This is a genomic window from Paenibacillus sp. FSL P2-0322 (genome assembly GCF_037975315.1).
GTDB lineage: Bacteria > Bacillota > Bacilli > Paenibacillales > Paenibacillaceae > Paenibacillus > Paenibacillus polymyxa_B.
Window position 1 is genome coordinate 4,945,211 of record NZ_CP150243.1, and the last position, 42,290, is coordinate 4,987,500.

Below are 42,290 nucleotides of genomic sequence, written 5' to 3' on the forward strand. Positions count from 1 at the left end.
AAAGCTGTGCGAACAACTTCTTTACCCGTTTCATCATTCAAACCGGAAAAGAGATTATGTCCTCCCACCTTATTTGCACCCAAACCGATTGGTTTTACATATAGATCTGTTTTGCCAATACGCACTTGCTCTGCCAATTCACGTCATCTCCTTTTCGAAAGTTACTTCCATTTTAATATTAAATTCCAAAAAAATCAAAGTGCGTACCTGGCAGTTGTTCTCATCCTTTAATCCCCGTCAAAGCAATCCCTTCCATAAAATACTTCTGTCCTATGGCAAACAGAATAATAGCAGGCAAGACTACAATTAAAGATGCGGCCATCAAAACGCCCCATTGAGCCGAATATATTCCCTGAAATTGCTGCAGCCCAATCGCCAACGTAAATTTGCTCTCATCATTAAGGTAAACCAGCGGCCCCATAAAATCATTCCATGTATTCAAAAACGTAAACAATCCAATGACCAAAATCGCCGACCTCGACAATGGCAAAATAATACGGGTGAAAATCGTAAAATGATTGCCTCCATCCACAAATACAGCTTCATCCAGTTCTCGCGGTAGCGTCATGTAGAATTGTCTTAGCAAAAAAATATTAAAAACGCCTCCACCAAAAAACGAAGGTAATACCAATGGAACGTACGAATTAACCATGCCTAATGCCTGCCAACCAATAAATGACGGAATCAGCGTGACTGCAAACGGCAGCATCATGCTGCTTAATAACAAGGCAAATACCTTATCTCTTCCCTTCCATCTCATTCGCGCAAAGCTATAGGCAGAAATGGTACTCGACAGAAGTACACCCGCCAAAGTACCCGCAACGACGATAAATGTATTCACAAAATAGCGCCCAAAGGATAACTCTTCAAACGGCTGTAAAAAATTCTCGAATACAAAAGGCTCTGGAATCCATTTCGGCGGGATCAAAAAAATCTGACTTAAATCCATCATGGAGCTTCGCACCAGCCAGTAAAAAGGAAACATACAAAACAGTGAGCCCACTATGAGAACTGCGTAGAGCAAAACCCTGCTCCAACTCCAACCGCGTTTTTTCATGTTCATGCCCCCCTGCCTTCGTAATACACCCATTTTCGGGCCGTCTTGAACAGAAAGGCAGTGAATACCAAAACGACAATAAAGAGCACCCAAGCAATAGCACAGGCATAACCCATATTCGAAAAAGTAAATGCCTCGCGGAACAAATAAAAGGTATAAAACAAGCTGGAGTTATTGGGTCCACCCTGAGTCATGACGTAAGGTTGAACAAACACTTGAAACCCACCGATGAAGCCCATAATCGTATTAAAAAAAATAGTGGGCGATGTCAATGGAATTGTAATATACATAAGCTTATGAAGAGCGTTTCCACCGTCAATTTCAATGGCTTCATAATAATGTCTAGGGATATCTTGCAAGCCTGCCAGAAAAATAATCATGGTTCCTCCAACGGTCCACAAACTCATTAAAACCAGAGTAGGAACTACCGACCCTTCGCTATAGATCCACTGACTTTCAGGCAAATGCAGCGCACGCAATACCACATTTAGCAAACCAAGATCCGGATCAAACAGCCACATCCAGATCATAGACGATGCTATGAGTGGCACAATGGTAGGGAGATAGAAAACAGTTCTGAAAAAAGCCAGACCTTTTACCTTTTGATTAAGCAATATCGCCAAAAAGAAAGCTACAATAATTTGCAAGGGCACACTCAGGAACACATAATAAAACGTAACCCCGAGTGATTTATAAAAAAATTGATCCGTACCGTCAAATAAGTGAACGTAATTATCCAGACCGATAAAATGGGCCTGTGAAGCAACCTTGTAATCGGTAAGACTGAACCAGAGACTAGCGATCATCGGTCCCAGAACAAAAATGACAAAGCCGAGAATAGCAGGGGCGGCAAAAAGCCACCCCAACCAATTTTCCTTCTTACGAATAGAAGATAATGATTGCATTCTATCCCTCTCTTTCTGTCAAAACACTCACCCTATTCTTTTGGATACGTCCCTTTAAATTCCGCGTTAGCCTTTGCGGAAACCTCCTTGAATGCTTGCTCCACCGTTTTCTTGCCCAGCCATACCTGATCCAGCGCCGGGTTAATGATAGCATTGATTTTTTCCGAGTTTTTCAGATAATAGTCGTAAGAATTGACACCGTTATGCAGCGTTTGGTTCATGACAGCATCACGGTAACCATCGGCATGACCTGGTTTGACATCGGCCCATTTGCTAATCAAGTCTGGTTCGGTGTACCACTTTTTCATGACAGGCATCCACAATCCGCTGGAATGCATGTCAAGTCCGCTTTCAGCATCCAGCAAGAATTTATAAAACATCCATGCTTCTTTAGGATGTTTGGTTTTGGCAGAAATCACTTCCGGTTCGCCAAACAGGATCGTTTTGCTGCTCTTCAGCTTGGGTAACACGCCTACACCAAAATTCACCTTCGATTCTCCAAGATCCAATTGAACCCACTGTCCATCCAAATCCATCGCTACACGCTTACTTTGTAGTGCTACGGCCGGGGAAGGTATATTTTTGGACTGCGTTGGCGACGGTGCCACATGATAAACGTTGATCAGATCAGCCATTTTCTGAACAGCTTCAATCACATCAGGGCTCTCAAGATTAAGCGAGTCCCCTTTGTCTGAAATGACACTTGCGTTATTGGAAGGCACAAGCAAATGCCACATCCATGTATCAAACCGAACTCCATACTGTTTAATGTTACTTGCATCGAAATTGGGACTGAGCGCATTATTTCCCGCTTTATCAATGGTCAGCTTTTGTGCTGTCTCTAAAAACTGCTCCCATGTCCAAGCCTCCTCAGCCTTTACTGGCGGCAAAGCAACACCAGCCTCATCAAACAAATCTTTATTGTAATAAAGCGCGAAAGCTTCCTCAGTTACCTTGATCCCAGCCACTTTGTCCTTATCCCAATAGATGACTGAATTAGGAATAAGACTTTCCTTCGTTAGCTCCTTATCCTCCTTCAAAAATTCATTTAAATTATATAGTTTGCCTTGTTCAGCCCATTGCAGAGCCTGTGCTTTATAAATGGGAAATACATCGGGTGCCTGATTGGCGGCAAACATCGTCGTTAATTTGGTTACGTAATCCCCGGGGATATGCATATAGTTAATTTTGATCCACGGATATTTCTCTGTAAATTTTTTAGCGATTTCCTGCTGAACCTTCTTTTCATTGGTGCTACCCCAACTGGCATAGGTCAGAGTCACTTGCTCGTGACCCTGGAAATCAACTGGTTTGCTGCTGCTCTCATTTGAACTACAGGCTGACATAAGCCCAACGATCAAGCACATGCAGACGATCCATAATTTTCGTTTTAACAAGAGTAACGCCCCCAAACCGTTTATTTTTTTATCTTTTCGTTTGTTGCTTCGTCACTAAACTCATTTTAGCAAACGCTTACATTTTTAAAAGTCGTACTCTCATTGGATTGGTGTCATTTGATTAGATCTATGAATTTCTCCGATGCGAATCAGGACGAATGTCCCTTTACCTGCTGGCGAGTGGAGCGTAACGCCATAATCCATTCCATATAATAGCCGTACTCTTCTGTCTACATTTTTAATGCCCGTTGATCTGATTTCTCCAGCTTGAATTCGGCGTATATGATCTTCTTGAATTCCTAATCCATTATCCTCCACTTTAAAACACACCAATTGCTTCTCGATCCAGGCTGTGATCCTAATCAGACCCCCTGATTCCATTTCGGCGAAGCCGTGAATAATTGAATTCTCTACAAAAGGCTGCAAGAAAAGTTTGGGAACTTCCATCTGAAGCAAAATGGGATCAATATCATATTCCACCGTGAACTTGTCCTCAAAGCGATTCTGCATAATATAAATGTATTTTTCCAGCCAATTCAGATCGGTTTCCAAACTCCATGTATCGTTTTTATTTCGAGTAGTAATTTGCAGCATTTCCGCCAGACTAATGATCAATTGGCCCAGCTCGTGCTGTTTATGTTCTAACGCGATCCAATACATGGTCGTTAAGGTGTTATACAAAAAATGGGGATTCAGCTGTAAATTAAGTGCCATTAACTCCGACTCTTTGGCTCGTAGACGTGACTTGTAATTTTCCTCGATTAAATCTTTAATTTTTTCATTCATTTGATTAAACCGAATCACCAGGTCTCCCAATTCATCATAGCCACGTACAGGAATTCGAATATCAAAATGTCCCTTCTCCATTACTTTCATCGCCTGTTTCATATCCGTGATGGGCTTACTGATATAAACAGACAGTAAATATGCAAGAATAACAGCAACGAGCATCATAAAACCTAAAAAAAACACCGTGTAGGTGCGAATCGTTGACAGATGTCCCAATACATCTTCCATGGGAATGGCTATATAAGATACCCAGCCCGTCGTCTTCATCGCTTCGTAAACCAGTAATATGCTTTGACCTTTAACGTTTACCATTTTCATCCCTTGTTCCGAAGTAATGGCATCCTTAAGCCAATCCGCCACGGGCTCCCCCACTTGTTGCTGTCCATTCGAACTCATGACCATCCCATTTTTATCATGAATCATGCCATAGGATAGATGTGCAAATCCGCTGCGGGCTGCATAATCTTCAAAGCCCCCTTTTAACAAGTCAGGACGAAAATTCAATATAAGTATAGGTTTTTCCTTTCCCTCCGGAAGCGTATGAAAGGTTCCTGCATCATCTAATGCAGTCAAATGGAGCTGCTTTACCACAGCAAATAAAGAACTAAACTCATAGGAGCCTCGTTTTAAATCCTGCTGATGGAATGTATCGGCATACGAATAAGCGGGAATCCATTTGGTAGCCCCTTCTGCTTCCACCGCCGTTGTTGCCAACGGAGAAGAATAGAACGGCTGAACGGGAATATACATCCGATCAGTGCTTCCATATGCATAATTTTGCGTCATAATTTGGGAAGCATACACTTCCTCCATATTGCCAAAGTATCTGTACAAAATTTTTGTAATGCTGCGATCAGCTCGTAACAGCGATGAAGAATCCGTAGTATCCACGTTCATAATGGTCTGAAGAAGATCATGGTCGATCGGAATCATATCTACGGTTTTTTGAATAGCTGTCAGCTTGTTATCCAGCAGCTGGTTATTACTACGCAGAACGCTTGTAACGCTATCTGTTACATTTGTAGTAATATTCCGTGCGCTCGTTTCAAAGTAAACGAAACCTAGGATCAAAACGATAAAACCAGACAACAAAAAATAGGACAGCATCAATTTCGTACGAAAGCTACTGTCCAAAAATTTTTGATACATATATTTAACTTGGCGCATCGTATCATCCTTTCACCTAACAATCAGTTGAATTTCCTACGAAATTCTTCCGGCGTGTGCATTACGTTTTTTTTGAACACTTTAAAAAAGTATTTGATATCTTTATAACCAACCTGTCTACTAATTTCTGCGACCTTGGCGTCTGTATGCAGCAGTAAGTGCTGAGCCTTTTGCATTCTGAGCTTCACCATATATTCCGTGAACGAGAGCCCAAAATAATTTTTGAACAGAATGCTAAAATAGGACGCATTATAGTGGAAGCGCCGGGCCACGATCTCCAGACTTAGGTCTTCATGTAGATGTGCATCTAGAAATTCCTTGCACTTGTTCATAATGGGTTCGCCTTTGGAGCCGCTATGAAGCTCAAGAATCAGCTCTTTTAACCATGTTGCAACACCATCCTCAAGATTCCGAAGACAGGTGGCCTCTTCGACAGCTTTGTTCAAACGTTCCGAGAAACGTGAGTAGACTTCCTCACTCCACCCTATATTTAACCGTTGTAAACTAACCAACAGAAGGTGTACCAATTTAGCTTTAAGCGCTTCAGGTGCAGGATACCCTTGTGTCATTTGTCCAATGAAATTTTGCACCCGACCCAATAGCTGATCGGGCTCTCCATTAGAGATAGCGCTTTCAATAAATTTAAAAAAGGCCATTTGTTCGTGTGCGCTCATTTCCTGTACTGGCTGCTCATCATCTGAAACGACAAGGTTCAAACATCTGATGTGAGGTGTATAAAAACGCATGGAGATCAGGCCAACGGCCTTTTCGTGAGATTGGTTTATTTGCATTTCATCAAAATCAAAAGACTGACCCCAAGCAAACCAGATTGAAATCGCTTGCTGTTGCTCCAACTTTTTCAGCCCAGCTTGAAGGGCGCTTTTGGCCTCCTTGCTTTCAGCCCTATCCTTCCAATTCACTACTGCAACCACATGGTCTTTACGGGATTCGAGTGGAAACACGACAGAAGACGCCCAAGGTCGCAATATTTCAACAACCGTATTACGGAGCTGAGAATCCCACATATGTATATCATCCGGGTGGGCTGCCGATGCTCCCAACGCGAGAACTTCTCCTACCCCATGCCATCCAAAGTGACTCTTTAATAGGATTTTCTCATTAGGCTGTAATTTGTCTGTCACGCATCTGCTAAACAAATGCTCCACAAATGCAGGCATACTCTGCTCAATCTGATTCAACGCTGTTTGATTCCCAATCAGTGCTTCTTGTTCCTCTACAATGATCTTCTCCATGTGTTGAATCACTTCAATGAGCTGCTGCGATTGCACTGGTTTCACCAAATAATCATTCGCCCCGTACCTCACCGCCTGCTGTGCATAGCTAAATTCCTGGTAGACTGTCACTAAAATAACTTTGGTCTCATGCTGACCGGATGTTCTCAATTGTTGAAGATATTCAAGTCCATTCATGATCGGCATTTGAATATCTGTAAAAACGATTTGGATCGGTTTGGATAACGAAATGGTCAGAGCATCTTTCCCGTTCTTGGCTTCCCATACCTCGTATTCGGGACGTAGATCCCTGACCATGGCAGCCAAACCTCGACGCTGTCTAGTTTCATCATCCACAACAAGTACTCCCAGCGGGATCGAATTCACTGACTCCCCTCCTGTTCGTTTTCATACACGCATTTTTTTTCAGTATAACACTTACAGGTGGGAGCCGATCCTATTTTCTTTTTCGCTTCATACCGCGGATAGTCGTTTTCGTTGCCTGATCCACCCGATATGATTCCGTGATTTTTTGCAGTGCTTTGTTGAAGGTAAAATCATCCAATGTATTATGACTTAAATACGCCATTGTTACCTCGGGCAGCTTGATATAACAGATCGATATCGCCCATGCTACTGCCATTTGTACATAATAATCCTCACGATGGGTCTGATCCAGTAAAGTAAATACCCGGTTCATATACTGTTCCTCAATATAAAAATTTAGAAGCATAACCACACCAAACCGAATTTCATATTCTTTCTTGGAGAATAGATAGGGCTGAATAAACTCCCATACCCGTTCTTTATGATGTTTCGTGATTTTCAATCCGGCACAGAAGCTGTCACATACGGACCAATTATCAATTTTAGGAACAAACTTGGCGGTATAACTCAAAACTTCCTCTATATCTGTTTTTACAGAACCAATCACCATACCTTGCAGCATTATTTCTTCGAAGTGTTCACTTTCAGCGGTCTCCAGGTAGAGACGCCAATCTCCTTTGGCAATATTTTGAGCTAGCTTACGCAGCACTGGCAGACGTACACCCAGCACATTATTAATCGTCGGAAGCAATGCAGCCGTAAATTTCTGAAAATCTGCATCCACGTATGACAGTATCTGTTCTCTGATTGTTTTCTCCATCGTTTCCACTCCCTGATTCTTAACGAAATGAAATACTCCACAAATAAATAGAGGCCACCGAACCATAAGGCGAATAAACTCGGCGGTACTCCTCAAATTGCTGCTTGGTCAATGTATCTAGATGGTACAACTTCATCATTCCCCGTCGAATAGCCATATCGCCCCAACTGACGACATCTGGACGCTCCATACAATTAATCAGCATCATTTCAGCCGTCCAAGGTCCTATCCCTTGCAGCGAGGACAATTTCTGGATCACCTGTGCATCGGAAAGCTCATATAATTCCTGTAAATCCAACAGGCCCTGCTCGATCGTTTGGGCTATATTTAGAATACATGTGGCCTTTTTCATGGTGATGCCACAGCTTTGAATTTCTAAAGCCGTCTGAACGGCTATATTTTGTGGAGTAATCCCCCCTAACTTCTCCTGCATCCTTGCCCATATGGTTTGAACCGCCTTGGCCGATATAAGCTGTCCCACAATCGCATGAACGAGCGCCGCGAACAGGTCGGGAATGATGATCCGTTCTACCTTGCCCATTTGCGTCATCGCTGCACCAAGTACGGTGTCTACGTTTTTTAGATAATTGATTTCCTTTTCTCCATAATCAAAGTTTTTGGTCATTACGGTTTGCATTCGTTCTCCCGCTGCCCCCTTATATGCTCACTCTTGATTCAATGGCATGGACTGCTTTTACATCAGGGTTCAAATCCTTCTTTGCTCACATAGAGCTGCTCTTTCGGGAAAACATGGAGAAAACGTTCATAAACCGCCTTATAGGCAGCAGGATGATACCATTCTTCCAGCCCCAATGACTCGTACAACGCACCAATTTTTAAGCTACGCGTTCGTCTTCCCCCACTGCCGTCTCCCATAAAATAATCATCAATACAGACACGGTTGACCAGAGGCAAAAGCTTGTCTGCAAAATGTTCACTGCTTGGAAGCATCGGAGCAATCGTAGCTTGGGTTGGTACACCTGCCTCCTTTAAGAGATGCAGCGTTTGGAGACGAGCCTGGATGGGAGGAGCTTCCGGGGTAAAATGTTTGCGTATATCTTCTCGATCTGTTTCTACAGTCATACTCACACGAACACGATCCCCCAATCGAAGCAGTAAATCGGTATCCCGCCGTACCAGTGGACTGCGCGTCTGTAAAAAGAGAAAATCAGGTGGATCCTCCACCATCACCTCCAGCAGAGACCGGGTCACCTCTTCCTTGTACTCGGCAGGCTGATAAGGATCTGTGCTTGACGACATAAAAATCGTGACTTTACCTTTCGATTTGGCTCTGCGAAGCTCCTTACGAAGAATATCTGCCGCCTGATTTTTAATATCAACCCATGTCCCCCAAGCTTCCTTCCGAAATGTGGAGACTGGCAATTGGCGTACATAGCAATACGAGCAACCAAAGGTACAACCTGTATACGGGTTCAACGAGTGTGTATACCCTGACAAAAAACCTGTCCCTTTATTCAAAAGAGTCTTGGGGGATTTGTAATACTCATTTTTCATACTGAACCGATGCCACACTTTCCTTTTCGAGCTGCAAAAGCTTCACCTTCATGTCCAACCCACCCCGATATCCGGTCATAGCTCCATTTTTACCAATAACCCGATGACAAGGGACGGTGACCAAAATCGGATTAGCACCGATGGCAGCCCCCACCGCACGAACAGAGGCTGGCTTTTGAATAGCGTTGGCAATGTCTGAATAGGATACTGTTTCCCCATACGGAATATCACACAACGCATTCCAAACCGCCATCTGGAACGCAGTCCCATGAAAGTCAAAGGGCAATGTAAATTGGGTCCGCTCCCCTTGGAGATATTCAATCAGCTCCTTGGCATAGGGCTGTAAAGCAGCATCCTCTTCAACTAAAGGACTGCCGGGAAATCGCCTTCCCGCCCATGAAAACAATTCCTCTACAGGTTGATTGGGCGAACCTACATAACATAGTCCTTCCGATGTAGCTGCAATATATAAATTCCACTCCTCATGTGTCAACAATGACCAATAGATCGTTTTATTTATTTGCTGTGCCATGCTGTGTACCTCCATTTTGTGTTGCTTTCGATTTGAGTTGGCGATATTGCAATGGGGTGTAGCCTGTATTCTTTTTAAATAACGTAATAAAGTACGGTGCATTGGACAGACCTACATTCTCCCCCACTTCCGCAACAGATATATCTGAGCAAATGAGCAGCTTCTTCGCTTGTTCCAACCTGGTCTGCTGTATATATTCCATCGGAGTTAGATGCATGATCCGCTTGAAGGTACGATGTAAATGATACGGACTTCCATGACTTATCTCAGCCAGGATGTGCAATGTTAAGTCCTTCATATAGTTAGAATTCACGTATTCTGTAACCAGTGCGATCCATTCATGATCAGGCAATCGTTGTCCTGTCGGTTTACATCTTTTGCATGGACGAAAATGCTGAGCCAATGCCTGCTCTGCTGTTTTAAATATACGGATGTTCTCTCTTTTGGGAGGTCTGGATTTGCAGGAGGGGCGACAAAATATTCCCGTTGTCTTCACAGCGTACAAAAATACCCCATCATATGACTTGTCGTTTTCTACAATAGCTCTCCACTTGTCGTCAGTTATGGATAAATCGGATGTGCTCATTCAAATCACCTCTCTTGTGCAATGTGGCCTCCCCACATATCTATGGCAGAATTTTTCTAAATCCGTCTGTCTAAATTATAGACTAAATAGTGAACATATGTACCCCTCTTGGAATGTAAAGGCAAGATAACGAAAAAAAGATGACTCCCCGCGGAGCCACCTTTGATCTTACTTATCTATCTTATTTAGGCTTGCAGCTTGCTCGGTTTGGCGGTAATCGTCAACTCATCTGAAGGAGGCTGATATTCCTTTGACCAATACTCGGCATTTGAAATACCTGCCTTCTCCGGGTCAAACACCGGGTCCAGCCCTTGCCTCTGCTGCTGTTCGTAATCCTTAAGCACAAGAAGAGCAGGCTTGGCTAACAGAATCATAGCAATCAGATTCACCCAGAGCATAATACCGACCCCCATATCCCCCAGTGTCCACGCCAACGCCGATTCCTTGACGACCGTTCCATAGAACGTCGAACCCAGGATAACCAGCTTTAGAACGAACATGGGCCATTTGGCTTTACGGTCGGCAACCAGGTAGGCCATATTCGTTTCTGCGATGTAATAATAGGCGATAATGGTCGTAAATGCGAAAAAGAACAAGGTAATGGACAGCAGACTCGATCCAAAACCGGGAAATACTGATTCAATAGCAGCCTGTGTATATTGGGTTCCCTCTTCAACACCCGGGAGATGCTGTACAATAAAATCGCCACCAGGTCCCTTCACGTTGTACATACCTGTGAATAAGACCATAAAAGCCGTAGACGTACAGACTAAAAAGGTATCCACATACACGGAAAATGCCTGAACTAGCCCCTGTTTTGCGGGATGAGACACTTCCGCGGCTGCTGCCGGATGCGCACCTGAGCCTTGCCCGGCTTCGTTGGAGTAAATGCCCCGTTTTACGCCCCAGGCAATCGCCGTCCCTGCCATACCGCCGAACACAGAATCCACGCCAAAGGCACTGCGAAAAATCAGCGAAAATACATCGGGAAGCGCAGTAATATTCGTCATCATAATATAAAAAGAGACAAGGATGTAGCCAAGTGCCATAAACGGTATGACAACCTGAGCCACATTGGCAATCCTTTTTACACCTCCAAAAATGATAAGCGCCAGCAACACGACTACTACTATCCCGGAAACCTTCATATCCATGCCAAACGAGCTATGAAAAGCTACGGCAATAGAGTTCGATTGAGTTCCCGGCATCAGTAAACACATCGCTACCAACGCAGCAACCGCAAAAATGACGGCAAACCATTTAAAGCCTGTCCCTTTTTCAATATAAAAGGCCGGGCCGCCTCGGTACTGACCATCGCGCTTTACCTTATATACCTGAGCCAGTGTGGATTCAACAAACGCAGTAGCCGATCCGATAAAAGCCATGACCCACATCCAAAATATCGCCCCGGGTCCACCCATACCGACTGCCAATGCAATCCCAGCAATATTTCCCGTCCCTACACGCCCCGATAGCGCCATCGTAAAGGCCTGAAAAGAGGATACACCTGCCTCTGAACTTTTCCCTTTAAATACTAGACGGATCATCTCTCTGAAATGCCTGATTTGTAGGAATCGAGTCATGATCGAAAATAATAGTCCCACGCCCAAACAGACATATACCACAGGATTGCTCCAAATGACGCCGTTTACTGCCTCTGCCCACTGCTCTAACATTCCTTGTATTTCCCCCTGATCAATCAATTGATTTTCTAGTCTATGTTTTCAGAAAATTTGCATAATTACAAAAAATTATAGATTAGTTTTTACCCCCATACAAGTTAATTTAATTGACATATTGTCAATTACAAGTGAGCTTACCGGCTACATAAAATGACGACAAAAAAGCTCTGATGATCCGGGAATGTGGACCATCAGAGCTTTATTCTTAAGACATCAGGCGATGCCCTCTTTCTCATTTGAAGCACTAGACAATTTCAACAGTGGGGACTGCTCCGTTACCTCTCCTTGAGCGATTGGAAGGATCTCGACATATTGGGAAGAGTTTGTAATGATAACTGGCGTAATCGTAGGATAACCCTCTGCCCTGATTTGCTCAACATCAAACTCAAGCAGTAGATCCCCAGCTTTTACCTCGTCGCCTTCTTTGATATGGGAAGTAAAATATTTACCGTCCAGCTTGACTGTATCTACTCCAACATGAATCAAAACTTCTGCGCCATGGGGTGAAACAATCGCAAGCGCATGTTTTTTCTTGAACGCCACAGTGATGGTTCCATCGAAAGGGGCCACGACTCTGCCCGTTGTCGGTTGGATGGCGATACCTTTGCCCATAGCCTCTGAAGCAAATGCAGGATCTGGAACTTCTGTTAGAGCTACCACAGTTCCTTCAATCGGGCTAAGTACCTCTTCATTGGAAACATCGGTTGGTGAGGTTGATTCATTAGCCGAATTGTCGGTGGTTTCTTCCGCTTCGACCGGGTCCTCAAATCCTAAAATATAAGTCAAGATGGCCGACACCAGGAATGAAACGGTAATCCCTAAAATCAATCCCGGGAATCCTTGTCCACCAGGGCCGTAAAAGATCGGCAAGGTCAGCAACCCAGGTGCGCCAGAGGCAAATGCTTGCGTTCCCGCTTGACCGATAATGGCACCACCGGCGGCGCCGCCGATAATACCTGCAATAAACGGACGTTTCAGTGGCAACGTAACCCCATAAACTGCTGGCTCCGTGATGCCGAATAAAGCGGTAAGTGTAGCGGAACCCGCCAGCGTTTTCAGCTTTTTATTTTTCGTTTTCAGCATAACACCGAACGCTGCGCCGGTTTGAGCAAAGACGGAAGCCGAAGCAGCGGGCTTAATGCCATCCCGGCCGTTGACAGCAATGTTATTAATAAATACAGGTATAAGCCCCCAGTGAACACCAAAAATAACGAGCAGCTGCCAGCAAGCACCAAGGATTGCTCCAGCCAGCAACGGACTAAAGCTGAACGCAGCAACGAGTGCGGTAGCGATTGCGTTGCCCACATACACCCCGACTGGACCAAAGACCATCAGGGTCAGAGGAAGCATAATTACAAGTAGAATCAAAGGTGTAATAAAGTTTTTAACGCTCTCGTGGATCACTCGATTGCACCATTTTTCCAGCTTACTCATGACGATGACGGCTAAAATGATCGGAATAACGGTAGATGAATAACTCATCATAACAATAGGAATACCGAAAAAGTCCGTAGGTGTACCTTCCGTTTTTAGCGTGACAATGGTCGGGTAAAGCAACCCTCCGGCAATGGTCAGGGCAACGAAGATATTACCTCCAAATTTCCGTGCCGTTGTAACCGCTAACAAGAGAGGGAGGAAATAAAACAAGCTGTCGGCCGCAGCATACAAAATCATATAGGTAGTGTCTTTCGGTAGCAACCAGCCGAGGTTGCTCGCAATCAGCAGCAGACCTTTCAGAATACCGGACCCCGCCATAACTCCGAGCAACGGTGCAAAAATGCTGGAAATTACGTCGATTACGGCGCCAAATCCTTTGTTGCCTTTAGCTGAATGATCTTCTTTTCCAGTTTCATTCAAAATATTGGATACTTTGCCGATTGCATTATATACCTCTGGTACTTTGTTGCCGACTACAACCTGGAACTGACCACCGCTTTGCTTTACCGTGATAATTCCATCGGTTTTTTCCAGCTTTCCCTTGTCTGCTTTTGCCTCATCTTTTAGCACAAAACGCAGGCGAGTGGCGCAGTGAACGAGCGATATTACATTTTTTTCGCCACCTACCAGGTGTACAATTTCCTTAGCCAGTTTTTCATTACTCATGATGGACACCTCCATGTTCTAAGGGGCTTTTTACATATTTAGGCACACAAAAAACCTAAGCCTTGAAAAATGGTGGGCACTTTATTCCCGCAATTTTTCATGACTTAGGTTTTGCCTGCATAACCAGTAACAATCCCAGTTAAAACTTATTAAATTCCTGTTACTATCATAATATAATTAATCTACCATATTTGTCAACAAAAACTTTTAATCATATATTTTTGATCCTTTTTAGTCGAAAAAGTTCGACTTATCTATTCACCACCCGTTCAATATGCACGGTCAGATATAGCTTTTCTTCATTAGTCAATTCGTGGTTGTATTCTTTTTGCACAAAAGCACCAATTTTCTCTGTGCAAGCAGCTGCTTCCTTGTGCTTTTCCTTAATCATGTCATACAAATGATCATAGTTATTTTCGTAGTGATTTCCCTTAAATACGCGCTGAGCGAAAAATTTCAGATGCGTAATAAAGCGGAAATAGCTCAGAGAGTCCTCGTCAAAATCGACCTTAAAGTGATATTTTGCAATATTGATAATTTGCTGGATAAACTTCGTGATACTCATGGTCGTAATGACTTCCTCGTTCATTTCAGCATTCACGATGTGAATCGCAATATAAGCTGCTTCGTCCACAGGCAGTTCAATACCGAGCCTTTGTTTGATTTGCTCCAACGTTTTCAGACCAATTGCGAATTCTTCTTTATACAGCTGCTTGACTTCCCACAATAACGCGTTTTTGATTTCCAATCCTTCCCGGTATCTTTCAACAGCGAAATTGATATGATCGGTCAGCGAAACATAAATATTTTCGTTCAGCTTTCTGTTCAGATTATGCTTGGCATCATTAATGACTTCCTCCACAATCACGATCAAATCAAGCGGTACCTCACGCAACAACATTTTAAAGTTATCGGACGTCTGCTTGTTTTTCAGGGCAAATACCTTCTGAATTCTGGTTTCGTCTACTTTGTCTCCAGGCTTTTTCTTAAAAGCAATCCCCCGACCCATTACCACGAGTTCGGTACCGTCCGTCTGGTAGACGCTGATTACATTGTTGTTGATGACCTTTGCTATGTTCATCTCGATCCCCCGTTCCATATGCCAGCAAGAGCCACACTTGCTCCATCCTCTTTATTGTAAACAGAAAAAAAACCGAAGCACGCCAAATAAACAAGACTGTAACATCTTCTTATTTGTGGCTTAGGTTTTGCCTGCTACGCAGTAACAATCCTAAAAATGATGGAATTGCGTCAAGTATAGCCCGAAGAGGAACGATTGTCAACGCTTTCAATGAAGAAACGAAGATCGGAAATTCCCGTGGGCCCGGGACATCCGATCCTATTTTCTTGTGGTACGATTATTCGCCCAAATTTTCTCCGTCGGAATGAATTACGTTTTTGTACCAATGGAAGCTTTTCTTTTTAATACGTTTCAACGAACCGTTGCCTTCGTTGTCGCGGTCCACATAAATATAACCGTAGCGTTTTTTCATCTCTCCTGAGGAAGCACTGACAATGTCAATAGGTCCCCAACTTGTGTAACCGATAATTTCGACTCCGTCTTGAAGAGCCTCACCCATTTCGGCAATATGCCGCTTGAGATAGTCGATCCGGTAATCGTCGTTAACTTCTCCTTCAGGCGAAACCACATCATTGGCACCAAAACCGTTTTCCACTACGAACAGAGGCTTTTGGTAACGATCATGCAATTGGTTGGCTGTGATGCGGAATCCTTTTGGATCGATCGTCCAACCCCATTCGGACTTGTCCAGATATGGATTGGCCACAGAGCCAAACACATTGCCGCTGGTCATGTTCTTGACGATTTCCGGGTCTGTGCTGGTCGTCCGGCTTGAATAATAGCTGAATCCGATATAGTCAACGGTATGATCTTTCAGAATGGCTGCGTCGCCTGATTCCATCTCAATGTTTAATCCATGATCCTTGAAGAAGCGCTTCGCATAACCAGGATATTCGCCGCGTGACTGTACATCAATGAAGAAGTAGGACTCGCGGTCTTTTTCCATGCCCTGATACACATCTTCGGGATTACACGTATACGGATAGAAGCTGCCGGCAGCAAGCATACAACCAATCTTGGCATCCGGGATAATCTCGTGACACGCTTTTACAGCCAGCGCGCTTGCCACAAGCTGATGATGTGCAGCCTGATACTGAATCTGTTTAACGTTTTCACCTTCTTGAAAAACAAGACCGGCGCCGAGAAACGGCAAATGGAGAAGCATGTTAATCTCGTTGAATGTCATCCAGTATTTCACTTTATCCTTGTAGCGGGTGAATACTGTTTTAGCATAGGTTTCAAACAGGCCTACCAGCTTCCGGCTCCGCCAGCTTCCATATTTCTCGACCAGATCCACTGGCACGTCAAAATGAGCGAGGGTAACGACTGGCTGAATGCCATGTTTATGCAACTCGTCGAACAAGTCATCGTAGAATTGCAAACCTGCTTCATTTGGAGTAGCGTCTTCTCCTGTTGGAAAAATACGAGCCCAGGCAATGGAAACACGCAGCGCCTTAAATCCCATTTCTGCAAATAGCGCGATATCCTCGCGATAGTGGTGATAGAAATCAATGGCTTCGTGGGAAGGATAGAATTCGCTTTCAAGTGGAGTCAGTGAAGGAACATTCCCTTTCATTATGTTTCTTCTCTTCTCTCCGGTAGGCAGCAAATCCACCAGACTCAATCCTTTACCGTCTTCCAAATAAGCACCCTCGGCCTGATTGGCAGCAAGAGCACCGCCCCATAAAAAGTCTTTAGGAAAAATATAACTGGACATAAACGTTCTCCTTCCAAATGTGTGATAAAAGGGGTACCAGAGGGTGGGTGATGGATATAAAAAAACCCAAACCAGCCTGTATACACTTGCAGTGTAAACAAGCCAATTCAGGTTATGCCCTATCGGTAACATCCCATGAAAAGGTTATACGTATTTGATTGAAACTCTAACAAAGATTTGGGAACCTGTCAAATTCATTTGATATAATAACACGCAATTAACAAACCAACAACATTATTTCAATCGCCTATTGGGTAATGAAAAGAACCATGAAAGAGACCTCAGATAAACGACTTTACGAAAGATACCTGGCTGTTCGCCTTCGTCTGGAAGGGCACATGTTTTCGGAGATCGGTGATCTAATCAGTCGCTAATTTAAAATATTTTGTTGCAAGAAATTTAGAAAATCCCTTTGCATAGAGCCAAGAGGTATAATTTTTTTGATTATCTTGAACCTCCAATGCTGTCCTTTACTGTTAAATGACCATATTGCAGAAGACAGATATATGGAATGATATTTTTGTTCTTGTAAATCAGCTACTTCAAATTCAACTTTTTGTACTACTTTAGTGGAAAATAGATTCAGGAAAAGGATAATAATTTTATCATTATTTAGGAGTAATATAGCTCGACTTGTCCAAGCCGAAAGGCTTTGAGGAGTTGAATAGCAGATAAGCATGTTAGGTTCTCTATGCGATTCAGTTAGCTTATCAATAGTTTTTTTGTTAATGAATATCATAATCAAATACCTTTCTATTTGTTACTATATAAACCGCAATTAAGATCATAACCTAACCAGTAGCCGACCAATTGTTTCTAGCGGTTGTTCATTGATTCGTTTCATAAACCGGCCGGCATGAACTTAATCTTATAAAACCTCTAAAAAAACACGTTATTCGCCACATTGGATTTAAGCCATAGCCCCTCGACTGGATCAGGTTGGGACTATAGGGCGGAAGAAAGGCCAGGTGCAGGCGTGGATGTTCCTAGTCTCAATTGACAATATAAATAGTCCCATTTGATGTTATAAACCACACCAGCAGCCCCGTGTTCATTCTCTTAGTTTCGTTGTCTCATCGCCTCAAATAATAGCACCGTAGAAGCCATCGCTGCGTTCAGTGATTCCGCTTGCCCCTGCATCGGAATGAATACCGACTCATCCACCATGCGCGCGGTAGCAGCAGAAATACCTTGGCCTTCGTTTCCGATCACAAGCCAAGTGGAAACACGCAAATCTATGGTATAGCATGACAAGCTCGCATCCAGTGAGGTGCTGAGCAAGCGGGCACCTTTACTTTTGGCCTGCGGTAAAAGCTCCTCCAGACTGCCTTCAATCACCGGCAGGTGAAACAACGATCCCATCGTGGAGCGGATCGTTTTGGGATTGTACAGGTCGGCGCAGCCATGACCCAATATTACGCCTGCGGCTCCAGCAGCGTCCGCGCTGCGGATGATGGTGCCTACATTGCCGGGGTCCTGCACCCCGTCCAGCACCATCACCAGTGCATCCGGCTGCTCCAGCAATGCCGGGAATGCGCTGCGCTCCTCCTTACGCACGATGGCAAAGACCGACTGCGGCGTCTTCGTATCGGTGCATTTTGCAATGACCGCCGCTGACACGGGAACCCATTCCACCGGCTGGTCGGCTGGATCCAGGCCATTCAGCTCGGCGGGAATGCTCTTGTCCAAATCATAGGCGACGGTTTCGACAGCCGCGTCTGAACGCAGCGCTTCCTGCACCAGATGAATACCCTCGACAATATATTTATGCTGCCGTGTGCGATGCTTTTTCTCCAGCAGTTGCGCCCACTCTTTTACACGCGCATTATTCGGTGAAATGATTTCCATTCGTTTAACCTTCCATTTCTTTGTCCGTTTCTTAAAAATAAATAATGTATCACTTCACTTATACTTGAACATCAAGCCTTCATTAGGCTACAAATGCCAGCTCCAGCTTGGTCAGATCATCCTTGTGGCCCACAATGACCAGTACATCACCCGGCTCCAGACGATCTTCGGCATAAGGTGAAATATTCATTTCCTGATTTCTACGAATCGCCATCACATTGCAGCCGAAGCGTGCACGTATGTCTAGCTCTTTCAGGTTTTTGCCAATCATGGAATCGGCGGCTCTCATCTCCAAAATACTGTAGTCCTTGGACAGCTCGATATAATCCAAAATGTTGGGAGATGTCAAATGATGGGCTACCCGTAACCCCATATCCCGTTCAGGATAAACGACTTTATCCGCACCTATTTTTTGCAGCACTTTCCCGTGCAATTCATTTTGTGCCTTGACCACAAGAGCTGGTACGCCCATGTCCTTGAGAATCAATGTCGTCAGAATACTGGCCTGTATATCTTCGCCAATCGCAACTACAATTACATCAAAATTACGGATACCTAGCGCTCGTAGCGCTTCCTCATCCGTCGAGTCGGCAGATACCGCATGCGTCACAATATTCGACATTTCCTGTGTACGCTGCTCGTCCGAGTCAATAGCCAGCACATCAAAACCCATCTCACTCAGCGCACTGGCAACACTGGAACCAAAACGGCCCATGCCAATGACCGCATACTGTTTTTTTGCCATTCTTTCTTTACCTCCCGATCACCATACTGTCCGTCATAGTATAGCATATCATGCTACAAACATAAATTTTGACATACTTATGCCAAATGCTTCTTCATGTATACTGGACAACAGCCCAAGCCATAATACATTCGACCACTACTACAACATACGGGAGGTTCACATGCCCATTACAATGGATTTACGACAAGCAATTGTTCACAAAGTACACGGCAAATCAGAAGCTGATCTTACGGACATGATTATTGGGTCAGTGGACGGACCGGAGGCCGCTTTGCCTGGATTGGGTGTCATTCTTGAAATTGCTTGGAAGCATATGAGTCCAAACCAGCAGCACGATTTCGTCCATTTGGCACATGAACAAATCGATAAAATCAAACCCGTACCTTTAACCTAGCTCTAGCTATTTAACTTTTTGTTCCGATTTAATTGTGCTCATTATTTTACCCGTATTCGAAAATGAGAATAGTCCACTCGCATTAACATCGAGTGGACTATTCGTTGTATACACTAAATGACTGAGATCTAACGGTTCTGCATACTCAATCTTATGGAGCCATTTCCAAAAACTTAGCTGTCGGGTTTTTCTCCATAGCCGTACGCATGGCATACTCGTTTTCGAACAAGGCAACATAATTGCCCTTCTTATCCTTTACCAGCGTAGAGTTAATACGGAACTTGCTCGGATCAATCTGATCATCCACAATCCAACGTGCAAATTGGAATGGCATACGCTGAAGCTGTACATCAACGCCATATTCACCCTTCATGCGGTACTCAAATACTTCAAATTGCAGTTGACCGACAACACCTAGTAGCGTATCGTCAAAGCTTACCGTACGGAACACCTGAATCATACCTTCCTCGGTCAACTGGTCAATACCCTTCAGATACTGCTTGTGCTTCAAGGCATTTTTCACCGTTACCTTGGCAAAAATCTCAGGCGAAAAGGTCGGCAATTCATCAAACACAACCTCGCTACCTTGGCTGAGTGAATCACCAATACGGAAAATACCCGGGTCAAACAATCCTATAATATCGCCAGGAAAAGCCTCCTCGACAATATCACGGTCCTGTGCCAGGAACTGCTGTGGCTGAGACAGCTTAATCTCCTTGCCCATCCGTACATGCTTAACACTCATCCCGCGTTGAAACTTACCGGAGACAATACGCAAAAATGCAATACGGTCACGGTGAGCCGGGTTCATGTTCGCTTGAATTTTAAATACATAGCCGGTAAACTTTTCGTTTGTTGGCTCAATTTCCCCAGCTGTACTACGGCGCGGCTCCGGTTTAGGAGCAAGCTGAAGGAAGTTTTCCAAAAATGTTTGTACACCAAAATTATTAATCGCACTGCCGAAGAATACAGGTGTTAATTCTCCACGCTGTACTTTTTCCATGTCAAAAGGGTCACCCGCGACGTCAAGCAACTCCAAGTCTTGGCATAATTGGTCATGCAAATATTCGCCCGCCATCTCACGAATGATTGGATCATTGTAATCTTCCACTTTTTGTACTTTGATCGTGGAATGGTCATCTCCCTGAAACAGCTCGACCTGATTTTTGACACGGTCATAGACACCACACAACTCGCGTCCTGTACCAATCGGCCAATTCATAGGCACCGAACGGATGCCAAGCACCTGCTCCAGCTCCTCCATCAAATCAAAAGGACTGCGTCCCTCACGATCCAGTTTGTTAATGAAGGTGAAAATCGGAATTCCACGCTTCGCACAAACTTGAAACAGCTTAATCGTTTGCGCTTCCACACCTTTCGCTACGTCAATCAGCATGACTGCACTATCTGCTGCTGTTAATGTACGATACGTGTCTTCACTGAAATCCTGGTGACCTGGGGTGTCCAGAATATTGATGCGGTGACCATTATAATCAAATTGCATTACTGAGGATGTTACAGAGATCCCCCGCTGTTTTTCAATCTCCATCCAGTCACTCGTGGCGTGTTTGCTTGCTTTACGCGCTTTAACTGAACCAGCAAGACGAATCGCGCCCCCGAACAGCAGCAGCTTTTCCGTCAGTGTCGTTTTACCCGCATCCGGGTGAGAAATAATCGCAAACGTACGCCGTTTGTCGACTTCCTGTTGAAGTATATCTGTTGTTTTACTCATTTCACATATCCCTTCATGATCAAATCCATTGCATTACTGCTCAAGCTATTCATAAAAAGGCCATGACGCACGCCTGTTTTCATAAGTTCATCGGCTCTATGGGCTATATTGCCATTAGCTCCAGTATTCGGCGCACTCCGTTACCATATTCATTATAAATACGATCAATTTACATGTTTTAGCCTGCCTTTAACTTATAATCAGTTGCAAACCGAAAACCTGAGACTAAGCTATTATAGCACACTCCGAACGCAAAGCATCCCCTTACGTCCTGAACAGGACATAGGGGGATGCAGGACAAATCGGGATTACTGAACGCCGCCTACTCGCCAGATGACATTATCTTCATCCTGACCGCTAACCGGCCACCACTTGAAGCCATCCTGCTCCAATAGCTTGTGAGCACCTTCCGGTCCCCATGAGCCTGCAGCATAGGTTTCCAGCGTATCTGGGGTCTGCTGCCATGCCTTGGCGATTCGATCGACGAATCCCCATGCCGTGGCAACCTCATCCCAACGCGTGAAGTACGTCGAATCACCCTCAATCGCATCCATCAGCAATCGTTCATAAGCCTCCGGTGAGTTGATACCCACCATACAGCTTTGGCAAAAATCCATAGCCAGCGGTTCAATATCTGATTCGGAACCAGGTTTCTTGGCATTAATTTTAATGTAAATGCCCTCCATTGGATTGACCCGAATCACGAGCAAGTTCGGTTCTAGCTTATGCTTTTGACCGAGATACACGTTCGTTGGCATGCTCTTAAATTCCACAACAATCTCCGTTGTTTTTACTGGGAGACGTTTGCCCGTACGAATATAGAACGGTACGCCAGCCCAACGGAAATTATCAACAAACACGCGTGAAGCAAAATAAGTCTCTGTGTTCGACTGTGGATCTACCTTGTCTTCTTGGCGATACCCCGGCAACTGCTGGCCGCGATAACTGCCTTCGGTGTATTGGCCACGTACCACATTGGTTTTCACATCCTCAGACGTTTCAAAAGGGCGCAGCGAACGCAGCACTTTTACCTTTTCATCACGGATATCCTCAGGCAACAAACGACTAGGTGGTTCCATCGCAATCATCGTTAGCATTTGCAACATATGGTTCTGTCCCATATCCCGCAAAGCGCCGGAATGATCGTAGTAACCTCCGCGTTCCTCCACCCCTACCGTTTCACTAAGCGTAATTTGCACATTGGCAATATGCTTATTATTCCACAGTGGTTCAAAGAAGGCGTTCGCGAAGCGGATCACCTCAATATTTTGTACCATTTCCTTACCAAGATAGTGATCAATCCGATAAATTTCTTCTTCGGCAAATACTTCTCGTATTTCAACGTTCAATTCTTGTGCAGATTCGAGGTTATAACCGAATGGCTTCTCAATTACTAGGCGATTCCAGCCTTTTCCATCCATCATGCCGCCATCTTTCAAGCTCTTCGACACGCTTCCGAATAATTCAGGAGCCAAGGCCAAATAAAACAACCGATTTCCCGGTATGTTAAACTTGCTTTCTATAGACTCCGTCTGCTGTCTCAGCTCATGGAACCCTTCGACATTGTTTATATCCAGCGATTTATATTCAAAATGCTCGGCAAATGCCTGCCATTCTTGATCATTTTCTGCTTTGTAGCGACTAAACTCCTGTATGGAAGCATACAGGTCATTACGGAATTCTTCCTCTGTGCGCGGACGCCTTGCTACACCAATAACGGCAAAATCTTCAGCAAGCTTGCCTTCGCGGTACAAGCTGTAAATAGCAGGAAAAAGCTTGCGACGAGCCAAATCGCCCGTAGCGCCAAAAATAAACAGAACTGCGCCTTGCGTCACAACAGATTCTTTAGCAGGTATGTCAGCCATGAAGTACCTCATTCTTCCCATGTCAAGATTCCGCAATCCACAATCCCCGAAATCCGCATGTAGTATTGTGTATATTTATACAAGATCATACTTGATTTTCGAAAAACATGGAACTAAAGATTTGATGATATTTTATCATATCCTACATGGATAAGCTATCCGATGAATCATAAATTTACCTTATAAGTCAGTATTCAATCGTGATGAGCGGGAAACCGAGCGTTATACGTGTATTCTGCTGCTCCCTATCTTCATGTACAGCCATCTGCATCTGGACCTGATGCTCACCGCTTTGAATCATTAACGGCAGCTCTGGAGCTTCATAGGATATAGCCACAGTAGTCGCATCCGTATATCTTTCTTTGGCCTGCATGGAGATGTTCTCTGCTAAGCTCGCCTCTGTCAGTTTCAACAGTTGATCTTTGGATTCCTTTGTATGCAGCGAACGCTGAAGGGCTGTGTTCCACTGCGCTTGAATCCCCATAGATTTTAATTGCTCAGCACAAAGTTTATGAAGCTGAATCAACCGCTCACGTCCTGCATTATTACTCTCCAGTTGAACAACTACATACCATTGTCCAGTTTGACGTTCCATCACATTTAAGCGGATTCTTAGATCCTCACTATGACGAACAGAACGATAAACCGTGTGTCCATTTTCTACGAGTTTGTTTACTGTGGGTATATTCAGCTGATCGGCTATCTGTGCCGCCACATCTGCCGGCTCTTCATGGTTAGAAATCCAATCGCCTTGCCACTTCACAACCAGCTTATCCAACGTACCCGGGGCCTGGTCCGAGATGATTAACAATGAACGTAAAGCCGTTTCTGCCTCGCGGGAATCATATCGGTTTGTCTGAAGGGCTCCGTAGCGCCAGCCAGCCAGTACCAGCACCGTTCCTAATACCAAAATTGCAATAATCCCTTTTTTAATCAGCTCTGCTTTTAACATTATCGTTCCCCCCCGCTCCACAACCATCCGATTCCCACACCTACGCTCTGGTTACTTTCTTTTTCGGCTGGATTGAAATCTATGAATCTATCAATAGCATTCCCGTTGTCAGAGGTTTTATACACACAGCAATACGGCAAAGCCCTTATAAAATATTCATCTGCCTACTGGGTGTTCGACCATACATCGTAGGCACCGTAAGAATAGACTATGATCACAATGCATCTTACACCAAAAGAGGTGAAATCATGTTTCCGATTTATCCTGTAAATGAAGCCAATGTGGCACCTCATGGTGGACGTCTGGTCTGTGCCGTTATGCGTGATGGTACACGACACATCGGCATCTTAAGTGGGTGTAGCAAAGGCAAGCTGATGTTGAACGGATATCCACCCTCCTTTCCTGGCAGTCTCTACGCCGGGAGCTACAATAACAAAGGAAAACAATCCCCAAAAAAGAATTCCTCTAAAAAGAAAAAAAGGAATCCTAAAAACAAAGCTCGTACCTCTGCCAAACTAAATGCCTTAATTAAGCCACCTAACGAACCTCTGAGTCCATCCTTTCCTTATGACGCAGGCGGATTTGCTGGAAATGGTTATAGTAGTTATGGAAATGGCAGACCAGGCTATCGCGGTGGGTACGGCGGATATGGATACGGTGCAGGGCTTGCACTAGATCTGGCTTTAATCGCCTTTTTATTCCTCCTGATCTAAACACCTTGTTATGGAATACAAAAAACCGGAGGACTATTGTCGTCTCCGGTTTTTTGTATTCGTTTATTCTACATTCTACTCTGCTAATCCGTTCTTATAGGCATAGATCGCCGCCTGTGTACGGTCTTCCACTCCTAATTTAGCGAGAAGGTTCGTGACATGGAATTTTACCGTCTTAATCCCGATAATCAGCTCATCTGCGATATCCTGATTAGACTTCCCTTGTGCCAACAGGCGAAGCACCTCCATCTCACGATCAGTCAGTTCCGTATGCGCGGGTGCCTCAGCCTGTGGCTGGCGAAATCGATTCATCATCTTGGAGGCCACCTGTGACTCTAGTACGGACTGTCCGCGTGCAGCTGCACGGATCGCATCCGCTATCTCGGAAGCACGAGACGTTTTGAGCAAATAGCTGAATGCCCCTGCCTCAATGACCGGATACATTTTCTCATCGTCCAAATAACTCGTCAGCACAATCACCTTTGTCTCTGGAAGCAGACGAGTTACTTGGCGTGTCGTTTCGATGCCATCCATGCCATCCATGACCAGATCCATCAAAATGACATTTGGCTTGTATTCGGAAGCCAACCGTATGCCTTCTTCTCCGCTTCCAGCCTCGCCGACCACTTCAATACCTTCTTCCGTCCCCAGCACCGCCGCAAGACCAATCCGTACCATTTCATGGTCGTCTACCAGCAGTACGCTAATCGGTAATTCCGTTTCCATGATCATCGTTCCTTCCGCTTTCATCATTAATAACTGGCACGGACACCTCGATCCGTGTTCCTTTTCCCGGTGCCGTTATATATTGAATAGCTCCCCCAATTTCACTGACCCGCTCCTGCATTGTGGATAATCCATATGAAGTCTGCTTTTTCTCATCCAGTTCAAAACCAATACCGTTATCCCGAATCGTCAGCCTGATGGAATCCGGGCGTTGCACGATACGAATTTCCATGCGGGTTGCTTTGGCATGACGCAATGTATTAGACATCGCTTCCTGAACAATACGAAACAAGTGGTTCTCAATGCCTTTAACCAACTGTACTCCGCTTTCAATCTCAAAATCAATCTCCATCGGTACCTTTGCCTGCAACTCCTGTACCAAATCACGCAAACCCTGCTCAAGCCGTTTTCCTTCCAGATAGACAGGCCGCAGATGAAGTAGTAACGCCCGCATTTCGGATTGTGCCACGGAAGACATTTCTTCAATTAGCGCAACTTGACGCTGCGCTTTATCAAAATCCTTATCCAGCGTCCTCCCCACAGCCGTCGCCGTCATTGAAATAGCAAATAATTGCTGTGATACGGCGTCATGCAACTCTCTGGCCAGCCGCTGCCGCTCCTCCACAATCGCAGTCATCCGTGCCTGTTCTGCCAACTGAGCATTATCCGTGGATAAGCGTTGTAAAGACGTAACTTGTTCCTGCCATTTACGCCCGATCCGTTCCAGCTGCTCTCCCAGCCTGCCAAGCTCATCATGCCCTAGGGGCGGCAACTCACGTGCAGGAGTTCCCTTTTCCCACATCAGCAACGTCTCTCTCAACATTTCCAATCTGCTTTTAAAGCGGTAGCTCTCATAAAATCCGTACATTGCCCCTGTACCAATCAACACCAGTATAACGGCTCCTGCAACTTTCAATATCATGCCCCAGGTTGGGAACGACTTCACATATCCATATGTATACAGCATATAAAAGACAACTACGCCCACAACAACACACAGGAGGATACCTTCACCCATACTGCGGGTTACCATGTTGGACGTTTTTTTATGATTCATCCCGGCTCCTCCTGATTCAATAAAATCGGACGCGGACATCGCCCGCCAAGTACGAAACGACAAACTTCACTTTATACTCACTCTGCTCAAAATGGGGAGACTTCCAAACCAGTCGATTGAGCATCCCCGCCTCATGATCCCGGTCAAACTGAATCTGTCCGAACAATACGAGCATCTCCACCTCTACACCGTAATTATCCGGTAACGTGATGTCAATGTCACCGAAGATCCCTTGTAGAAATATGACGGACTCACGTTCCTCTGGGAGAGCCAACGTCAGGTCAGCATCCACGTCCCCAACCACATGCCATATGCTTGTGTTGCGCAGACTCCAAGGCACTTCATCCCATTTATGATTGGATATAAAATTGTGCTTGAATATGGAGCTTTGACCTTTATGCAGCTTCCTTGAACGTGAATAGAATACAGCTAATGATGCTAGTGTAACTACCACAAACAGGAACAAATGATCCAGCACTAACAGTCCAGCACCAATCGCAAGCATCGTGTAACCTTTTTTGATTTTGGAATTACGGATCTTATATATTCCGGCCAACATTAGGATCAGTGCAACCACGGAGAGGAACCCAATCCACTGACCGAATAAAATGATAATCCCGATGCCAATTCCTGCCAGTGCCAAGGCTGATTTTTTTCTCTCCATGCTGCACCCCCTTTATGTTTATACAGGACGGAAAAGCCATAGTGGCGCGACATTCCGCCATATGGCTTTCCCGGACCATACAGATTGAGCACGATCATCGACCAATGTCCATTCCATACAGCATATCATAATGTCTTGTTTCCGAGTAGTCAGTCCTTCTTCATATCGACTGGTTTAGCACCTGTCTGAATTTTGGACTTAAGCTGCTGAAGCTGCTCATCCACTTTAAACTGTTTTTCAGCCTCAGCTGGATTAATATATGCTTCTCCTGGAGCTTGGCGGTAAGGAGCACGCAGTACGTCAGCTTCAGCTTCCATTTGCATGATTTTTTCTTCCATACGGTGGAAGCCCAATGAAGCAGACCCACTTTCAATCGTGTGCAAACTATTGATTTGAGACATTTGCTTTTTAGCTTTCGCCATTTGAGCACGGGATACCAACTCATTGCGCTTGTTGCGCATTTTATAGAACTCATCTTTCATGTCGTGAAGCTGTTGTACTAATTCTTTTGCTTGAAGCTCAGCTTGTGTATGCAAGTCGCGGTATTCGTCCTGCTTTTGCACAAAATAAATCTTCTCTCCCAACAGCTTTCGTGCTACTTCTTCCTGACCATTTCGTAATGCGGATTCGGCTTGCTTCTCACGCTCATTGGATACACGTACCGCTTCCTCCAAACGCTGTTTCATACGTCGTTCATTCGCCATTTGCTTGGCAACCGTTACCTCAGCCTCGTGAATTTCCGCCTCCATATCGCGCAAATATTGATTCAACATAATAATCGGATCTTCCACTTTATCCAACACTTCATTCACCGATGCTCTTGTCATATCCTTCATTCTTTTAAAGATCCCCATTATTTACGATCTCCCTTCTCGAATTGCTCTACTTTTTTGCGTAACTCTGCCAATTCTTTTTTCATTGCCTTTTTCTCAATATCTTCCATCATGAAATCCAAGTCGTTGTTCTGACCTGTGTTAAATTTGGATGAGTTGCGGGCATCTTGACCAAAAAACGGGTTCGAATTGCCGTATGCGCCGCCCTGATTGTAACCAGTTCCCTGCCCATACTGCGATCTTGTATTGTTACTGCCATAATAGCGCGGGTCCTGTTGATTATAGGGTCCGCTGTCAGGGCCAAATCCTCCATCGAAAGGAGATCTCGGCTCCTTGGAGATAACCAGTGCCGCAATCACATAAATCATAAATGTGGTTCCTGCTGTAATAAAGAAACTGATCACAACCAGAATACGAATCCATGTTGAGTCCATTCCTGTTGCGTCAGAAAGACCGCCACATACACCTGTTATTACTCTATCCCGGCTTGATCTGTAAATTCGGGTCATTATCAATTTACTCCTTCCCGCTGTTGTTCAGCTTGCTTTTCAGTCTCTCCCACTCTTGTTCAAGCAACGATCCACCGCCTTGGGCATCCTGTACATGGTCGCCCTCACCCCGACGTAAATCACGCAGACTCATCGTTTCTGCTTCCATATCGGCTACCCGGTCTTCCAAGCGGTTGAACATTCGGGGAACATTTCGTCCACCGTATGTACCAGCCCGTTCGTTCATTTGCTGCTGGAGTCTCAACGTCTGTACACGTGCCGCATAATACTGACGCTTGCTGTGTACCGTTTGATATTCTGTCTTTAACGTATCTAGCTGTTGTTCTAGCTCACGTAGTGATTCACGGCTCTGCTCCCACAGTTCTCTATACTGCTCTTCTTTTTCTGCATATAGCATTTTCTCCTGAAGGGCCAGCTTCGCGATATGTTCTTCATCAGCCTTCAAAGCCAGTAGCGCCTGTTCCTCCCGTTTGGTCTGCATGGACAATGCATGATCCAACTGCTGCTTCATCTGTCTTGTGTGCATCGCATACTGTTGATGGAGTTTTTCCGCTTCGGCAATTTCCTGGCGGGTATTATACAAGAACTGGTCAATTAGTTGCACCGGGTCTTGGCTTTGTTCCAAATGCTCATTGAAGGTCGCTACCGTGATATCTCGCATTCTTCGAAAAACACTCATTTGCGTCTGCTCCTTTCACAATTCGTATTGCCATAATTTATCACTTCGTTGCTACAATCTTTTTTCATTCGTCAAACTGCTAAATCAGTAACGTCTTCTGCGGTCACTCAGCAGGGAAACACCAAATATGATCAACCCGATTGCCAGTAGCGGTCCCAGAAGCCAGGACAGTTTGCCAAGCAAAATCAGTACCCCGAGTACAAGTACGATCCAGCCGAAGAGCGCATTTCCTTTTTTCACACCGTAGTAGCCTAGCATGACCATAGCTATCGGAATTAAGTAACCAATCAGATGTCCTAAAAAGTGACCGAAAAACGGAGTAAACTTACCGAGCAGCATAATCGAACCCAACACGATCAGTACAATGGCTAACCCATTCCCTTTGTTAACTCTCATCATCTCTCACCGCCTTTCACTGTGTCTTGCTTATGTTCTTATTGTACGCTGACTTAGCGTTCGACAAAACGGACCCCAGACGGTTTTTGAACCTAGACCTAAGTCGGGGATGAATATAGACCTGCGGCTATCACCCTCTATGCTGTTCTGCTGCACGGGCTATCGAGTGTTGCTCACCCGCTTGCTTGGAGCGTAGTGACAGGACAAGACAAGCCAGTAACGCTATAGCTGCAACCATATAAGGCAGGTTAATATGAACATCGAACAACAGTCCTGCAATTAACGGTCCAATCACATTACCCAAGCTTGTATAGGACGAGTTCATTCCTGCCACAAAGCCTTGCTCATCTCCGGCCTGCCGCGATAGAGAAGTGCTTACTGCTGGACGAAGGATATCCATAGCCAGAAAAATGATAAAGGTCGTCAGCATAATCATCACATACTGTTCAGCAAATAGGGTTAGAAAAATGAAAACGCCCCCAATAGCCAAACAGAGGTGAATTACTTTTTTCTCTCCAAAACGATTAATGATCCATCCAAATATAGTTGCTTGGACAACTGCTCCCATAATGGAGCCTGTCGTTATAATGATGGCAATATCCATTGGTGTAAAACCATATTTATGGTCAACAAACAGTCCAAACACTGTTTCAAAGTTCGCTAACCCAAAAGCAACGACAAATACAATGAGTAAACCCATGAAATATGGAGATTGATATGACTTGGCAAATTGCTGCAAAAGATTTTCTTTTTGACGTGGAAGCTCTCTATTAAATTGTTGCTTTTCCTTGCTTAAAGACTCAGGCAGCACTAACAGAGACAAGATAGCCGCTATTCCCGCAGCTCCTGCTGCCGCAAAGAAGGGAATGCGTATTCCATATGTGGCAAGCAAACCGCCAATCCCTGGTCCTATTATGAAGCCTGTGTTGATCGCTGCATTGATCATTCCCATTCCCTTGCCTCTTTCCTCAAACGAGGTCACGTCAGCTACATAGGCCATAATAGAAGGAGTAAGCAATGCTGCCCCTGCTCCACCCATGATTCGTGCTATGAACAGGGTAGGAATGGAATTTGCCAGTCCAAAAACAAGCTCTGATAACATGAAGATGAACATCCCAGAAACAATCAACTTTTTACGTCCATAACGATCAGACAACTTTCCTGACAATGGTGATAACAAAAGCTGTGTCAACGCAAAAGCTGCAACCATCAGCCCCATCGAGGAACCATTCATCCCTAGCTCACTTATAAACTTAGGTAACACAGGAACAACTAAGCCAATCCCCATGAATGCCAAAAAAATGTTAAGCATCAATAACAGCATTGCTCCTCGATTTCTTGTGAGTATAGACATATTTCCACCCTTCCTTTTCCGTATCTCTTTATTCAACATCAGGTAAACTTCATTATTCTTTTTCAAAAACAATTGAAACTAAAATTGTTTTATTAGTTTTCATATACAAAAATGGCCTCTTCAAATATGCAGCATATTGTTGAGGCTATTTTTTTATTTTTCGACCAATCCGAACAACAGAATATCTACAATAGAATAAGTTGCTTCCTCTACCGTCACACTGTTATCCAGAAAGAAACGCTGATCAAGCGTTAAATTTACAGATTCAATAATAAGCTTCATGATCAGAGCCTCATTTTTGTTCACTATTATTCCTTCTCGAATGCCTTCCTGAATTAATGTTCTAATCGGAGACCAGTCATTTAAATCGGCATGTACCCTTTTCCATTGCTCAGGATAATACTTTTTCATCTGGTCCAATATTCTTAAATCGTAAAACTTATAATACAGAGGCATGACCCTAATCGACTGCTTAATCTTGTCTAACAAAGATAACTCATTATTTTCGATAATTTGCTCAGTTTTACGAATCATATCATCATTAGTACGCTCAATAAGTGTTTCTAAAATAAGCGTCTTAGACGAAAAATGTTCATACAACGTACGCTTACTAATGGCGAGTCTTTTCGCAAGATCATCCATCGTAAATTTCAAACCATTTTCATGAACTTCCTCTACAAAAGCCTCCAAAATTCTTTCCTGCATATTCGTCCTCATTTCTTTCGCGCTCAGTAAACTAGAAAAGTTTTTTCAGTACCATCATCTTACGATAAGATCAAAGCGCTGGTCAAATCCATGTTAACCTTGTTGCCAAAATCATGAATATATAATAAAAAGGATGATAAAATGCCTTTAAGCATTTTATCACCCTTTTGTGTATACCGGCGAGAGGACTCGAACCTCCACGGTTTCCCACTCGATACCGAATACAATCTTGATAATACCTTGTTTAATGAAGGAAAATAAGCGCTGCTCGTCGATTTCGACCCGCAAGGTAATCTGTCGATGTACTTTGGTATTGAGCAGCGGGATCAACTTCCGTAGCTATGGTCTGCGACAGGACTAACTCAGTTGCTCAGTATCAAGGAATTTAGAATACTTGTACAACTTCTTTAATATCATCAATTTCCTCAAGAATTGCGCGCTCAATAGCAACCTTTAACGTAATCGTAGCACTTGGGCAACCATTGCAAGCTCCCAAAAATCTTAATTTTGCTATACCGTTCTCAACTTCGACCAGTTCAGCATCTCCACCGTCACGCAGTAAGAAAGGACGTAGTTTGAGAAGAACTTCCGATACTTCATCGAATAAAACTCCATTTTCATCCATTATGTCAACTCCTCCCATTTTTTATCAACCGTCAATTCAGACCTTTTTTCACCCTAGATCGTCTGAGTGATCCTTTGCTTTTTGCCTAAGAGTGACCTCTTGATCCGAAAGTTCCCTTATAAGCGTATGAATAGAGTCTAAAGGTATCATCACACCACAACTTGCGCTCAATCCTGACAGCATATTGAAGCAGAACTGAAGTTTTCGTATCTCTCGGGTAATTTGAGCTAGTTCTGAATCGTCCGAATTATTTTTCTTCATTACTAGCACCTCTTTAAAGAATGATAAAGGTTTGATCTATTAAATTAATGAATCAACCGATGCTTCCTTCCATCTCAAATTGAATCAACCGATTCATTTCAACGGCATATTCCATTGGCAATTCTTTGGTAAACGGTTCAATAAAGCCCATTACAATCATTTGTGTAGCATCTTGTTCTGTAAGCCCGCGGCTCATTAAGTAAAACAATTGTTCCTCGGACACTTTGGATACTGTTGCCTCGTGCTCCAAAGTAATCTGATCGTTTTTAATTTCATTGTACGGAATCGTATCTGATGTTGACATGTTGTCCAATATCAACGTATCGCACTTAATATTGGACTTGGACCCTGCGGAATCGCGGCTGAAGCTGGACAACCCTCGGTAGTTTACTTTTCCGCCCTGCTTGCTGATGGATTTGGATATAATCGTAGATGTTGTCTCGGGAGCAAGGTGAATTACCTTCGCGCCAGCATCTTGATGCTGATCTTTACCGGCTACGGCAATAGACAGGATGGACCCCTTGGCTCCCCGTCCTTTCAATAATACTGCCGGATACTTCATTGTTACCTTGGAGCCGATGTTGCCGTCCACCCATTCCATTGTGGCATTTTCTTCTGCCACAGCCCTTTGGGTTACCAAGTTGTAGATATTAGGAGCCCAATTCTGAATGGTCGTGTAACGGACACGGGAATCTTTCCGGCAAATAATTTCAATAACTCCACTATGCAGAGAACTGGTACTATAAATAGGTGCTGTACATCCTTCAACATAATGGACAAAGCTGCCCTCTTCGGCAATAATTAATGTCCGCTCGAATTGACCCATATTTTCAGAATTAATACGGAAATAACCTTGTATAGGAACCTCGCACTGAACACCCTTCGGAATGTATACAAAGCTACCGCCTGACCAAACTGCACTATTAAGCGCCGCAAATTTATTGTCGGCAGGAGGGATGATCGTCCCAAAATGTTGCTTAAACACTTCGGGGTATTGCTTTAATGCACTATCCGTATCAAGGAAAATAACGCCCTGATCCTCCAGTTCTTTCCGCATGCTGTGATAAACTACTTCCGACTCATATTGAGCGGATACGCCCGCCAGGAACTTTTGCTCCGCTTCAGGGATTCCCAGCTTGTCAAAGGTTGCTTTGATCTCGGAAGGAACCTCCTCCCAGGTCTTTCCCTGTTTTTCAGAAGGGCGAACGTAATACTGGATGTCATCAAGATTTAGCCCGGTCAAATCCGCTCCCCATTCAGGCATCGGCATTTTGTAGAATTGATTCAAAGCTTTCAACCGAAAATTGAGCATCCACTCCGGCTCTTCCTTGATCCGGGAAATTTCCCGGACAATCTCTTCCGTCAGACCTTTTCCAGATTGAAAAATAGACTGGTGCTTGTCGCGAAACCCATATTTATATTCGCCCATATCTGGTGCTTTTTTAGCCATTAGTATCACTCCTTTTTAACCTTTCAAGATTCATTTTGATTTGCTATGATCTGCCGAGCTTGCTTTCCACTAAATCTTTTAGGCGACTGCGAACACCTTCCAGCGGGATCTCCGAAATGACAGGAGCGAGAAATCCGAAAATAACAAGATGTTCGGCTTCACTCCGTGATATCCCGCGCGACATCAGATAATAGATTTGCTCTGCATTTACTTGCCCCACGGATGCAGCATGACCCGCGGTTACATCATCCTCATCTATCAGCAGGATCGGATTGGCATCGCCGCGAGCTTTAGGACTTAGCATAAGCACGCGTTCTGTTTGCTGACCATCACAATGGGTTGCGCCTTTTTCAATCTTTGTAATGCCGTTAATAATGGCCGTAGCTTCTTCAAGCATGACTGCACGCGTAATCATCTGGCTTACCGAGCTTCTGCCAAAATGCTGAGCTTGAGTTGTATAGCTCGATTTTTGATTGCCCGTGCCAATAGCAATCACCTTATTGTCGGAGACCGCCCCGTTGCCTTGTAGCAAAGTCTTGGTATCGCTGGCGGTATAACCATTGTTCATCTCACCAATAATCCATTCCACACCCCCATCAGCAAGAACGACCGCCCGTCGCTGGGTGAAATCTGTTGTAGTTGCAGCAAGCTGATGAACCGAAGCTACTTGCACCTTTGAGCCCGCCCCCGCGAAGACCTCCGTCACACCGTTATGCAATACCTTGACATCATCACCACTCGATACACAATTATCCACATAAGTGATCTTGCTGTTGCTCCCTGCCACAATTAAGACGTGAGGAGCAAAACACACACCGCTTGTATCGTTAAGAAAGATCGCTTGAATAGGTGCTTCAACCTCTACACCGTCTGGGACATATAGAAAAACGCCACCACTCCATAAGGCACTGTGTGCAGCAGATAAACGATGTTCTTCTGGCTTTACTGCCTGAAAGAGATAACGTTGAACCAGCTCCTCATGCTCTTTTGCCGCAGTATGCAGATCCGTTAAAATGACTCCCTGGGCGGCTAAGCTCTCGGACAATTTCGTATACACTACATCCGAGTTGAACTGAACGATTAGTCCGCCTTTCACCGGAGAAGCAACCAAACCTCGAACAACCTCCGGCGCTTCCTCCAAACTAGACCACGCATTCTCAGCTTTGTAATCTCCACTTTCGTAGATATCCCATTTTTCGAGATTGATTTTCTCCACTTTAGGCAACTCCAGCGTCCCTGCCAGTTCGAGTGCGTGAACGCGGCGTTCAATCAGCCAACGAGGTTCATCCTTAGCGCTTGACCATGCGCGTAAATCGTCCACATTCATTGAAACTCTAGCTTGTATATCCACGTGCTGTTCCTCCTCTCCGGCTTTTAAGCTTCCCTTACCGTCTCATCCGTAATCCCAAGTTCCTCCTTCACCCAATCGTACCCTTCAGCCTCCAAACGGTGGGCAAGCTCCGGACCGCCAGATTTAACTATCCGGCCTTGCATCATGACATGCACAAAATCCGGGGTAATATAATTCAACAGTCGTTGATAATGGGTGATGATTAAAAAGCCTCTATCCGGGCTGCGCATCTCATTTACGCCATTGGCCACAATACGCAGTGCATCAATATCAAGCCCTGAGTCCACTTCATCCAGGATCACAAACTTGGGTTCAAGTAGCATCATTTGCAAAATCTCATTCCGCTTTTTTTCACCGCCAGAGAATCCCTCATTCAAATAACGATGCACAAATTCCGGGTTCATCTCCAGCCCCTTCATTTTGCTCTCCATTTCACGGATAAAACGGATTAAGGATATCTCATCGCCTTCTTCACGCCGTGCATTGATGGCACTTCTGAGAAAGTCCGAGTTGGTCACGCCAGCAATTTCACTTGGGTATTGCATAGCGAGGAACAAGCCTGCCTGGGCACGCTCATCCACCTCCATCTCCAGAAGGTCTTCATTGTCCAGCGTCACCTTACCGCCAGTAACCTCATATTTGGGATGGCCCATTAAAGCTGAAGCCAATGTACTTTTTCCCGTCCCATTAGGCCCCATAATCGCATGAATCTCTCCGCCATGAATCTCCAGTGTGAGCCCTTTTAAAATTTCTTTCCCTTCAATCTTGGATCTTAATTCCTCAATCTTTAATGTCGTCATTTATCGTAAACTTCCCTTCGGAGTATTCTTCGGCACGCGCCACCAAATCACTCATAAATTTTCCAATAGTCTGCAGCTCAACCTCTGAATAGGATTCAATGAATTGGTAAAACCTTTCTTCTTTTTCTTTGTGCAGTTCTTTATGCAAATGATAAACGTGTCTTCCCTTATCCGTTAAACTAAAGTAAATCTCCTTACGATTGCTGTTCAGTTGACTTCTCATAATGAAGCCCATTTCCAGCAGCTTTGCACTAATTTTAGTAATGCTAGCTTTGGACAACCCCATCTTCTCCACAATCCCGGTATGATTTATCGGTTCATAATCACCAATGCAATCAATAACGTGTACACTAGTAATATTGTTGGAGAGCATGTCAATCTGGTACTTTCTGGCCTGTTGCCGAAACGAGTTAAATTCTTGTTCAGTATACAGCTCATTCAGATGTAGCATTTTAATATATTGCTCGTAAAGATGACCTTTAAAATGATTTTGAAACTCCAATTTCCCAATCTCCCCTCTCTTGTAGTAGTTGCAGACCAAGTTCAGTGTCACCATTAGATTATTTTTTGTTCACTAGTGAACAAAATTATATTAACACAATTGATATTGATAATCAATATCAATTGTGTTAAATGTGACGCAATTTTGGAGGCGCTTTTCATGGGTTTGTTGTCATTGTCATCGGCCTCATGCTGTGTTTTGACTAGGGCACGTCCCGGAAATGGTTTTGCCTACCTCTGATCAATTCGGCAGCACCCGGATGGATATGGTAACCGAAGCCAAGTCCAATACCGTTGCCTATGAACGTCATGGTACACCTGCCACAGACCGGGGTCGCTACCGTAAAAAGAGGACAAAGGTGGTGCTTGGCCGAGCTGTTTTAAAGCCGTACCGCAGCGTTTGAGTACGCTATCGTGAGCATGTATGGCAATGAATAATCCGTCAGTTACCTGTGTCTGGATATGTTATGGGGCCAAAGAGTATACCAAAAACTGTGGTTTTTGCTGGTGAATCCGAACAGGCGATGCTCCATTCTAGCCAGCACCGATCTGACACTGGAGGCGACCTAGATCATCGAACTTTATACCGCCCGGTTCAAAATCAAATGCACCTTCTGGGCGCTAAAGCAATCCATCGGCGGATTCAGCTACCACTTTTGTAGCAAATCCATTCCGAAGCTCAACCGGTATTTGAAAAAGGATCGGGTTCACCCTCTGGAGTTGTTGGAAGAGGAGAAAGCGCAACGGGACATCCGCCTAACTGTAAAGATGAGAATGGTAAACGATAACCAAAATGGATCCCTACGGGGCTTAAGATAAAAGGAACCAAGAAAAGAGCCGAAATCTTGCTTCAGGAAGCCAGGAAGAATTATCATATGGAAGGACAAGCACTCGCGGTTGAAAACGAAGATATGCTGTAAGAGTAAAAGCGGCTACTCCATCCGGTAATAGCAAAAGGCTGTTCGCAGACTTTATGCTTCAATGGCTAGAGATGATGAAAAACAGTATCGGGCTTATCTCCTATATCTCCTATTCCGACACTGTAAAAGGCCGCGTAGATCCTTTTTCCGAGAGAAAGGGATGTATTGCTTGATGATTTAACTACAGAGGATTTTCAGACCTTGTATACCCATGAAATGAATGTGCAAGGTGTCAGCGCCAATACCGTTATTCATTACCACGCGAACATTTGCAGAGCCCTTCAGTATGCCGTGAAAATAAAGCTGATTGTGGCGAATCTCCCTGACTTAGTTGAAAGCCCAAAAAAGAACAATTACGTCGTGAGCTTCTACAATGCCGAGGAGCTGAATCAACTCCTCGCAGTAATTCGAGGCGAAAGAATTGAACTTTTCGTTATCCTGGCTGCCTTTTATGGGCTAAGCCGAAGCGAGGTCGTAGGATTAAAATGGTCGTCTATTGATTTATTGAATTGGACTATTAATATTAAACATACCGCCACATCGGGCAATTTGAATGGTAGATATATTGAAATTGAAAAGGACCGAACCAAGAATAAAGCCAGTCACCGTATACTGCCACTGGTGAACACGTTCTATGAGCTTCTGATTCGTATGAAGGAATAACAGGAATCCTATCGCTTATCTTCTGACAATTCTTATTGTCTTGAATACCTGGAGTATATTTATGTAGATGTATTAGGGGTAAGCATGAAAGAAGTTCAGGAATGGTTAGGCCACAGCGATTATGCAACAACGGCAAATATTTATTCGCATTTCGAATACAACTCAAAGGTGTCTTCAGCTCAAGCAATGAGTGGGGTACTAAAGCTCAAATAAAAAAAGCCCACTAGAGATTATCTCTAATGAACTCTTTTAGTTAATACCGGCGAGAGGACTCGAACCTCCACGGTTTCCCACTCGATTTTGAGTCGAGCGCGTCTGCCATTCCGCCACGCCGGCATATTCAATTATGGAGGCGCCACCCAGATTTGAACTGGGGAATAAAGCTTTTGCAGAGCTTTGCCTTACCACTTGGCTATGGCGCCAGAGTGTAACAAAGCGGACGACGGGAATCGAACCCGCGACCCTCGCCTTGGCAAGGCGATGCTCTACCGCTGAGCCACGTCCGCATAAAGATGGCTGGGGATATAGGATTTGAACCTATGCATGACGGAGTCAAAGTCCGTTGCCTTACCGCTTGGCTAATCCCCAATAAGTAAAGGGCGGCCGATGGGGCTTGAACCCACGAATGCCGGAGTCACAGTCCGGTGCGTTAACCACTTCGCCACGACCGCCGCAAGTAATGAATAATTGGCAGGGGCAGCAGGAATTGAACCCACACCAACGGTTTTGGAGACCGTTGTTCTACCTTTAAACTATGCCCCTATAAAACTGGTGGAGGATGATGGATTCGAACCACCGAACCCGTAAGGGAGCAGATTTACAGTCTGATGCGTTTGGCCACTTCGCTAATCCTCCAAAAATGGTGCCGGCGAGAGGACTTGAACCCCCAACCTACTGATTACAAGTCAGTTGCTCTACCAGTTGAGCTACACCGGCACATAAAATATTCAATTAAAAGTGGCTCGGGACGGAATCGAACCGCCGACACGAGGATTTTCAGTCCTCTGCTCTACCGACTGAGCTACCGAGCCTTATTATAAGGCTCTTCATTAAACGTTGTATTACTAATGGCGGAACTGACGGGATTCGAACCCGCGATCTCCTGCGTGACAGGCAGGCATGTTAGGCCTCTACACCACAGTTCCATAATAAATTTTAATTGGTTGCGGGGGCAGGATTTGAACCTGCGACCTTCGGGTTATGAGCCCGACGAGCTACCGAACTGCTCCACCCCGCGACAATAATAAATATTTAATTTTCAAATGGTGGAGGCTGAGGGGCTCGAACCCCCGACCCTCTGCTTGTAAGGCAGATGCTCTCCCAGCTGAGCTAAGCCTCCACAATTAAGCACTTCTCATATTATACCATAATGAACTTTTTATTGCAAGTTCTTTTATGATATTTTTTATGACCCGTAGGGGATTCGAACCCCTGTTACCTCCGTGAAAGGGAGGTGTCTTAACCCCTTGACCAACGGGCCATGCAATAAAATAATTATGGCGGAGAGAGAGGGATTCGAACCCTCGAGACGCTTTTGGCGCCTACACGATTTCCAATCGTGCTCCTTCGGCCAACTCGGACACCTCTCCATATGGCTCCCCGAACAGGACTCGAACCTGTGACAACTCGATTAACAGTCGAGTGCTCTACCAACTGAGCTATCAGGGAATATTAAGCATTTGTTTCAAGGTTACACCCTGAAAACTGGATCCGAAACTCATTGCGTTTTATTTTAGGATAAGCCCTCGACCGATTAGTATTGGTCAGCTCCATGCATTACTGCACTTCCACCCCCAACCTATCTACCTCGTCGTCTTCAAGGGGTCTTACTAATTGGGAAATCTCATCTTGAGGGGGGCTTCACGCTTAGATGCTTTCAGCGCTTATCCCTTCCGTACATAGCTACCCAGCGGTGCTCCTGGCGGAACAACTGGTACACCAGCGGTACGTCCATCCCGGTCCTCTCGTACTAAGGACAGCTCCTCTCAAATTTCCTACGCCCACGACAGATAGGGACCGAACTGTCTCACGACGTTCTGAACCCAGCTCGCGTACCGCTTTAATGGGCGAACAGCCCAACCCTTGGGACCTACTTCAGCCCCAGGATGCGATGAGCCGACATCGAGGTGCCAAACCTCCCCGTCGATGTGGACTCTTGGGGGAGATAAGCCTGTTATCCCCAGGGTAGCTTTTATCCGTTGAGCGATGGCCCTTCCATGCGGTACCACCGGATCACTAAGCCCGACTTTCGTCCCTGCTCGACTTGTAGGTCTCGCAGTCAAGCTCCCTTCTGCCTTTGCACTCTTCGAATGATTTCCAACCATTCTGAGGGAACCTTGGGGCGCCTCCGTTACTCTTTAGGAGGCGACCGCCCCAGTCAAACTGCCCACCTGACACTGTCCTCGCACCGGATCACGGTACCAAGTTAGAACCTAGATACGATCAGGGTGGTATCCCAAGGATGCCTCCTCTCAAGCTGGCGCTCAAGATTCAACGGCTCCCACCTATCCTGTACAGATCGTACCCAAATTCAATATCAAGCTGCAGTAAAGCTCCATGGGGTCTTTCCGTCTTGTCGCGGGTAACCTGCATCTTCACAGGTATTAAAATTTCACCGGATCTCTCGTTGAGACAGCGCCCAAGTCGTTACGCCATTCGTGCGGGTCAGAATTTACCTGACAAGGAATTTCGCTACCTTAGGACCGTTATAGTTACGGCCGCCGTTTACTGGGGCTTCGGTTCATAGCTTCGCCCGAAGGCTTACCACTCCCCTTAACCTTCCAGCACCGGGCAGGCGTCAGCCCGTATACTTCGCCTTGCGGCTTCGCACAGACCTGTGTTTTTGCTAAACAGTCGCTTGGGCCTTTTCACTGCGGCCCCCTCGGGCTATTCACCCTACCGAGGCACCCCTTCTCCCGAAGTTACGGGGTCATTTTGCCGAGTTCCTTAACGAGAGTTCTTCCGCGCGCCTTAGAATTCTCTTCTCGCCTACCTGTGTCGGTTTGCGGTACGGGCACCTTCTCCTGGCTAGAGGCTTTTCTTGGCAGTCTGAGATCATGACCTTCGCTACTACAATTTTCGCTCCCCATCACAGCCCAGCCTTAACGATGTGCGGATTTGCCTACACACCAGCCTCACTGCTTAGACGGACATCCATCAGTCCGCGTCACTACCCTACTGCGTCACCCCATCGCTCATAACGGATTACGGTGGTACAGGAATTTCGACCTGTTGTCCTTCGACTACGCCTATCGGCCTCGCCTTAGGTCCCGACTTACCCTGAGCGGACGAACCTTCCTCAGGAACCCTTAGGCTTTCGGCGGATCTGATTCTCACAGATCTTTTCGTTACTCATACCGGCATTCTCACTTGAATGCAGTCCAGCGCTCCTTACGGTACACCTTCAACCCGCATTCAACGCTCCCCTACCCCTGATGCAAGCATCAAGCCATAGCTTCGGTGGTGTGTTTAGCCCCGTTACATTTTCGGCGCAGAGTCACTCGACCAGTGAGCTATTACGCACTCTTTCAATGGTGGCTGCTTCTAAGCCAACATCCTGGTTGTCTGTGCAACTCCACATCCTTTCCCACTTAACACACACTTGGGGACCTTAGCTGATGGTCTGGGCTGTTTC

General features: G+C 45.0%; 38 protein-coding genes, 15 tRNA genes and 1 rRNA gene (2 of these 54 running past the window's edge). 4 read left to right on the top strand and 50 right to left on the bottom strand.

The window, feature by feature from the left end:
* The 17 genes from MKY24_RS21890 to MKY24_RS21970 form a co-directional block, all read right to left on the bottom strand.
* Nucleotides 1–137, bottom strand: partial view of an aldo/keto reductase gene (locus tag MKY24_RS21890; RefSeq protein ID WP_023990214.1) — the 5' portion only. The gene continues 796 nt to the left of window position 1, outside the view; the window shows 137 of its 933 coding nt (coding positions 1–137); the start codon lies at nt 135–137; its stop codon lies beyond the left edge, outside the window.
* Between the two features lie 83 nt (nt 138–220).
* The gene (locus tag MKY24_RS21895; RefSeq protein ID WP_028541414.1) at nt 221–1,057 is read right to left on the bottom strand and encodes a carbohydrate ABC transporter permease; all 837 of its coding nucleotides are present in this window, start codon (nt 1,055–1,057) and stop codon (nt 221–223) included.
* A 2-nt stretch (nt 1,058–1,059) separates the two neighbouring features.
* Nucleotides 1,060–1,962: a sugar ABC transporter permease gene (locus tag MKY24_RS21900; protein ID WP_339200867.1), complete on the bottom strand. Its 903-nt coding sequence runs from the start codon at nt 1,960–1,962 to the stop codon at nt 1,060–1,062.
* Nucleotides 1,963–1,994: 32 nt separating this feature from the next.
* Nucleotides 1,995–3,359 carry a sugar ABC transporter substrate-binding protein gene (locus MKY24_RS21905; protein ID WP_339200868.1) on the bottom strand — a complete coding sequence of 455 codons (1,365 nt, stop codon included), beginning with the start codon at nt 3,357–3,359 and terminating at the stop codon, nt 1,995–1,997.
* A 99-nt stretch (nt 3,360–3,458) separates the two neighbouring features.
* A complete protein-coding gene (locus MKY24_RS21910; protein ID WP_160789682.1) occupies nt 3,459–5,315 on the bottom strand; it encodes a histidine kinase in 1,857 nt (618 codons plus the stop codon).
* Between the two features lie 23 nt (nt 5,316–5,338).
* Complete coding sequence (locus tag MKY24_RS21915) at nt 5,339–6,934, bottom strand: response regulator (RefSeq protein ID WP_339200870.1); 1,596 nt, start codon at nt 6,932–6,934, stop codon at nt 5,339–5,341.
* Between the two features lie 70 nt (nt 6,935–7,004).
* The gene (locus MKY24_RS21920; protein ID WP_339200872.1) at nt 7,005–7,694 is read right to left on the bottom strand and encodes a DNA alkylation repair protein; all 690 of its coding nucleotides are present in this window, start codon (nt 7,692–7,694) and stop codon (nt 7,005–7,007) included.
* 19 nt (nt 7,695–7,713) lie between these two features.
* Entirely contained in the window at nt 7,714–8,331 is a 618-nt protein-coding gene (locus MKY24_RS21925; protein ID WP_075154728.1) for a DNA-3-methyladenine glycosylase, read from the bottom strand.
* A gap of 62 nt (nt 8,332–8,393) precedes the next feature.
* Complete coding sequence (locus MKY24_RS21930; protein WP_160789237.1) at nt 8,394–9,209, bottom strand: radical SAM protein; 816 nt, start codon at nt 9,207–9,209, stop codon at nt 8,394–8,396.
* Complete coding sequence (locus MKY24_RS21935; protein ID WP_071558275.1) at nt 9,199–9,741, bottom strand: methylated-DNA--[protein]-cysteine S-methyltransferase; 543 nt, start codon at nt 9,739–9,741, stop codon at nt 9,199–9,201. The genes MKY24_RS21930 and MKY24_RS21935 overlap by 11 nt, the downstream gene beginning before the upstream one ends.
* Nucleotides 9,722–10,327: a bifunctional transcriptional activator/DNA repair enzyme AdaA gene (locus tag MKY24_RS21940; protein WP_264454548.1), complete on the bottom strand. Its 606-nt coding sequence runs from the start codon at nt 10,325–10,327 to the stop codon at nt 9,722–9,724. The genes MKY24_RS21935 and MKY24_RS21940 overlap by 20 nt, the downstream gene beginning before the upstream one ends.
* 185 nt (nt 10,328–10,512) lie before the next feature.
* Complete coding sequence (locus MKY24_RS21945) at nt 10,513–12,003, bottom strand: alanine/glycine:cation symporter family protein (protein WP_023990225.1); 1,491 nt, start codon at nt 12,001–12,003, stop codon at nt 10,513–10,515.
* Between the two features lie 219 nt (nt 12,004–12,222).
* On the bottom strand, nt 12,223–14,112 hold the full coding sequence (locus MKY24_RS21950; protein WP_028541404.1) for a beta-glucoside-specific PTS transporter subunit IIABC: 1,890 nt from the start codon (nt 14,110–14,112) through the stop codon (nt 12,223–12,225).
* A 250-nt stretch (nt 14,113–14,362) separates the two neighbouring features.
* Entirely contained in the window at nt 14,363–15,193 is an 831-nt protein-coding gene (locus MKY24_RS21955; RefSeq protein WP_023990227.1) for a PRD domain-containing protein, read from the bottom strand.
* Between the two features lie 277 nt (nt 15,194–15,470).
* Nucleotides 15,471–16,910: a 6-phospho-beta-glucosidase gene (locus tag MKY24_RS21960; protein WP_025723627.1), complete on the bottom strand. Its 1,440-nt coding sequence runs from the start codon at nt 16,908–16,910 to the stop codon at nt 15,471–15,473.
* 1,059 nt (nt 16,911–17,969) lie between these two features.
* Nucleotides 17,970–18,758 (bottom strand): RNA methyltransferase, encoded by a 789-nt coding sequence (locus MKY24_RS21965; RefSeq protein WP_028541401.1) that lies wholly within the window; start codon nt 18,756–18,758, stop codon nt 17,970–17,972.
* Between the two features lie 82 nt (nt 18,759–18,840).
* Nucleotides 18,841–19,503, bottom strand: a complete 663-nt coding sequence (locus tag MKY24_RS21970) for a TrkA family potassium uptake protein (RefSeq protein ID WP_023990231.1) — start codon at nt 19,501–19,503, stop codon at nt 18,841–18,843.
* Between the two features lie 163 nt (nt 19,504–19,666).
* Here MKY24_RS21970 and MKY24_RS21975 point away from each other — a divergent pair, with 163 nt between their 5' ends.
* Entirely contained in the window at nt 19,667–19,900 is a 234-nt protein-coding gene (locus MKY24_RS21975) for a small acid-soluble spore protein SspI (protein WP_016819939.1), read from the top strand.
* A 151-nt stretch (nt 19,901–20,051) separates the two neighbouring features.
* Here the strand turns inward: MKY24_RS21975 and MKY24_RS21980 are convergent, their stop codons facing one another.
* From MKY24_RS21980 to MKY24_RS21990, 3 genes are all read right to left on the bottom strand, one after another.
* Complete coding sequence (locus MKY24_RS21980) at nt 20,052–21,632, bottom strand: peptide chain release factor 3 (protein ID WP_013311888.1); 1,581 nt, start codon at nt 21,630–21,632, stop codon at nt 20,052–20,054.
* Between the two features lie 308 nt (nt 21,633–21,940).
* A complete protein-coding gene (gene zwf / locus MKY24_RS21985; RefSeq protein WP_023990232.1) occupies nt 21,941–23,497 on the bottom strand; it encodes a glucose-6-phosphate dehydrogenase in 1,557 nt (518 codons plus the stop codon).
* 187 nt (nt 23,498–23,684) lie between these two features.
* Entirely contained in the window at nt 23,685–24,449 is a 765-nt protein-coding gene (locus MKY24_RS21990; RefSeq protein WP_339200877.1) for a YwmB family TATA-box binding protein, read from the bottom strand.
* A gap of 248 nt (nt 24,450–24,697) precedes the next feature.
* Here MKY24_RS21990 and MKY24_RS21995 point away from each other — a divergent pair, with 248 nt between their 5' ends.
* Nucleotides 24,698–25,162: a hypothetical protein gene (locus MKY24_RS21995; protein WP_279834590.1), complete on the top strand. Its 465-nt coding sequence runs from the start codon at nt 24,698–24,700 to the stop codon at nt 25,160–25,162.
* Nucleotides 25,163–25,237: 75 nt separating this feature from the next.
* Here MKY24_RS21995 and MKY24_RS22000 read toward each other — a convergent pair whose 3' ends face one another.
* The 14 genes from MKY24_RS22000 to MKY24_RS22065 form a co-directional block, all read right to left on the bottom strand.
* Nucleotides 25,238–25,888: a response regulator transcription factor gene (locus MKY24_RS22000; protein WP_013372995.1), complete on the bottom strand. Its 651-nt coding sequence runs from the start codon at nt 25,886–25,888 to the stop codon at nt 25,238–25,240.
* Nucleotides 25,866–26,945, bottom strand: coding sequence for a sensor histidine kinase (locus MKY24_RS22005; protein ID WP_023990236.1), 1,080 nt, complete (start codon nt 26,943–26,945; stop codon nt 25,866–25,868). Before MKY24_RS22005 ends, MKY24_RS22000 begins: the two co-directional genes overlap by 23 nt.
* Nucleotides 26,946–26,961: 16 nt before the next feature.
* Nucleotides 26,962–27,609, bottom strand: a complete 648-nt coding sequence (gene liaF, locus MKY24_RS22010; protein WP_339200879.1) for a cell wall-active antibiotics response protein LiaF — start codon at nt 27,607–27,609, stop codon at nt 26,962–26,964.
* 149 nt (nt 27,610–27,758) lie between these two features.
* On the bottom strand, nt 27,759–28,463 hold the full coding sequence (locus MKY24_RS22015; RefSeq protein ID WP_023990238.1) for a PspA/IM30 family protein: 705 nt from the start codon (nt 28,461–28,463) through the stop codon (nt 27,759–27,761).
* On the bottom strand, nt 28,463–28,951 hold the full coding sequence (locus tag MKY24_RS22020) for a PspC domain-containing protein (protein WP_339200881.1): 489 nt from the start codon (nt 28,949–28,951) through the stop codon (nt 28,463–28,465). Before MKY24_RS22020 ends, MKY24_RS22015 begins: the two co-directional genes overlap by 1 nt.
* A gap of 7 nt (nt 28,952–28,958) precedes the next feature.
* Nucleotides 28,959–29,630: a PspA/IM30 family protein gene (locus MKY24_RS22025; RefSeq protein WP_023990240.1), complete on the bottom strand. Its 672-nt coding sequence runs from the start codon at nt 29,628–29,630 to the stop codon at nt 28,959–28,961.
* A gap of 84 nt (nt 29,631–29,714) precedes the next feature.
* Nucleotides 29,715–30,026 (bottom strand): hypothetical protein, encoded by a 312-nt coding sequence (locus MKY24_RS22030; RefSeq protein WP_013311898.1) that lies wholly within the window; start codon nt 30,024–30,026, stop codon nt 29,715–29,717.
* Between the two features lie 130 nt (nt 30,027–30,156).
* A complete protein-coding gene (locus MKY24_RS22035) occupies nt 30,157–31,419 on the bottom strand; it encodes an MFS transporter (RefSeq protein WP_327204603.1) in 1,263 nt (420 codons plus the stop codon).
* Nucleotides 31,420–31,533: 114 nt separating this feature from the next.
* Nucleotides 31,534–32,085, bottom strand: a complete 552-nt coding sequence (locus MKY24_RS22040; protein WP_023990242.1) for a TetR/AcrR family transcriptional regulator — start codon at nt 32,083–32,085, stop codon at nt 31,534–31,536.
* 385 nt (nt 32,086–32,470) lie between these two features.
* The gene (locus MKY24_RS22045; RefSeq protein ID WP_013373004.1) at nt 32,471–32,710 is read right to left on the bottom strand and encodes a NifU family protein; all 240 of its coding nucleotides are present in this window, start codon (nt 32,708–32,710) and stop codon (nt 32,471–32,473) included.
* A 313-nt stretch (nt 32,711–33,023) separates the two neighbouring features.
* Nucleotides 33,024–34,421: a Fe-S cluster assembly protein SufB gene (sufB, locus tag MKY24_RS22050; RefSeq protein ID WP_023990245.1), complete on the bottom strand. Its 1,398-nt coding sequence runs from the start codon at nt 34,419–34,421 to the stop codon at nt 33,024–33,026.
* A 43-nt stretch (nt 34,422–34,464) separates the two neighbouring features.
* On the bottom strand, nt 34,465–35,748 hold the full coding sequence (gene sufD, locus MKY24_RS22055) for a Fe-S cluster assembly protein SufD (RefSeq protein ID WP_034095091.1): 1,284 nt from the start codon (nt 35,746–35,748) through the stop codon (nt 34,465–34,467).
* A 47-nt stretch (nt 35,749–35,795) separates the two neighbouring features.
* On the bottom strand, nt 35,796–36,572 hold the full coding sequence (gene sufC / locus MKY24_RS22060) for a Fe-S cluster assembly ATPase SufC (RefSeq protein WP_023990247.1): 777 nt from the start codon (nt 36,570–36,572) through the stop codon (nt 35,796–35,798).
* Nucleotides 36,553–37,074, bottom strand: a complete 522-nt coding sequence (locus tag MKY24_RS22065) for a MarR family transcriptional regulator (RefSeq protein WP_023990248.1) — start codon at nt 37,072–37,074, stop codon at nt 36,553–36,555. Before MKY24_RS22065 ends, sufC begins: the two co-directional genes overlap by 20 nt.
* A 220-nt stretch (nt 37,075–37,294) precedes the next feature.
* Here MKY24_RS22065 and MKY24_RS22070 point away from each other — a divergent pair, with 220 nt between their 5' ends.
* Both MKY24_RS22070 and MKY24_RS22075 read left to right on the top strand, forming a co-directional pair.
* Nucleotides 37,295–37,477 carry a hypothetical protein gene (locus MKY24_RS22070; protein WP_023990249.1) on the top strand — a complete coding sequence of 61 codons (183 nt, stop codon included), beginning with the start codon at nt 37,295–37,297 and terminating at the stop codon, nt 37,475–37,477.
* A 681-nt stretch (nt 37,478–38,158) separates the two neighbouring features.
* Nucleotides 38,159–38,656, top strand: coding sequence for a hypothetical protein (locus tag MKY24_RS22075; RefSeq protein ID WP_339200882.1), 498 nt, complete (start codon nt 38,159–38,161; stop codon nt 38,654–38,656).
* Nucleotides 38,657–38,913: 257 nt separating this feature from the next.
* On the opposite strand, the gene MKY24_RS22080 is transcribed toward MKY24_RS22075, so the two are convergent.
* The 16 genes from MKY24_RS22080 to MKY24_RS22155 form a co-directional block, all read right to left on the bottom strand.
* A tRNA-Leu gene (locus MKY24_RS22080) sits at nt 38,914–38,992 on the bottom strand.
* Between the two features lie 11 nt (nt 38,993–39,003).
* Nucleotides 39,004–39,078, bottom strand: a tRNA-Cys gene (locus tag MKY24_RS22085).
* 12 nt (nt 39,079–39,090) lie between these two features.
* Nucleotides 39,091–39,162 (bottom strand) — tRNA-Gly (locus tag MKY24_RS22090).
* A 7-nt stretch (nt 39,163–39,169) separates the two neighbouring features.
* Nucleotides 39,170–39,244 (bottom strand) — tRNA-Gln (locus MKY24_RS22095).
* 10 nt (nt 39,245–39,254) lie between these two features.
* Nucleotides 39,255–39,327, bottom strand: a tRNA-His gene (locus MKY24_RS22100).
* A gap of 17 nt (nt 39,328–39,344) precedes the next feature.
* Nucleotides 39,345–39,418, bottom strand: a tRNA-Trp gene (locus tag MKY24_RS22105).
* A gap of 7 nt (nt 39,419–39,425) precedes the next feature.
* Nucleotides 39,426–39,511 (bottom strand) — tRNA-Tyr (locus MKY24_RS22110).
* A 5-nt stretch (nt 39,512–39,516) separates the two neighbouring features.
* Nucleotides 39,517–39,592: transfer RNA gene (locus MKY24_RS22115), tRNA-Thr, on the bottom strand.
* A gap of 22 nt (nt 39,593–39,614) precedes the next feature.
* Nucleotides 39,615–39,687 (bottom strand) — tRNA-Phe (locus MKY24_RS22120).
* Nucleotides 39,688–39,724: 37 nt separating this feature from the next.
* Nucleotides 39,725–39,801 (bottom strand) — tRNA-Asp (locus MKY24_RS22125).
* Between the two features lie 15 nt (nt 39,802–39,816).
* A tRNA-Met gene (locus tag MKY24_RS22130) sits at nt 39,817–39,893 on the bottom strand.
* A gap of 26 nt (nt 39,894–39,919) precedes the next feature.
* A tRNA-Val gene (locus MKY24_RS22135) sits at nt 39,920–39,995 on the bottom strand.
* A 69-nt stretch (nt 39,996–40,064) separates the two neighbouring features.
* Nucleotides 40,065–40,136 (bottom strand) — tRNA-Glu (locus MKY24_RS22140).
* Nucleotides 40,137–40,153: 17 nt separating this feature from the next.
* Nucleotides 40,154–40,245, bottom strand: a tRNA-Ser gene (locus tag MKY24_RS22145).
* A 3-nt stretch (nt 40,246–40,248) separates the two neighbouring features.
* Nucleotides 40,249–40,324: transfer RNA gene (locus MKY24_RS22150), tRNA-Asn, on the bottom strand.
* A gap of 65 nt (nt 40,325–40,389) precedes the next feature.
* A 23S ribosomal RNA gene (locus MKY24_RS22155) occupies nt 40,390–42,290 on the bottom strand; it runs 1,024 nt beyond the window's last position.

What these genes read in the sequence shown, in the direction of transcription:
- MKY24_RS21960 (WP_025723627.1), bottom strand. Translation starts at nt 16,910, where the DNA reads ATGTCCAGTTATATTTTTCCTAAAGACTTTTTATGGGGCGGTGCTCTT.
- MKY24_RS21990 (WP_339200877.1), bottom strand. Translation starts at nt 24,449, where the DNA reads ATGTTAAAAGCAGAGCTGATTAAAAAAGGGATTATTGCAATTTTGGTA.
- zwf (WP_023990232.1), bottom strand. Translation starts at nt 23,497, where the DNA reads ATGGCTGACATACCTGCTAAAGAATCTGTTGTGACGCAAGGCGCAGTT.
- MKY24_RS21975 (WP_016819939.1), top strand. Translation starts at nt 19,667, where the DNA reads ATGCCCATTACAATGGATTTACGACAAGCAATTGTTCACAAAGTACAC.
- MKY24_RS21895 (WP_028541414.1), bottom strand. Translation starts at nt 1,057, where the DNA reads ATGAAAAAACGCGGTTGGAGTTGGAGCAGGGTTTTGCTCTACGCAGTT.
- MKY24_RS22005 (WP_023990236.1), bottom strand. Translation starts at nt 26,945, where the DNA reads ATGAATCATAAAAAAACGTCCAACATGGTAACCCGCAGTATGGGTGAA.
- MKY24_RS21950 (WP_028541404.1), bottom strand. Translation starts at nt 14,112, where the DNA reads ATGAGTAATGAAAAACTGGCTAAGGAAATTGTACACCTGGTAGGTGGC.
- MKY24_RS22025 (WP_023990240.1), bottom strand. Translation starts at nt 29,630, where the DNA reads ATGAGTGTTTTTCGAAGAATGCGAGATATCACGGTAGCGACCTTCAAT.
- MKY24_RS21940 (WP_264454548.1), bottom strand. Translation starts at nt 10,327, where the DNA reads ATGAGCACATCCGATTTATCCATAACTGACGACAAGTGGAGAGCTATT.
- MKY24_RS21995 (WP_279834590.1), top strand. Translation starts at nt 24,698, where the DNA reads ATGTTTCCGATTTATCCTGTAAATGAAGCCAATGTGGCACCTCATGGT.
- MKY24_RS21900 (WP_339200867.1), bottom strand. Translation starts at nt 1,962, where the DNA reads ATGCAATCATTATCTTCTATTCGTAAGAAGGAAAATTGGTTGGGGTGG.
- MKY24_RS21955 (WP_023990227.1), bottom strand. Translation starts at nt 15,193, where the DNA reads ATGAACATAGCAAAGGTCATCAACAACAATGTAATCAGCGTCTACCAG.
- MKY24_RS21925 (WP_075154728.1), bottom strand. Translation starts at nt 8,331, where the DNA reads ATGCAAACCGTAATGACCAAAAACTTTGATTATGGAGAAAAGGAAATC.
- sufB (WP_023990245.1), bottom strand. Translation starts at nt 34,421, where the DNA reads ATGGCTAAAAAAGCACCAGATATGGGCGAATATAAATATGGGTTTCGC.
- MKY24_RS21935 (WP_071558275.1), bottom strand. Translation starts at nt 9,741, where the DNA reads ATGGCACAGCAAATAAATAAAACGATCTATTGGTCATTGTTGACACAT.
- sufD (WP_034095091.1), bottom strand. Translation starts at nt 35,748, where the DNA reads ATGAATGTGGACGATTTACGCGCATGGTCAAGCGCTAAGGATGAACCT.
- MKY24_RS21945 (WP_023990225.1), bottom strand. Translation starts at nt 12,003, where the DNA reads ATGTTAGAGCAGTGGGCAGAGGCAGTAAACGGCGTCATTTGGAGCAAT.
- MKY24_RS21930 (WP_160789237.1), bottom strand. Translation starts at nt 9,209, where the DNA reads ATGAAAAATGAGTATTACAAATCCCCCAAGACTCTTTTGAATAAAGGG.
- MKY24_RS22045 (WP_013373004.1), bottom strand. Translation starts at nt 32,710, where the DNA reads ATGGATGAAAATGGAGTTTTATTCGATGAAGTATCGGAAGTTCTTCTC.
- sufC (WP_023990247.1), bottom strand. Translation starts at nt 36,572, where the DNA reads ATGACGACATTAAAGATTGAGGAATTAAGATCCAAGATTGAAGGGAAA.
- MKY24_RS22030 (WP_013311898.1), bottom strand. Translation starts at nt 30,026, where the DNA reads ATGAGAGTTAACAAAGGGAATGGGTTAGCCATTGTACTGATCGTGTTG.
- MKY24_RS21970 (WP_023990231.1), bottom strand. Translation starts at nt 19,503, where the DNA reads ATGGCAAAAAAACAGTATGCGGTCATTGGCATGGGCCGTTTTGGTTCC.
- MKY24_RS22070 (WP_023990249.1), top strand. Translation starts at nt 37,295, where the DNA reads ATGGTTTTGCCTACCTCTGATCAATTCGGCAGCACCCGGATGGATATG.
- MKY24_RS21965 (WP_028541401.1), bottom strand. Translation starts at nt 18,758, where the DNA reads ATGGAAATCATTTCACCGAATAATGCGCGTGTAAAAGAGTGGGCGCAA.
- MKY24_RS22015 (WP_023990238.1), bottom strand. Translation starts at nt 28,463, where the DNA reads ATGGGGATCTTTAAAAGAATGAAGGATATGACAAGAGCATCGGTGAAT.
- MKY24_RS22000 (WP_013372995.1), bottom strand. Translation starts at nt 25,888, where the DNA reads ATGGAAACGGAATTACCGATTAGCGTACTGCTGGTAGACGACCATGAA.
- MKY24_RS21910 (WP_160789682.1), bottom strand. Translation starts at nt 5,315, where the DNA reads ATGCGCCAAGTTAAATATATGTATCAAAAATTTTTGGACAGTAGCTTT.
- MKY24_RS22020 (WP_339200881.1), bottom strand. Translation starts at nt 28,951, where the DNA reads ATGACCCGAATTTACAGATCAAGCCGGGATAGAGTAATAACAGGTGTA.
- MKY24_RS22035 (WP_327204603.1), bottom strand. Translation starts at nt 31,419, where the DNA reads ATGTTGAATAAAGAGATACGGAAAAGGAAGGGTGGAAATATGTCTATA.
- liaF (WP_339200879.1), bottom strand. Translation starts at nt 27,609, where the DNA reads ATGGAGAGAAAAAAATCAGCCTTGGCACTGGCAGGAATTGGCATCGGG.
- MKY24_RS21980 (WP_013311888.1), bottom strand. Translation starts at nt 21,632, where the DNA reads ATGAGTAAAACAACAGATATACTTCAACAGGAAGTCGACAAACGGCGT.
- MKY24_RS22040 (WP_023990242.1), bottom strand. Translation starts at nt 32,085, where the DNA reads ATGCAGGAAAGAATTTTGGAGGCTTTTGTAGAGGAAGTTCATGAAAAT.
- MKY24_RS21920 (WP_339200872.1), bottom strand. Translation starts at nt 7,694, where the DNA reads ATGGAGAAAACAATCAGAGAACAGATACTGTCATACGTGGATGCAGAT.